Raw genomic sequence first — 57,671 nt, forward strand, 5'->3', positions numbered from 1 at the left:
CCAGATGACGCAAGTCGTCAAGGATCTTACGTTTAAGATCAAGTTCTGAACGGTCGCGCTGGCAGATTTGATCGAGTTCATCAATCACATAGCGCAGGTTGGGGCTGATCTCCTGTACCTCTTTATAGCCCTGGCCGATGCCATCGGCCACTACCGTTTTACGCTGGCGCGGATATTTAAACTTAACGCTTTTAGCAAAGAATTCACCTCTATCCTTTTGAAAATAGATTTTCAGGATATCGTTGTTGGCTTCTTGCCGCAGACTGTAACGATCGATTTCCTCGGGATTGGTAATGCCCAGACTTTTTAGATTGTCATACATAGCGGTATCCTTCATCACACTATAACTTTTGAATAATTAACGAAAAGTTGGTTTTTCGCCACCAGTGGATACAAAAAAAGCGGTCCTGATCGCAGAAGACACCCTGGTAACGTAATGAAGGAAAGGGAGTGCAGTTATTAATAGCCTAAGTAATTCAACGTGATATTCAGTTTATAGAGCAAATGTTTGAGAACAATGTGGGAAACTGAAGGGAGGCTGCATTCGATAACCTCGGGAGGTGTAATATATGCCTGGAGCGTATAATGCCACGATTCGTCGGGTGGTCATTTCCGCCTGGATAGGTAACTCCATTGAATATTATGATTTTCTCTTATACGGTCTGGCAAGCGCGTTAGTATTTAGTGATGTCTTTTTTCCGGGTACGGACGCGTTTACCGCGATGCTATCTTCTTTTGCCAGTTTTGGCGTAGGATTTATTTCACGTCCGGTGGGCGCCCTATTTTTTGGCAACAGGGGGGATACTCTGGGGCGTAAAAATACGTTATTAATAACATTAGGCGGTATGGGGGCGGTAACATTCCTGATTGGCTGCTTGCCTTCGTATGCCAGTATCGGTGCCCTGTCGCCAACATTATTGATTACGCTGCGTTTTATGCAAGGATTTATGGTTGGGGGAGAGTGGAGCGGCGCCATGTTGATGGTCATTGAACATGCGTCAGATAAACACCGTGGACTGTTAAGCGCGCTTTCGCAAACCGGGGGATTTACAGGACAGTTACTGGCAACGGGCGCATTTATCATCGTCGCCAAATTACCGGAAGAACAATTGTTATCGTGGGGCTGGCGAATTCCATTTCTGTTAAGCGTGTTTTTGGTGCTACCTGGCATCTATATGCGTCGTCGTCTGGATGAGACTCCCGTCTTTTGTGCGTTTAAAAAAGAACGGCTCATCAATAATATACCAACAAAAAAAGAAAGCCCGGTCGTTAACGTGATCCGCAAGCAATGGCGCAGTATTTTATTGATTATCATTCTACGCTTTGCTGAAAGCGTTCCTTTTTTTCTTGCCACAGTATTCACAGTTTCCTGGGCGACAACGCAGCTTGGGATTAATAAGTTGACGATGTTATACGTTGTCATGATCACCTGCCTGGTGGCGTATCCGATGCATGTATTATATGGCGTAATGTCGGATCGGAAAGGCTATCGTCAGGTGTACATTTTCGGCGCGCTTTGTGTCGCGGTAATGGCATTTCCATTTTTCTGGTTACTGGAAAGCCGATCGCTCATCCTGATTATTGTTGGCTATGTGCTGCTTATTAATGTTGGTCATAACGCGCTTAATGCCGTGCATCCCTCTTTTTTCGCCGGGCTGTTTCATCCGCCGGTACGTTACAGTGGTTCATCAATCGGTGCGCAGTTGGGGGCGGTTGTGGCGGGGGGATTTACGCCGTTTATCGCCAAAGCGTTAAGCGCGCTCTATGATAACGGTTGGACGCTGGTGGCGGGTTACGTTGTCCTGACGGCGCTGGCTTCGGTTTTGGCGGCAAAAATTGCGCCGGAAACCGTTCTGTCGCATTCGCCGTAATAAAGGGGCGTTTTGTTATGCCTTTGCCAGATGAAGGGGGCAAAGGCGCCCCCACTTTTACCATGCAGAATTAATCAATGGTGCGCAAGAGTTCATTAATGCCCACTTTCCCACGCGTTTTGGCGTCGACCTTTTTCACAATCACCGCGCAGTACAGGCTGTACTTACCATCTTTTGATGGCAGGTTGCCGGAAACGACCACGGAGCCCGCCGGTACGCGGCCATAGTGAACTTCACCGGTTTCGCGATCGTAGATTTTGGTGCTCTGGCCGAGATACACGCCCATAGAGATGACGGAGCCTTCTTCGACGATCACGCCTTCCACGACCTCAGAACGTGCGCCAATAAAGCAGTTGTCTTCAATGATGGTTGGGTTAGCCTGAAGCGGCTCCAGTACGCCGCCAATACCGACGCCGCCGGAGAGGTGGACGTTTTTACCAATCTGCGCGCAGGAGCCCACGGTCGCCCAGGTATCAACCATAGTGCCTTCGTCCACATAAGCGCCGATGTTAACGTAAGACGGCATCAATACGGTATTACGAGCGATAAACGCGCCCTGACGAACGGCCGCAGGCGGAACGACGCGAAAGCCTTCTTTCTGAAAACGCGCTTCGTCGTAATCAGCAAATTTCATTGGGACTTTATCGAAGTAGCGGCTTTCCGCACCGTCGATAACCTGGTTATCGTTAATACGGAAAGAGAGCAGAACTGCTTTCTTCAGCCACTGGTGAGTGACCCATTGACCGTCGATTTTTTCTGCGACACGCAGCGCGCCGGAATCGAGCAGAGAAATGACCTGATTTACCGCTTCCCGGGTCACGGTATCTACGTTGGCCGGGGTAATCTCGGCGCGGCGCTCAAAAGCGGTCTCAATAACGTTCTGTAACTGCTGCATTGTTAAACTCTTTCATCTAAATAAACACACTACCCTTTATCGTTTGGATTGAGGGCTGCTGTCAACCGTTGTTGCACCTCAAGTTGCAGCACATTATTAAGCGCGCGCCGATCCGCTGTGGCGATGATGAATAAATCTTCTACTCGTTCACCAATGGTTGTAATTCGCGCGCCATGAAGCGAAATTCCCAGATCGGCAAAAATTTGTCCGACCCTGGCCAGCAGGCCAGGTTGATCGAGCGCGATCAATTCCATGAATGATTTTCTGTCGGTATGGGTGGGCAGAAAATTGACTTCCGTTTCGACCGTAAAGTGGCGTAATTTTGCCGGTTGCCGACGCGGCTGCGGCGGCTGCCAGCTACGCTGCGTAATGGTCTGCTCAAGGCCGGTGCGAATCACTTCATGGCGATCCGCCGCCAGCGGACTGCCGTCTGGCTCCAGCACAATAAACGTATCCATTGCCATACCGTCGCGAGTGGTAAAGATCTGCGCGTCATGGACGCTCAGATTACGCCTGTCCAACTCAGCGCAGACGGCGGCAAACAGATAGGGTCTGTCCGGGCTCCAGATAAAAATCTCGGTTCCTCCGCGCGTGGCCTGCGGACTGAGTAACACCAACGGTTGACGCAGATCGTGCTGCAATAAATGGCGCGCATGCCAGGCAAGTTGATTTGGGCTATGACGAACAAAATAGTTAGCGCGACAACGGGTCCAGATTTTGTGCAGCGCGGCTTCATCAATATTGTCCATTCGCAGCAGCGCCAACGCCTGAAGTTGGTGGTGCCGTACGCGTTCACGCATATCCGGCGTATTTTGCATTCCACGCCTGAGCTGTTTTTCGGTAGCGAAGTACAGTTCGCGTAGCAAACTTTGTTTCCAGCTATTCCACAGGGTTTCGTTGGTCGCGCAGATGTCCGCGACGGTAAGGCAGACCAGAAAGCGCAATCGCGTTTCGGTTTGTACTTCTTCGGCGAATTGCTTGATGACTTCCGGGTCCTGAATGTCGCGGCGCTGGGCGGTGACCGACATCAGCAGATGCTGGCGCACCAGCCAGGCGACCAACTGGGTTTCACGTGAGTTCAGCCCGTGCAGTTCGGCGAATGTAAGCACGTCCTGTGCGCCCAGTACCGAATGGTCGCCGCCGCGTCCTTTCGCAATATCATGGAACAACGCGGCGATCAGAATCAGTTCCGGATGGGGGAGCCGCGGCCAGAGATCGACGCAGAGCGGATGGCGCTGGCGGGTCTCTTCTTTAGCAAAGCTTTCCAGCTTCAGCATGACACGAATAGTGTGCTCATCCACCGTGTAGGCATGGAACAGATCGAATTGCATTTGCCCGACGATGTGCGACCACTGCGGCATATAGGCCCACAATACGCTATGACGGTGCATAGGCAGCAGGCCGCGGCTCACGGCGCCGGGATGACGCAGCATACTCAGAAATAGCGTTCGCGCCTCCGGGATGTAGCACAACGGTTGACTCAGATGTCGGCGAGCATGGCGCAAATGGCGCAACGTCGTCGAGTAGATGCCAGTGATGGCGCTATTGCGCACCATCATATAAAACATCCGCAGAATCGCTTCCGGTTCACGGATAAACAGCGTTTCATCACGCAGATCAATGAGCGTGCCGCGTAATTGAAACTCATCGTCTATAGGGCGCGGTTTTTCATCTGCCGGCATCGCCAGGATAGCTTCGTCAAAGAGTTGAAGCAGCATTTGGTTGAGTTCGCTCACCCGACGTGTGGCCCGGAAGTAGTCTTTCATCATTCGCTCAACCGGATCGTTGCCCTCGCCGCTGTAGTTAAGACGTTGAGCAACGCTTAACTGGCGGTCGAACAGCAGACGGTTATCGTAGCGGCTGACCACCAGATGGAGCGCAAAACGAATACGCCACAGGATATGCAGGCACTCGTTGAGTTCCGCGCGCTCAGCGGGGGTTAAAAAGCCGAATCCGACCATCTCATCGAGCGACGTGGCGCCGAAGTGACGCCGGGCAACCCATTGCAATGTGTGGATATCGCGCAGGCCGCCGGGGCTACTTTTAATATCCGGTTCCAGATTATAGCTGGTGCCGTGATAGCGCTGGTGACGTTGATTTTGCTCTTCCACTTTGGCGGCGTAAAACGTGTCGGATGGCCAGAAACCTTCGCTAAAAATATGCTTTTGCAGTTCCAGAAACAGGGCGACATCGCCAATCAGCAGGCGCGTTTCGATGAGGTTTGTCGCAACGGTTAAATCAGACAGACCTTCCAGCAAACACTCTTCCAGCGTACGTACACTATGCCCGACGTCCAGTCTGACGTCCCATAACAAGGTCAGCAGTTCGCCGATCTTCTGCGCCTGGTCATCAGGTAATTTTTTGCGGCTTAAGATCAGCAGATCGATGTCGGAAAGCGGATGCAGTTCGCCGCGCCCATAGCCACCGACGGCGACCAGCGCCAGATCGGCAATCTGGCCGAAACCGGCCTCAATCCACAGACGCTGCAACAACTGGTCGATAAATTCGGTACGGGCTTCAATAAGCTGTTCAGCGGAAATGCCGTTGTCAAAGGCTTCGCCCAGCCAGCGTTGAAAGAGGTCGATATGGGCTTTGATGCCGGCGATGGAGAGATCGTCGCGCGGCCAGACGCCAGGATTTTGCGGCTGGTTGGGGAGGGTGGGAATTGCGGTATTCGCGAACTGTTCAGGAAGAGTATTCATATGCGCCACCCATTAAAAAGCCGGATGATAGCGTTGCGCTTATCCGGCCTACGGATTTACTCTTCATCCTTCAAGTTGCTTCTGCGTTGGCTGCGAGTGACTCGGCTCATCCATGAGCCTCGCCCTTACGGGCCGCTGCTCCGCAGCATTCAAATCTGTTCCTGACAGATTTGTCGTTCACTCCAGTCACGTACTTATGTACGCTCCTGGAGACTCACGCTCTTGCCGTTTTGAGGCAACTCGAATGATTTTGAGTAAAGGTGTAATTTGTAGGCCTGATAAGCGCCAGCGTCATCAGGCAAAAAATTATGCGTCGTGCGTAATGACCGCCGGGATGGTGTCATCCTTGCGAAGCGTCAGAATTTCGCAGCCGTTTTCCGTTACTACAATAGTATGCTCATATTGTGCGGACAAGCTTCTATCTTTGGTTTTTACCGTCCAGCCGTCTTTCATCGTACGGATACGGTAATCGCCCGCGTTCAGCATAGGCTCAATGGTAAAGGTCATGCCGGGCTGCAACACGACGCCGCCGTCGTCAGCATCATAGTGCAGCACCTGGGGTTCTTCGTGGAAGCCACGGCCAATACCGTGCCCGCAGTATTCGCGAACAACGGAGAAGCCTTCGGCTTCCGCATATTTCTGAATAGCGGCGCCGATACTGCGCAGGCGAATGCCTGGCTTCACCATTTTGATGCCCAGATACAGGCTCTCTTGCGTGACGCGGCACAGACGCTCGCCCAGAATGGTCGGCTTGCCGACAATAAACATTTTGGAGGTATCGCCGTGATATTCATCTTTAATCACTGTCACATCGATGTTAACGATATCGCCATCTTTCAGATGTTTCGCGTCATCCGGGATGCCGTGGCACACGACTTCATTAATGGAAATACAGACGGATTTTGGGTATCCATGGTAGCCGAGGCAGGCGGAGATGGCGTGTTGTTCATTAACAATGTAGTCGTTACAGATACGATCCAGCTCGCCAGTGGTGACGCCCGGCTTGATGTACGGTTCGATCATTTCCAGCACTTCTGCGGCCAGACGGCCCGCGACGCGCATTTTTTCAATTTCTTCAGGGGTCTTGATTGAGATAGCCATGAATTGTGTCCAGCAGTGTCGATGATATCGACAATAATTGTGTAAGTGCTGTTAATGTTAACAGTCTGACGCATCCACTACCAGATTGAGAATCAGTTACCGCATAGCGTGCCAACAATTATTGGTGTCGCTGGCGTATTTATGGTATAAAGCGCGCCGGACTTCCGTTTCCATTGACTATGCACAGAATGGAACGAAGCGACCAATCTCACTTTGTGTAACAACACACACGTATCGGCACATATTCCGGGGTGCCCTTAGGGGTCGGTAATATGGGATACGTGGAGGCATAACCCCAACTTAATCTATAGAGGTTTTAAATCATGGCAACTGTTTCCATGCGCGATATGCTCAAGGCTGGTGTTCACTTTGGTCACCAGACCCGTTACTGGAACCCGAAAATGAAGCCGTTCATCTTCGGCGCGCGTAACAAAGTTCACATCATCAACCTTGAGAAAACCGTACCGATGTTCAACGAAGCTCTGGCTGAACTGAACAAGATTGCTGCTCGTAAAGGTAAAATCCTTTTCGTGGGTACGAAACGCGCTGCAAGCGAAGCGGTGAAAGAAGCTGCTAACAGCTGCGATCAGTTCTTTGTGAACCATCGCTGGCTGGGCGGTATGCTGACTAACTGGAAAACCGTTCGTCAGTCCATCAAACGTCTGAAAGACCTGGAAACTCAGTCTCAGGACGGTACTTTCGAAAAGCTGACCAAGAAAGAAGCGCTGATGCGTACTCGTGAGCTTGAGAAACTGGAAAACAGCCTGGGCGGTATCAAAGACATGGGCGGCCTGCCGGACGCTCTGTTCGTGATCGATGCTGACCACGAGCACATTGCTATCAAAGAAGCAAACAACCTGGGTATTCCGGTATTTGCTATCGTTGATACTAACTCTGATCCGGACGGCGTTGACTTTGTTATCCCGGGTAACGACGACGCTATCCGTGCTGTTAGCCTGTACCTGGGTGCTGTTGCTGCAACCGTTCGTGAAGGCCGTTCTCAGGATCTGGCTTCCCAGGCGGAAGAAAGCTTCGTAGAAGCTGAATAATAAGGTTTGATAACTTCCCTAAAATAGTTCGAATTGCAGGAAGGCGGCAAGCCCGAGAATTCCCGGGAGCTTATATTAGGTAACCGGGATGAGCGAGTGAAGGCAGCGTATCTGCGTCTCGAAATATGAAGGGGGGAGCCCCTTATTAACCAGGTAGTATCACGTTTGGTTAGGGGGCCTGTCTGAGGCCCCCTTTTTCACTTTTAAATCTGTGCGGTTTTATGCCGGGCAGATCAAATCTTCCGAGGATTTTAGAATGGCTGAAATTACCGCATCCCTGGTAAAAGAGCTGCGTGAGCGTACTGGCGCAGGCATGATGGATTGCAAAAAAGCGCTGACTGAAGCGAACGGCGACATTGAGCTGGCAATCGAAAACATGCGTAAGTCCGGCGCTATCAAAGCGGCGAAAAAAGCAGGCAACGTGGCTGCTGACGGTGTAATCAAAACCAAAATCGACGGCAACGTCGCTTTCATTCTGGAAGTTAACTGCCAGACTGACTTCGTGGCTAAAGATGCTGGTTTCCAGGCATTTGCTGACAAAGTTCTGGATGCCGCAGTTGCTGGCAAAATCACTGACGTTGAAGTTCTGAAAGCGCAGTTCGAAGAAGAGCGTGTCGCGCTGGTTGCGAAAATCGGCGAGAACATCAACATTCGTCGCGTAGCTGCTCTGGAAGGCGACGTACTGGGTTCTTACCAGCACGGTGCGCGTATCGGCGTTCTGGTTGCCGCTAAAGGCGCTGACGAAGAGCTGGTTAAACAGCTGGCGATGCACGTTGCTGCAAGCAAGCCGGAATTTGTTAAGCCGGAAGATGTGTCTGCTGACGTGGTAGAGAAAGAGTACCAGGTACAGCTGGACATCGCGATGCAGTCTGGCAAGCCGAAAGAAATCGCAGAGAAAATGGTTGAAGGCCGCATGAAGAAATTCACCGGCGAAGTTTCTCTGACCGGCCAGCCTTTCGTTATGGAACCGAGCAAATCTGTTGGCCAGCTGCTGAAAGAGCACAACGCTGACGTGACTGGCTTCATCCGCTTTGAAGTGGGCGAAGGCATTGAGAAAGTCGAGACTGACTTTGCAGCAGAAGTCGCTGCGATGTCCAAGCAGTCCTGATTTTCCTGAGGAGCCGCCTGAGGGCGGCTTCTTTTTGCGCCTCTCTTGTAAAATCAGCCGACGCCTGGCGTCTGCGCTGAATGGCGACGTACAATGTCGCCGGAATTAACTCATATCAATCGTTGACAGTCTCAGGAAAGAAACATGGCTACCAATGCAAAACCCGTCTATAAACGCATTCTGCTTAAATTAAGCGGCGAAGCTCTGCAGGGTACGGAAGGCTTCGGTATTGATGCAAGCATACTGGATCGTATGGCTCAGGAGATCAAAGAACTGGTTGAACTGGGTATTCAGGTTGGTGTGGTGATTGGCGGTGGTAACCTGTTCCGTGGCGCGGGTCTGGCGAAAGCGGGGATGAACCGCGTTGTGGGCGACCACATGGGCATGTTGGCCACCGTGATGAACGGTCTGGCAATGCGTGATGCGCTTCACCGCGCCTATGTGAACGCTCGCCTGATGTCGGCAATTCCTTTAAACGGCGTGTGCGACAGTTATAGCTGGGCTGAGGCGATAAGCCTGCTGCGTAACAACCGTGTTGTGATTCTGTCTGCAGGTACGGGTAACCCCTTCTTCACTACTGACTCTGCGGCCTGTCTGCGTGGAATCGAAATTGAAGCGGACGTCGTACTGAAAGCGACCAAAGTCGATGGTGTCTTCACTGCCGATCCGGCAAAAGATCCTTCTGCAACCATGTACGATCAACTGACCTATGCTGAAGTGCTGGATAAAGAACTGAAAGTGATGGATCTGGCGGCCTTCACGCTGGCTCGTGACCACAAACTGCCGATTCGTGTTTTCAACATGAATAAACCGGGTGCGCTGCGCCGCGTGGTGATGGGCGAAAAAGAAGGCACTTTAATCACGGAGTAATTTCCGTGAGCGCCAAATACGGGTAAGATTCCGTTTTATTGGCGGGTCTTATTACCTGGCAGAAATTAAACGAGACTATACTTAGCACATCTTTGTATTGTGTGACCGTCTGGTCTGACTGAGACTAGTTTTCAAGGATTCGTAACGTGATTAGCGATATCAGAAAAGATGCTGAAGTACGCATGGAAAAATGCGTTGAAGCGTTCAAAAACCAAATCAGCAAAGTGCGCACGGGTCGTGCTTCTCCCAGCCTGCTGGATGGTATTGTCGTAGAATACTATGGCACACCGACGCCGCTGCGCCAGTTGGCAAGCGTAACGGTCGAAGACTCCCGTACCTTAAAAATTAACGTATTTGATCGCTCTATGGGGCCTGCTATTGAGAAAGCGATCATGGCGTCAGACCTCGGTCTGAACCCAAGCTCTGCGGGTACCGATATTCGCGTTCCGCTGCCGCCGCTGACAGAAGAACGTCGTAAAGATCTGACTAAAATTGTCCGTGGCGAAGCAGAGCAGGCGCGTGTCGCCGTACGTAACGTACGCCGTGACGCGAACGATAAAGTAAAAGCGCTGCTGAAAGATAAAGCGATCAGTGAAGATGACGATCGCCGCTCTCAGGAAGACGTGCAGAAAATGACCGATGCAGCAATTAAGAAAGTTGATGCGGCGTTGGCAGATAAAGAAGCGGAACTGATGCAGTTCTGATTAACCTGTACGCAGATATAAACTCACTTTGCTGGTAAGCCTGGCGGGTGAGTGGTGTACAAAACGCCGCGCAGAAGACATTATCAGGTCTCCTGTGCGGCGTTTTGCTTTTTATCCTGTTTCAACACTTCTGGACGTTTCATGAAGCAATTAACCATTCTGGGCTCGACCGGCTCTATTGGTTGCAGCACACTGGACGTGGTGCGCCATAACCCTGATAGCTTCCGCGTTGTCGCGCTGGTTGCGGGTAAAAATGTTGCCCGTATGGCGGAGCAGTGCCTGGCGTTTTCGCCGCGGTATGCCGTAATGGACGATGCACCGAGCGCAGAACAGCTCAAAAGAATGCTTCAACAGCATGGCTGTCGTACCGAGGTTCTGAGCGGACAACAGGCCGCTTGCGAGATGGCGGCGCTTGATGAGGTCGGATATGTGATGGCGGCCATTGTCGGCGCCGCTGGTTTACTACCGACCCTGGCAGCGATTCGTGCAGGAAAGACTATCCTGCTGGCCAATAAAGAATCGTTGGTAACCTGCGGGCGGCTGTTTATGGATGAAGTGAAACGCAGCAACGCCCGGCTTTTACCCGTCGATAGCGAACATAACGCGATTTTTCAGAGTTTGCCGCAATCTATTCAGCATCATCTGGGATACGCTGATCTGGAGCAAAATGGCGTCACGTCGATTTTGCTTACCGGGTCTGGTGGCCCGTTCCGTGAAACGCCCATGCGCGATCTGGCGGCGATGACGCCGGATCAGGCATGTCGTCATCCGAACTGGTCGATGGGGCGAAAAATCTCCGTCGACTCTGCCACCATGATGAATAAAGGTCTGGAATACATTGAAGCGCGTTGGTTATTTAATGCCAGCGCACGTCAGATGGAAGTGTTGATCCATCCGCAATCGGTTATTCATTCAATGGTGCGTTATCAGGACGGCAGCGTCCTTGCGCAGCTTGGAGAGCCTGACATGCGTACGCCTATTGCGCACACGATGGCATGGCCGAATCGCGTCACGTCCGGCGCGCAGCCGCTCGATTTTTGCAAACTCAGCGCGCTGACGTTTAGTGCGCCCGATTATCAGCGTTATCCGTGTCTGAAGCTGGCGATGGACGCGTTTGAGCAGGGTCAGGCGGCAACGACGGCGCTCAATGCGGCAAACGAAATCACGGTGGCTGCGTTTCTGGCGCAACAGATTCGTTTTACCGATATCGCCGGGCTCAATTTAGCGGTGCTGGAGCGGATGGATTTACAGGAACCGGCAAGCGTTGATGACGTATTGCAGGTCGACGCCATCGCGCGTGACGTTGCCAGAAAACAAGTGATACGGCTCTCACGCTGAGGATTATCCCGCGACAGAAGATCGTGCTATTTGTTAGCGTTGGGCTTCGGTGATATAGTCTGCGCCACCTGATCGCAGGTTTTTAGCTTTTTTCGGTCGGGGTAGCCGTGGTTTGACACGGCTTTTTTGTGGATACACAAAATTCTTCAGAACGCATCGGGATGACAGGCGCATACGTTCCCGGCGTGCGCAGATGGCGCACGATAGGGGCGATGACGTACAGCCATCAGCGAAGTGGAGTGAAGAGAATGTGTATGAAGGCTTCAGTATTCCTGAGTACCGCTAAATCCTTTCAGGGACAAAAAACGCGTTATGTTGTCTGCAACTCAACCAGTAAGCGAAAAATTGCCAGCACATGGCTGTCGCCATGTTGCCATAATCATGGATGGCAATGGTCGCTGGGCGAAAAAGCAAGGGAAGATCCGGGCCTTCGGGCATAAAGCCGGGGCGAAGTCTGTCCGGCGAGCCGTCTCTTTTGCTGCCAATAACGGTATTGATGCGTTAACGCTGTATGCCTTTAGTAGTGAAAACTGGAACCGGCCTGCGCAGGAAGTAAGTGCGTTAATGGAGTTGTTTGTGTGGGCGCTGGATAGCGAAGTCAAAAGCCTGCACCGCCATAACGTTCGCCTGCGTATTATCGGTGATATCAGTCGATTTAACTTGCGTTTGCAAGAACGTATTCGCAAATCAGAAGCGTTGACAGCCCATAACACCGGGCTAACGCTGAATATTGCGGCGAATTACGGCGGACGTTGGGATATTGTCCAGGGTGCCCAGAAACTGGCGGAACAGGTGCAGGCTGGTGTCCTGCGCCCCGATCAGATTGATGAAGAGAGGCTGGGCCAGCAAATCTGTATGCATGAGCTGGCGCCTGTGGATTTAGTAATTAGGACTGGGGGAGAGCATCGCATTAGTAACTTTTTGCTTTGGCAAATTGCCTATGCCGAACTTTACTTTACTGATGTTCTTTGGCCCGATTTCGATGAACAAGACTTTGAAGGTGCGCTGCATGCCTTTGCTAATCGAGAGCGTCGTTTCGGCGGTACCGAGCCCGGTGATGACAAAGCCTGATGGGGGTTGCTTTTGCTGAAGTATCGCCTGATTTCTGCTTTTGTATTAATACCTGCGGTCATCGCTGCGCTTTTTTTATTGCCGCCAGTGGGGTTCGCCATTGTTACGCTGGTTGTCTGTATGTTGGCGGCATGGGAATGGGGACAGTTAAGCGGGTTCGCCGCGCGTTCACAGCGGGTTTGGCTGGCGGTGTTGTGTGGGCTATTATTGGCGCTAATGCTATTTTTGTTGCCTGAATATCATCACAACATTCGTCAACCGTTGGTTGAGATGTCACTCTGGGCATCCTTAGGATGGTGGGTTGTTGCGCTACTGCTGGTACTCTTTTATCCCGGCTCGGCGGCAATCTGGCGCAACTCAAAAACATTGCGTCTCATTTTCGGCCTGTTAACCATTGTTCCCTTTTTCTGGGGAATGCTGGCGTTACGCGCCTGGCACTATGATGAGAATCATTACAGTGGCGCAATATGGCTACTCTATGTCATGATCCTGGTCTGGGGAGCGGACTCTGGTGCCTATATGTTTGGTAAATTGTTTGGCAAACATAAGCTGGCGCCGAAAGTTTCCCCGGGGAAAACCTGGCAAGGGTTTATCGGCGGACTTGCGACGGCTGCTGTGATCTCATGGGGTTACGGTATGTGGGCAAATCTGAATGTTGCGCCTGTCATCTTGCTGATTTGCTCTGTGGTTGCTGCGCTGGCTTCCGTACTGGGCGATCTCACCGAGAGTATGTTTAAGCGCGAAGCAGGAATTAAGGATAGCGGCCACTTGATTCCAGGCCATGGCGGTATTCTGGATCGCATTGACAGCCTGACGGCTGCCGTACCGGTCTTTGCTTGCCTGTTGTTACTGGTTTTCAGGACGCTCTAACGGAAGGTTTTATGCTGAGTATTCTCTGGAATCTGGCTGCATTCATCGTTGCACTGGGCGTGCTGATCACTGTGCATGAATTTGGTCATTTCTGGGTTGCCCGGCGCTGCGGTGTTCGTGTCGAGCGCTTTTCCATCGGTTTTGGTAAAGCGCTCTGGCGTCGTACCGATCGGTACGGTACTGAATATGTCATCGCCCTGATCCCGCTGGGCGGCTATGTCAAAATGCTGGATGAACGCGCCGAACCGGTAGCACCGGAATTGCGCCGCCACGCCTTCAATAACAAAACGGTGGGCCGGCGGGCCGCAATTATTGCCGCAGGTCCGGTTGCGAACTTCATTTTTGCTATCTTTGCTTACTGGCTGGTCTTTATCATCGGCGTCCCTGGCGTTCGTCCGGTTGTTGGTGAAATAACGCCCAATTCGATTGCCGCGCAGGCGCAAATTACGCCAGGTACGGAACTTAAAGCCGTTGACGGTATCGAAACCCCTGATTGGGATGCTGTGCGTTTACAACTGGTATCCAAAATCGGAGATCCGCAGACGACAGTGAGCGTCTCGCCGTTTGGCAGCGACCAGCGACAGGACAAAACGCTTGATTTACGTCACTGGGCATTTGAGCCTGATAAGCAAGATCCTGTATCTTCTTTAGGGATTCGGCCTCGGGCGCCCCAGATCGAACCGGTACTGTCGGAAGTGCAGGCGAATTCTGCGGCCAGTAAAGCGGGTTTGCAAGCGGGCGACAGGATCGTTAAAGTCGATGGTCAGCCGTTAACGCAGTGGATGACGTTTGTTACGTTTGTACGCGATAATCCCGGTAAGCCGTTAGCGTTAGAGATTGAAAGGCAGGGGAGCGACTTGTCGTTGACGTTAACGCCGGATACGAAATCGGTTAACGGAAAGGCGGAAGGCTTTGCAGGCGTAGTGCCTAAAATTATTCCTCTGCCGGAAGAGTACAAGACTGTACGCCAGTATGGACCTTTTAGCGCCATCCTCGAAGCCACGGATAAGACGTGGCAGTTGATGAAGCTGACGGTCAGTATGCTGGGTAAATTGATAACCGGTGATGTGAAACTGAACAACCTCAGTGGGCCGATTTCTATCGCTCAGGGGGCTGGGATGTCAGCGGAGTTCGGGGTGATTTATTACCTGATGTTCCTTGCGCTAATCAGCGTGAACTTAGGGATAATTAACCTGTTTCCGCTGCCCGTTCTTGACGGGGGGCATCTGCTGTTCCTGGCGATTGAAAAGCTTAAGGGCGGGCCGGTATCCGAGCGAGTTCAAGACTTTAGTTATCGCATTGGCTCGATTTTGCTGGTGTTGTTAATGGGGCTTGCACTTTTCAATGATTTCTCTCGGTTGTAAGAGAGTTAGTTAGGAAGAACGCATAATAACGATGGCGATGAAAAAGTTGCTCATAGCGTCGCTGCTGTTCAGCAGCGCCACCGTATACGGTGCTGAAGGGTTCGTAGTGAAGGACATTCATTTCGAAGGCCTGCAGCGAGTCGCCGTTGGTGCGGCTCTCCTCAGTATGCCGGTGCGCACAGGCGACACGGTTAATGATGAAGATATCAGTAACACCATTCGCGCTCTGTTCGCCACCGGCAACTTTGAGGACGTCCGCGTCCTGCGCGATGGTGATACCCTTCTGGTTCAGGTAAAAGAACGTCCGACCATTGCCAGCATCACTTTCTCCGGTAACAAGTCGGTGAAAGATGACATGCTTAAGCAAAACCTCGAAGCGTCTGGCGTACGTGTTGGCGAGTCTCTGGATCGCACCACGTTGTCTGATATCGAAAAAGGACTGGAAGACTTTTACTATAGCGTGGGTAAATACAGCGCCAGCGTTAAGGCGGTTGTCACGCCTCTGCCGCGCAACCGTGTTGACCTTAAACTGGTGTTCCAGGAGGGCGTATCGGCGAAGATCCAACAGATCAATATCGTCGGTAACCATGCCTTTAGCACTGAAGAACTCATTTCTCATTTCCAGTTGCGTGATGAAGTTCCATGGTGGAACGTTGTCGGCGATCGTAAATATCAGAAGCAGAAGCTGGCGGGCGACCTTGAAACCCTTCGCAGTTACTATCTGGATCGCGGCTACGCACGTTTCAATATCGACTCTACGCAAGTGAGCCTGACGCCGGACAAGAAAGGAATTTACATCACCATCAATATCACCGAGGGCGATCAGTACAAGCTTTCCGGGGTTCAGGTGAGTGGTAACCTGGCCGGGCATTCTGCAGAAATCGAGAGCCTGACGAAAATTGAACCTGGTGAGCTCTATAACGGCACCAAAGTGACCAAAATGGAAGATGACATTAAAAAGCTTCTTGGTCGCTATGGTTACGCTTATCCGCGCGTGCAATCACAGCCCGAAATTAACGATGCCGACAAAACCGTTAAGTTACGCGTTAACGTAGATGCTGGTAACCGTTTCTACGTGCGTAAGATCCGTTTTGAAGGCAACGATACTTCAAAAGATTCCGTTCTGCGCCGCGAAATGCGCCAAATGGAAGGGGCATGGCTGGGCAGCGATCTGGTCGACCAGGGGAAAGAACGTCTGAACCGTTTGGGTTACTTTGAAACCGTTGATACCGATACGCAGCGCGTTCCGGGCAGCCCGGATCAGGTAGACGTGGTCTACAAAGTGAAAGAGCGTAATACCGGTAGCTTCAACTTCGGTATTGGCTACGGTACAGAAAGCGGCGTCAGCTTCCAGGCCGGCGTTCAGCAGGACAACTGGTTAGGTACTGGCTATTCCGTGGGTATTAACGGGACCAAAAACGACTACCAGACCTATAGCGAACTGTCCGTGACTAACCCCTACTTTACCGTTGACGGTGTGAGCCTGGGTGGTCGTATTTTCTATAACGACTTCCAGGCAGACGATGCGGATCTGTCCGACTATACCAACAAAAGTTACGGTACGGATGTGACGCTCGGCTTCCCCATCAATGAGTACAACACGTTGCGCGCGGGCTTAGGGTATGTACATAACTCCCTGTCCAATATGGAACCGCAGGTTGCAATGTGGCGTTATCTGGCATCAATGGGCCAGTATCCGAGTACTAATGATCAGGATAATAGTTTTAGCACTGATGACTTCACCTTTAACTACGGCTGGACCTACAACAAACTGGACCGTGGTTACTTCCCGACGGAAGGTACGCGTATCAACCTGAATGGTAAGGTGACGATTCCGGGATCGGATAACGAATACTATAAAGCGACGTTGGATACCGCGACCTATGTGCCGATCGATGACGATCATAAGTGGGTTATTCTGGGCCGTACCCGCTTTGGTTATGGTGATGGTTTAGGCGGTAAAGAGATGCCGTTCTATGAGAACTTTTATGCCGGTGGTTCCAGTACCGTTCGTGGTTTCCAGTCCAATACCATTGGTCCTAAGGCGGTCTATTATCCCTATAACCCTAAAAATTACGATGCTGGTGACGACTACGATTGCGCGACGCAGGACGGCGCAAAAGATATGTGTAAGTCGGATGATGCGGTAGGGGGTAACGCGATGGCGGTCGCCAGCCTGGAATTTATCACGCCGACGCCATTTATCAGCGAGAAATATGCTAATTCGGTCCGTACTTCTTTCTTCTGGGATATGGGGACCGTCTGGGATACGAATTGGGACTCCAGCCAGTATTCTGGCTACCCGGACTACAGCGATCCAAGTAATATCCGTATGTCCGCGGGTATCGCATTACAATGGATGTCCCCATTGGGGCCGTTGGTCTTCTCCTACGCCCAGCCGTTTAAAAAGTACGATGGAGACAAAGCCGAGCAGTTCCAGTTTAACATTGGTAAAACCTGGTAATTGTTCACTGCAAAGGAATGCATTGGTAGTGTAGCGATGACTTTTGGCGATGCCTTCAGGGATCGCCAGGCCACGCAAAGAGCTGTACCTTCGGGTGCAAATGGGATGGTAAGGAGTTTATTGTGAAAAAGTGGTTATTAGCTGCAGGTCTCGGTTTGGCGATGGTAACGTCCGCACAGGCTGCTGACAAAATTGCGATCGTCAACATGGGTAATCTGTTCCAACAGGTTGCGCAGAAGACGGGTGTATCCAATACACTGGAAAACGAATTTAAAGGCCGTGCGGCTGAACTGCAAAAAATGGAAAACGACCTGCAATCTAAAATGCAGCGTCTGCAATCCATGAAGGCAGGTAGCGATCGTTCTAAGCTGGAAAAAGATGTCATGTCTGAGCGCCAGACGTTCGCACAAAAAGCGCAGGCTTTTGAGAAAGATCGCGCTCGTCGTTCCAACGAAGAACGTGGCAAACTGGTGACGCGTATCCAGACTGCCGTGAAAAAAGTGGCTAATGACCAGAACATCGATCTGGTCGTAGACGCGAACACCGTTGCTTACAACAGCAGCGATGTGAAAGACATCACCGCTGACGTACTGAAACAGGTTAAATAAGTAATGCCTTCAATTCGACTGGCTGACTTAGCAGAACAGTTGGATGCTGAATTACACGGTGATGGCGATATCGTCATCACCGGCGTTGCGTCCATGCAATCTGCAACAACAGGCCATATTACGTTCATGGTGAATCCTAAGTACCGTGAACACCTGGGATTATGCCAGGCTTCTGCGGTTGTTATGACGCAGGACTTCCTCCCTTTTGCTAAGAGCGCGGCGCTGGTAGTTAAAAATCCCTACCTGACTTACGCGCGCATGGCGCAAATTTTAGATACCACGCCGCAGCCCGCGCAGGATATCGCACCGAGTGCAGTGATTGATGCGACGGCAACGCTGGGTAACAATGTTTCAGTCGGCGCGAATGCGGTGATTGAATCCGGCGTACAACTGGGCGATAACGTGATTATCGGCGCCGGATGTTTTGTCGGAAAAAATACCAAAATCGGGGCGGGTTCACGCTTATGGGCGAACGTAACGATTTACCACGACATTCAGATCGGTGAGAATTGCCTGATCCAGTCTGGTACGGTGATTGGCGCAGACGGTTTTGGTTACGCTAACGATCGTGGCAATTGGGTGAAGATCCCGCAATTGGGTCGGGTCATTATCGGCGATCGTGTCGAGATCGGTGCTTGTACCACCATTGACCGTGGCGCGCTGGATGATACTGTTATTGGCAACGGCGTTATTATTGATAATCAGTGCCAGATTGCACATAACGTTGTGATTGGCGACAATACGGCGGTTGCCGGTGGCGTCATTATGGCGGGTAGCCTGAAGATTGGCCGTTACTGCATGATTGGCGGCGCCAGCGTGATCAATGGGCATATGGAAATATGCGACAAAGTCACGGTAACTGGCATGGGTATGGTGATGCGTCCTATCACGGAACCGGGCGTCTACTCCTCAGGCATTCCGCTGCAACCCAACAAAGTATGGCGTAAAACGGCTGCGCTGGTGATGAACATTGATGATATGAGCAAGCGTCTCAAAGCCATTGAGCGCAAGGTTAATCAACAAGACTAGCGTTCCGCCTTGTCGTTGCCATTCTTTTCCGGCCTGTCACATTCATACGATTGCGGCAGGCCGTGTTATTATTGCCTTTTTGTATATTTGGACAGGAAGAGTATTTTGACTACTAACACTCATACTCTGCAGATTGAAGAGATTTTAGAGCTTCTGCCGCACCGTTTTCCGTTTTTACTGGTCGATCGCGTGCTGGACTTTGAAGAAGGGCGTTTTCTGCGTGCGGTGAAAAATGTCTCCGTCAACGAGCCGTTTTTCCAGGGACACTTCCCTGGCAAACCGATTTTACCAGGCGTACTGATTCTGGAAGCGATGGCGCAGGCAACCGGTATTCTGGCGTTTAAAAGCGTTGGTAAACTGGAACCGGGTGAACTGTACTATTTCGCGGGTATTGATGAAGCGCGCTTTAAGCGTCCGGTTGTGCCAGGCGATCAGATGATTATGGAAGTCACTTTCGAAAAAACGCGTCGCGGCCTGACCCGCTTTAAAGGGGTTGCGCTGGTTGACGGTAAAGTGGTGTGCGAAGCAACAATGATGTGTGCTCGTAGCCGGGAGGCCTGATACGTGATTGATAAATCCGCCTTTATTCATCCTACCGCCATTGTGGAAGACGGTGCTGTACTTGGTGCTAATGTCCACATTGGTCCCTTTTGTATTGTTGGACCGCAGGTCGAAATTGGTGAGGGAACCGTACTGAAGTCTCATGTGGTCGTGAATGGTCAAACCAAAATCGGCCGCGACAACGAGATTTATCAGTTTGCCTCCATCGGTGAAGTGAACCAGGATCTGAAATATGCTGGTGAACCAACCCGTGTGGAAATTGGCGATCGTAACCGCATCCGCGAAAGCGTCACCATTCATCGTGGTACAGTGCAGGGTGGTGGGCTGACGAAGGTGGGCAGCGATAACCTGCTGATGATCAATGCGCATGTCGCACATGATTGTACGGTAGGTAATCGTTGTATCCTCGCCAATAATGCAACGCTGGCGGGGCACGTATCAGTCGATGATTTTGCGATCATCGGCGGTATGACGGCAGTTCATCAATTTTGCATTATCGGTGCGCATGTGATGGTTGGCGGCTGCTCCGGCGTGGCGCAGGATGTCCCTCCGTATGTGATTGCACAGGGTAACCATGCGACGCCGTTCGGGGTAAATATCGAAGGATTGAAACGCCGGGGCTTCAGCCGTGAAGGGCTGCTGGCCATTCGTAATGCTTATAAACTGCTGTATCGCAGCGGTAAAACGCTCGATGAAGCGAAGCTGGAAATTGCTGAACTTGCGGAAAAGCATCCGGAAGTGAAGGCGTTTACCGAGTTCTTTGAGCGTTCAACGCGCGGTCCGATTCGTTAATGGCGGCACAGCGTCCTTTAACGATTGCCCTGGTCGCCGGCGAAACGTCCGGCGATATTCTTGGCGCAGGCTTAATTCGTGCGCTGAAAGCGCGTGTACCCAATGCCCGTTTTGTGGGCGTTGCGGGGCCGCGTATGCAGGCTGAAGGGTGTGAAGCCTGGTACGAAATGGAAGAGTTGGCGGTGATGGGCATTGTTGAAGTGCTTGGACGTTTACGCCGTTTGTTGCATATCCGCGCCGATCTGACCCGCCGTTTTACCGCGCTTAAGCCGGATGTCTTTGTCGGGATTGATGCCCCTGATTTCAACATTACCCTCGAAGGTAACCTGAAAAAACAGGGCATTAAGACCATTCATTATGTCAGCCCGTCCGTTTGGGCCTGGCGACAGAAACGCGTTTTCAAAATAGGTAGATCCACCGATATGGTGCTGGCTTTTCTGCCTTTCGAAAAAGCGTTTTACGATAAATTTAACGTCCCGTGCCGCTTTATCGGTCACACCATGGCGGATGCCATGCCGCTGGATCCGGATAAAAATGCGGCACGCGATATGCTCGGCATTGCGCATGATGCCCACTGCCTGGCGCTGCTTCCGGGAAGCCGGGGCGCAGAAGTTGAAATGCTCAGTGCAGATTTTCTGAAAACCGCGCAATTGCTGCGACAGCGTTACCCCGATCTGGAGGTGGTGGTGCCGTTAGTGAACGCGAAACGCCGCGAACAGTTTGAAAAAATCAAAGCAGCGGTTGCGCCGGATCTCGCCGTTCATTTACTGGATGGCATGGGGCGTGAAGCGATGGTTGCCAGCGATGCGGCTCTGCTGGCCTCGGGTACGGCGGCGCTGGAGTGCATGTTGGCAAAATGCCCGATGGTAGTGGGATATCGCATGAAACCCTTCACCTTCTGGCTGGCGAAACGTCTGGTGAAAACCGAGTATGTGTCGTTGCCTAACCTGCTGGCGGGTAGAGCGCTGGTGAAAGAGCTGTTGCAGGAGGAGTGCGAGCCGCAGCGGCTGGCGGAGGCCTTGCTGCCGTTGTTAGCGAACGGTAAAACCAGCCATGAAATGCATGATACGTTCCGCGAACTGCACCAGCAGATCCGCTGCAATGCTGATGAGCAGGCGGCGGACGCGGTTCTGGAGTTAGCACGATGATAGAATTTGTTTATCCGCACACGCATTTAGTGGCGGGTGTAGATGAGGTGGGCCGTGGCCCGCTGGTAGGCGCGGTCGTCACCGCCGCCGTAATCCTCGATCCGGCGCGTCCGATCGTTGGTCTTAATGATTCCAAAAAACTTTCAGAAAAACGCCGCCTTGCGCTGTATGACGAGATTAAAGAAAAGGCGTTAAGCTGGAGTCTGGGACGCGCGGAACCGCATGAAATCGATGAGCTAAACATTTTGCACGCCACGATGCTCGCTATGCAGCGCGCTGTCGCAGGCCTGCATATTGCGCCAGAATATGTGCTGATTGATGGCAATCGTTGTCCGGCTCTGCCGGTGCCGTCGATGGCGGTCGTCAAAGGGGACAGCCGGGTGGCGGAGATTAGCGCGGCGTCTATTCTGGCGAAAGTCACCCGCGACGCAGAAATGGCGGCGCTGGATATCGTTTTTCCTCAGTATGGCTTTGCGCAGCACAAAGGCTATCCAACCGCTTTTCATCTGGAAAAGTTGGCACAGTATGGCGCGACGGCGCACCACCGACGCAGCTTTGCGCCAGTTAAACGCGCTCTGGGACTTGCGTCCTGATTCTTGTATCGAGAAATCTGAAGATGTCTGAACCACGTTTCGTCCACCTGCGGGTGCACAGCGACTACTCTATGATCGATGGGTTGGCAAAAACCGGGCCGCTGGTGAAAAAGGCGGCCTCATTAGGTATGCCTGCGCTGGCGATCACCGATTTTACCAACCTCTGCGGTCTGGTGAAGTTCTACGGAGCGGGTCATGGTGCAGGCATTAAACCCATTGTCGGCGCTGACTTTCATGTTCGTAGCGAGTTGTTGGCCGATGAACTGACGCAGTTGACCGTACTCGCGGCCAATAACACAGGTTATCAAAACCTGACGTTATTGATATCAAAAGCCTATCAGCGCGGTTACGGTGCTGAAGGCCCGGTAATTGACCGGGAATGGCTGGCGGAACTCAAAGAAGGGTTGATTCTGCTGTCTGGCGGGCGAATGGGCGACGTCGGGCGCAGCCTGTTACGTGGCAATAATGCCCTGGTTGAAGAGTGCGTGGCATTCTATGAAGCGCACTTCCCCGATCGTTACTTTCTCGAACTGATCCGTACCGGCAGGCAAGACGAAGAAACATATCTTCACGCTGCTGTCGCACTGGCGGAGGCGCGGGGGTTGCCGGTCGTAGCGACCAACGATGTCCGTTTCCTTGAAAGCGAGGATTTTGACGCGCATGAAATTCGTGTCGCGATCCACGACGGTTTCACGCTGGACGATCCTAAACGTCCGCGAAACTACTCACCGCAGCAATATATGCGCAGCATCGATGAGATGTGTGAGCTGTTTTCCGATATTCCGGAAGCGCTGGAAAACACTGTTGAGATTGCCAAACGTTGTAATGTCACGGTGCGTTTGGGTGAGTATTTCCTGCCGCAGTTTCCGACCGGTGATATGACCACTGAAGACTATCTGGTCAAAAAAGCGAAAGAGGGGCTTGAAGAGCGCCTGGCGTTCCTGTTCCCGGATGAAGAAGAACGTAAAAAACGCCGTCCAGAGTATGATGAGCGCCTGGATATTGAACTCCAGGTTATCAACCAGATGGGATTCCCCGGCTACTTCCTCATTGTAATGGAGTTTATCCAGTGGTCAAAAGATAACGGAGTGCCAGTGGGGCCGGGGCGTGGGTCCGGGGCTGGATCGCTGGTGGCCTACGCGCTGAAAATTACCGACCTTGATCCGCTGGAATTTGACCTGCTGTTCGAACGTTTCCTTAACCCGGAGCGTGTCTCGATGCCTGACTTTGACGTTGACTTCTGTATGGAGAAACGCGATCAGGTGATTGAGCACGTCGCGGACATGTACGGACGTGATGCGGTATCGCAAATTATTACCTTCGGTACGATGGCGGCGAAAGCGGTTATCCGTGACGTGGGGCGTGTGTTGGGCCATCCTTACGGCTTTGTGGACCGTATTTCCAAGCTGGTGCCGCCTGATCCGGGCATGACGCTGGCAAAAGCCTTCGAAGCGGAACCACAATTGCCTGAGATTTATGAGGCAGATGAAGAGGTCAGAGCGCTGATCGACATGGCGCGTAAGCTGGAAGGCGTCACGCGTAACGCCGGGAAGCACGCCGGCGGCGTGGTAATTGCGCCGACCAAAATTACTGACTTTGCGCCGCTTTACTGTGATGAAGAGGGCAAACATCCGGTTACTCAGTTTGATAAAAGTGACGTGGAATACGCCGGGCTGGTGAAGTTTGACTTCCTCGGCCTGCGTACCCTGACCATCATCAACTGGGCGCTGGAGATGATCAACAAGCGGCGCGAGAAGAACGGCGAGCCGCCGCTGGACATCGCCGCCATCCCGCTGGACGATAAAAAAAGCTTCGACATGCTGCAGCGCTCGGAAACCACGGCGGTGTTCCAGCTTGAATCGCGCGGCATGAAAGACCTGATCAAACGTCTGCAGCCAGACTGCTTTGAAGATATGATCGCCCTCGTGGCGTTGTTCCGTCCAGGTCCGTTGCAGTCAGGGATGGTTGATAACTTTATTGACCGTAAGCATGGTCGTGAAGAACTCTCTTATCCGGACGTTCAGTGGCAGCATGAAAGCCTGAAACCGGTACTGGAGCCGACCTACGGCATTATCCTGTATCAGGAACAGGTGATGCAGATAGCGCAGGTACTTTCCGGCTATACCCTCGGTGGCGCGGATATGCTGCGTCGTGCGATGGGTAAGAAAAAGCCGGAGGAGATGGCCAAACAGCGGTCCGTCTTTGAGGAAGGCGCGAAAAAGAATGGTATTGACGGCGAACTGGCGATGAAAATCTTTGACCTGGTGGAGAAATTCGCCGGTTACGGGTTTAACAAATCACACTCTGCCGCTTATGCGTTAGTGTCTTACCAGACGCTATGGCTGAAGGCGCACTATCCGGCGGAATTTATGGCGGCGGTGATGACAGCCGATATGGACAACACCGAGAAAGTTGTAGGCCTGGTAGATGAATGCTGGCGGATGGGGCTAAAAATTCTGCCGCCGGATATTAACTCCGGATTATACCATTTCCACGTTAACGATGATGGGGAGATTGTCTACGGGATTGGCGCGATCAAAGGCGTCGGCGAAGGGCCGATCGAGGCGATTATTGAGGCGCGTAACAATGGCGGCTATTTTCGCGAGTTGTTTGATCTGTGTGCGCGGACCGATACCAAAAAGCTCAACCGCCGGGTGCTGGAAAAACTGATCATGTCCGGGGCGTTTGATCGGTTGGGACCGCACCGCGCCGCGCTGATGAACTCGCTGGGCGATGCGCTAAAAGCTGCCGACCAGCACGCTAAAGCGGAAGCCATCGGGCAGGCGGATATGTTCGGCGTGTTGGCGGAAGAGCCGGAGCAAATTGAACAATCCTACGCCAGCTGCCAGCCGTGGCCGGAGCAGGTGGTGTTAGATGGGGAACGTGAAACGTTGGGGCTGTACCTGACGGGCCACCCCATCAATCAGTATCTAAAAGAAATTGAGCGCTATGTCGGCGGGGTAAGGCTCAAAGACATGCATCCGACGGAACGTGGTAAAGTTACCACGGCTGCGGGGCTCGTAATTGCCGCAAGGGTTATGGTCACCAAGCGTGGCAATCGTATCGGCATCTGTACTCTGGATGACCGTTCCGGGCGTCTGGAAGTGATGTTATTTACCGACGCGCTGGATAAATATCAGCAGCTGCTGGAAAAAGACCGCATACTTATCGTCAGCGGACAGGTCAGCTTTGATGACTTCAGTGGGGGGCTTAAAATGACCGCCCGCGAAGTGATGGATATTGACGAAGCTCGCGAAAAATACGCTCGCGGGCTTGCTATCTCGCTGACGGACAGGCAAATTGATGACCAGCTTTTAAACCGACTCCGTCAGTCTCTGGAACCCCACCGCTCGGGGACCATTCCAGTACATCTCTACTATCAGAGGGCGGATGCGCGCGCGCGGCTGCGTTTTGGCGCAACGTGGCGTGTCTCTCCGAGCGATCGTTTATTAAACGATCTCCGTGGCCTCATTGGTTCGGAGCAGGTGGAACTGGAGTTTGACTAATACAGGAATACTATGAGTCTGAATTTCCTTGATTTTGAACAGCCGATAGCAGAGCTGGAAGCGAAAATCGATTCTCTGACTGCGGTAAGCCGCCAGGATGAGAAACTGGATATTAATATCGATGAAGAAGTCCATCGCCTGCGCGAAAAAAGCGTAGAACTAACGCGCAAAATCTTCGCCGATCTTGGCGCATGGCAGGTTGCCCAACTGGCGCGCCACCCACAGCGTCCGTACACTCTGGATTATGTTCGCCTGGCGTTTGATGAATTTGATGAGCTGGCGGGCGATCGCGCCTATGCTGATGACAAAGCCATTGTCGGCGGTATCGCGCGTCTGGAAGGACGTCCGGTGATGGTTATTGGTCATCAAAAAGGCCGTGAAACCAAAGAAAAGATTCGGCGTAACTTTGGGATGCCGGCACCGGAAGGCTACCGCAAAGCGCTGCGCCTGATGGAAATGGCTGAACGTTTCAACATGCCGATTATCACCTTCATCGACACCCCGGGGGCTTACCCTGGCGTGGGCGCGGAAGAGCGTGGTCAGTCTGAAGCGATTGCCCGTAACCTACGTGAAATGTCGCGTCTGAACGTGCCAATTATCTGTACTGTGATTGGTGAAGGCGGTTCCGGCGGCGCATTGGCGATTGGCGTGGGTGATAAAGTGAATATGCTGCAATACAGCACCTATTCCGTTATCTCTCCGGAAGGTTGCGCCTCTATTTTGTGGAAAAGCGCCGACAAAGCGCCATTGGCTGCTGAAGCGATGGGCATCATCGCGCCGCGTCTGAAAGAGCTGAAGCTAATCGATTCCATCATTCCGGAGCCGCTGGGCGGCGCGCACCGTAATCCGGAAGCGATGGCGGCATCGCTAAAAGCGCAACTGCTGGAAGATTTAGCCGATCTTGATGTGTTAAGCACCGATGATTTAAAAAATCGTCGTTATCAGCGTTTGATGAGCTACGGTTACGCCTGATCATTTCTCTCATTTTTTCAAAGAGGCCGGATTATCCGGCCTCTTTTTTTTGGCTGAGGAAAAATGAGACGCTGATGCGCTGATGTGATTAAACGCGACGGCGTGTTCTCCCTGACACTGTAGCAACTGCCAGGCGTGTGGCCAGGGCAGGCAGTGAACTACCCTTCAAGGAGAAAATTATGGGATTGCAAAAAACACTGGCGCTCAGCGCCGTGGCGGCAGGAATCATGTTGAGCTTATCCGGTGCGCAGGCCGCGCCGCTGCTTAGCAGTAGTGAGCCAATGACCATCAACGCCAGCGATCTGGCGGCGAAAGAGAAAGCGCTGACGGATTTTCCGTTAATGGAGGCAGTGAAATCCTCTATCCAGACGTTGGATAACAGCGCGGTCGAACAAATCGAACCGGGGCGCGCCGCTAACCCGGCAAACGTAAAACGCGTTGAAAGTATTCTGAAAGAGGCCGACTGGGATTATCTGTTCCCGCTGCGCGCGCCAGAGTATACCTATTCCAACTTTCTGAAAGCGATAGGTAAATTCCCGGCGGTTTGCGGCACCTACACCGATGGACGTGATAGCGATGCTATCTGCCGTAAAACCCTGGCTACTATGTTTGCGCATTTTGCCCAGGAAACGGGCGGTCACGAAAGCTGGCGTGATATTCCGGAATGGCGGCAGGCGCTGGTCTATCTGCGTGAAGTCGGCTGGACGGAAGGGCAGAAAGGCGGCTACAACGGTGAATGTAACCCTGATGTATGGCAGGGACAGACCTGGCCATGCGGTAAAGATAAAGACGGCGATTTCCTCAGCTATTTTGGCCGTGGGGCAAAACAGCTTTCTTATAATTACAACTACGGCCCTTTCTCTGACGCGATGTATGGCGATGTTCGCCCACTGCTGGATAAACCCGAGCTGGTGGCGGATACCTGGATGAACCTCGCCAGCGCAGTATTCTTCTTTGTTTATCCCCAGCCGCCAAAACCGTCTATGCTTCACGTGATTGATGGTACCTGGCAACCAAATGATCACGACAAGGCAAACGGGCTGGTTTCCGGTTTTGGCGTGACAATCCAAATCATCAACGGCGGCGTTGAATGTGGCGGCGCGGATGAAAACGCCCAGTCTCTCAACCGTATTGCCTATTACAAAGAGTTCGCTAATTATCTGAAAGTACCGGTGCCCGCAGATGAGGTCTTGGGCTGTAAGAAAATGAAGCAGTTTGATGAGTACGGTGCCGGTGCGCTGCCGATTTACTGGGAACAGGATTGGGGATGGAGCAGTGATACACCGGACGGTAAAACCTACTCCTGCCAGTTAGTCGGCTACCAGACGCCGTATACCGCTTTTAAACAGGGGGATTATAGCAAATGCGTCCAGCATTATTTCAACGTCAACGTGGTGGATGATGCCGGTAACGCCGAGCCGGATACTATTCCTGCGCCCACGCCCGTGACCGATGAAAACGTCGCACCGGTTGCCCGTATCGCCGGGCCAGTCGGTGCAGTGGAAGCGGGAAGTGAGGTGTCGCTGAGCGCGGAAGGTTCAACCGACGCGAATGGCGATAAACTGACTTATACCTGGATGTCGCAGGATGGCAAAACGCTCAGCGGCCAGGATAAAGCCGTTGTAATTTTCAATGCGCCTGTAGCATCAAAAGAGGCGCAATACGTTGTGAGCCTGAAAGTCAGCGATGGCTCGCTCTCCAGTACCGCTACCTACACGCTGAATGTCAAAGCGAAAGCGGCGTCCAGTGACGAGGAAGATAAGGGAATCACCTATCCATCCTGGAGTAGCAGCCAGAAATGGAATCCGGGCGATATTGTCAACAATAATGGCGCATTATACCAGTGTAAGTCGTTCCCGGCTGGCTCCTGGTGTAACGTCGCACCGGGTTACTATGAGCCCGGCGTGGGAATTGCCTGGGCCGATGCCTGGAGCGCGTTGTAATAAGATAAATCCTGTCGGTGCCTTGCACCGGCAGGATTGTTACTATGCTTATCTCAGGTTTTTTCCAGGAGAAAGCATGAATATCATCGCCATTATGGGGCTGCATGGGGTTTTTTATAAAGATGAGCCCATCAAGGAGCTTGAGCGTGCGTTACAGGCGCAGGGATTTCAGATTATCTGGCCGCAAAATAGCGTTGACCTGTTGAAGTTTATTGAACATAACCCACGCATTTGTGGTGTGATTTTTGACTGGGATGAATACAACCTCGACCTGTGTAGTGATATCAATCAGCTAAATGAATATCTTCCTCTCTACGCTTTTATCAATACCCACTCAACGCTGGATGTGAGCGTGCATGAGATGCGTATGGCGCTGTGGTTCTTTGAATATGCGCTGGGGCAGGCGGATGATATCGCCACCCGCATTCGCCAGTACACTCATGAATACCTCGACAATATCACCCCGCCGTTTACCAAAGCCCTGTTCACCTATGTGAAAGAGGGAAAATATACTTTCTGTACGCCGGGCCATATGGCGGGTACGGCATATCAAAAAAGCCCGGTGGGTTGTTTGTTTTACGATTTTTTCGGCGGCAACATGCTAAAAGCCGACGTTTCTATTTCAGTGACTGAGCTTGGCTCGCTGCTGGATCATACCGGGCCGCATCTGGAAGCGGAAGAATACATTGCCCGCACGTTTGGCGCCGAGCAGAGTTATATGGTGACCAATGGTACGTCGACGTCAAATAAAATTGTCGGCATGTACGCCGCGCCGTCAGGAAGCACATTACTCATCGATCGCAATTGCCACAAATCCCTTGCGCATCTTTTGATGATGAGTGACGTGGTACCGCTATGGCTAAAACCGACGCGAAACGCGCTCGGTATTCTCGGGGGGATTCCGAGGCGTGAATTTACTCGCGACAGTATCGCACGTAAGGTGGCGGAAACCGCGCAGGCGCAGTGGCCGGTTCATGCCGTTATCACCAATTCTACCTATGATGGTTTGTTGTATAACACAAACTGGATTAAACAGGCGCTGGATGTTCCTTCAATCCACTTTGATTCCGCGTGGGTGCCTTATACTCATTTCCATCCTATTTATCAGGGAAAAAGCGGCATGAGCGGCGAGCGGGTACCGGGCAAAGTTTTCTTTGAAACGCAGTCTACTCATAAAATGCTGGCGGCGCTCTCGCAGGCCTCGCTGATTCATATCAAAGGGGAGTATGACGAAGAGACGTTTAATGAAGCGTTTATGATGCACACCTCCACATCGCCGAGCTATCCTATTGTTGCTTCTATTGAGACGGCGGCGGCGATGCTGCGTGGTAATCAGGGAAAGCGATTGATCAATCGCTCGGTGGAACGAGCGCTCCATTTTCGTAAAGAGGTGCAGCGGTTACGTGAAGAGTCCGATAGCTGGTTCTTTGATATCTGGCAACCGGAAGTGGTGGATGAAGCTGAGTGCTGGCCGATAGCGCCGGGAGAGACATGGCACGGTTTCACCGATGCTGATGACGATCATATGTTCCTTGACCCGGTCAAGGTGACGATCCTGACGCCAGGGATGGATGAGCAGGGCAACATGAGCGAAGAGGGGATACCCGCCGCGCTGGTGGCGAAATTCCTTGATGAACGCGGTGTAGTGGTTGAAAAAACCGGGCCGTATAATTTGCTATTTTTGTTCAGTATTGGCATTGATAAGACCCGTGCGATGGGACTGCTGCGCGGCCTGACCGAATTTAAACGCGCTTACGATCTGAATTTGCGCGTCAAAAATATGTTGCCGGATCTGTATGCGGAAGATCCCGATTTTTATCGTAATATGCGTATTCAGGATCTGGCGCAGGGGATTCATAAATTGATCCGCCAGCACGATCTCCCTGGCTTAATGCTGCGGGCATTCGAGGTTTTACCCGAGATGGTCATGACGCCGCATCAGGCCTGGCAGCGTCAGATCAAAGGCGAAGTAGAAACTGTCGCGCTCGAGCAACTGCCAGGACGCATTTCCGCGAATATGATTCTGCCGTATCCGCCAGGCGTTCCGCTGTTGATGCCTGGAGAGAGAATCACTCAGGAAAGCCGGGCTGTGCTCGATTTTCTGTTGATGCTATGTTCGATTGGTCAACACTATCCCGGTTTTGAAACGGATATTCACGGCGCGAAACAGAATGAAGATGGCGTGTACCAGGTGCGAGTTTTAAAAAATACCAGCCAGCTTGCCTGAACGGAAAGTGGTGAGTAACGTACTGATAAACAATAAAGGAGGCGCTATGCTGGGATTAAAACAGGTTCATCACATCGCGATCATTGCCACAGATTATGCGGCAAGCAAAGCGTTTTATTGCGATGTTCTGGGGTTCGACTTGATAAGTGAAGCCTGGCGGGAGGAGCGTGATTCGTGGAAGGGCGATCTGGCGCTCAATGGGCAGTATGTGATTGAGCTTTTCTCTTTTCCCTTTCCTCCGGCGCGTCCGAGCCGACCAGAAGCTTGCGGTTTGCGCCATCTGGCTTTCAGCGTAGAAAATGTGGAAAATGCCATTGCATATCTGGAGAAACATCAGATTAAGTGTGAACCAATACGCGTCGATCCGTTTACCGGGAAGCGCTTTACTTTTTTCAATGATCCGGATGGTTTACCGCTTGAGCTCTATGAACAGTAAGACTTGTCATTAAGCCGTTAGCCAGGTAACGTTGCCGGGCAACGTGACTATAAGCACTTACCATGACGACTCTTACTCTGAATACTTCGTTACTCTCTTCTCGCCGTGTTCTGGCCGCCTTTAGCGGCGGCCTGGATTCCACAGTGCTTCTTCATCAACTGGTGCTATGGCGAGAACAACATCCTGACGTTACGCTACGCGCTATCCATATCCATCATGGTTTAAGTCCTCATGCTGACAGTTGGGTGCGGCATTGCGAAGTCGTGTGTGAAGACTGGCAGGTTCCGTTGGTAGTGGCGCGTGTGACACTGGCGGATAGCGGTCTGGGGGTTGAAGCCCATGCGCGAGAGGCGAGATATCGGGCATTTGCACAGGCGCTATTGCCAGGCGAAGTGCTGGCAACCGCGCAGCATCTCGACGATCAGTGTGAAACATTCCTGTTGGCGCTCAAGCGCGGTAGCGGGCCGGCCGGACTTTCCGCAATGGGAGAACGTTCGCCTTTTGCCGGAACTCAACTTCTTCGTCCACTGCTGGGAGAAACGCGGGAGACGCTGGAGCGCTGGGCTATGCAGTATGGCTTACGCTGGATTGAGGATGAAAGCAATCAGGATGACGCCTACGATCGCAATTTTTTACGCTTGCGCGCGCTCCCGCTTCTGCAGCAGCGCTGGCCGCATTTCTCCGCATCGGTCGCCCGTAGCGCGGCGCTGTGCGCCGAGCAAGAAAGACTGTTAGATGAACTTCTGGCCAGCGACCTTGCGGACTGTATTACGGCGCGGGGCACATTGCAGCTTTCTCCATTAATGGCGATGAGTGATGTGCGCCGGGCGGCGATTGTGCGCCGCTGGCTGGCGAGGCTTAATGCGCCGATGCCCTCTCGCGATGCGCTGGAACGTATCTGGCGGGAAGTGGCGCTGGCGCGCGAGGATGCTTCCCCCTGTTTACGCTTTGGCGATCGTGAGATTCGCCGTTATCAGTCGCAACTGTGGTGGATTAAATCCGTTGCCGGGCAAAGCGAAGCGACGCTCTCCTGGCCTGTCTGGCGCACGCCGCTGGCATTACCTGCTGGATTAGGAACGGTGCAACTCGTCCCGGGCGGTGAACTGCGGCAACCGCGCGCCGAAGAATCCGTCAGCATTCGTTTTAAGGCACCAGGAGTGTTGCATATTGTTGGACGTCACGGCGGACGTAAACTGAAGAAAATCTGGCAGGAGCTGAATGTGCCTTCCTGGCGGCGCGATACCACGCCGCTACTGTTTTATGGCGATACGCTGATTGCAGCGGCGGGGCATTTTGTCACCTGTGACGGGCTTGCGGACGGCGAAAACGGTATGGCGCTGCTGTGGCGGGAAGAAGAATAAAATGCCGGATAGCGGCGAAATCGCTTTATCCGGCAGCAGGGTTCAGGATTCGCTGACCACTACCGTACCAATTTCCGGGTGGCTGAAACTGGCAATTTTATCGAGACGCAGCTCGCGCGGTTCGCCGGAAACCTCGGCAAGCAGGTATTCCACGTTTTTACGTAAAAGTAAATCGTTCGCTTTTGCCTGCAAAATTTCGCCATCTTTTAACGTCAGCGTCAGTATTAAATGATGCATGCAGGCAAGCTCAAGACTGTCGTAGTCATCGCAATTAATGGGTTGATACGTTTCATTCATTGACATAATCGCTCACCAGTAAGTTCGCGGCAGCATAAGCTGCCTTTTCCCTGACCGACTCCGAAAGGGCGCTATCTGCCGCCATTTCATTAAGCACTTTCAATACACAACCCAGCGCATCCGGGACATACCCTAAGTCTCCGCTGGCGATTTCCGCATACCGCTTGCGTACTAACTCACAATATTTTTCCACATGCCCTCCTGTCAGCATTCTGACTTAACCGTGGATGCAAGTCTAAGCCTACGAAGATAAATCCTGTTTAGCAAGGTGACTATACCATACTCGCTCAGGCAATATCAGCGCCTGACAGGGGCGCATAAAAGATTCGTTAACAGCCTTTTATCCCGGTTTTCGCTACAATGGATACCTGATTCGAAAGGAGTTTTCTCATGGCGCTTAAAGCGACAATTTATAAAGCCGTCGTTAATGTGGCTGACCTTGATCGCAACCGGTTTCTGGATGCGGCGTTGACGCTGGCGCGTCACCCTTCTGAAACACAGGAGCGCATGATGCTACGACTGTTGGCATGGATAAAATATGCCGATGAGCGGTTACAATTTACGCGTGGGCTTAGCGCAGAAGATGAGCCGGAGATCTGGCGGCGCAACGATCATCTGGGAATTGACCTGTGGATAGAACTGGGGTTGCCGGATGAGCGCCGTCTCAAAAAAGCCTGTACGCAAGCGGGGGATGTCGCGCTCTTTGTCTATAACAGCCGGGCGGCGCAAATCTGGTGGCAGCAACATCAAAGTAAGTGCGCGCAGTTCACTAATCTGTCCGTCTGGTATCTGGATGATGGTCAACTGGCGCAGCTCAGTGAATTTGCCGATCGTACTATGACATTACAGGCGACGATTCAGGACGGCGCAATCTGGCTTTCTGATGCCCGGAATAATCTGGAAATACAGCTCACCGTCTGGCAGCAGCCTTCATGATTTCGATATCACGGACGGTCTCAATAGCCGATAACGAGCTGGAAATTACCGCCATTCGCGCGCAGGGCGCGGGCGGTCAGCACGTTAATAAGACCTCCAGTGCGATTCATTTGCGCTTTGACATTCGGGCCTCAGGCCTGCCAGAGTATTACAAACAGCGTTTGCTGACGGCCAGCCACCATCTGATAAGCCATGATGGCGTGATTATCATTAAGGCGCAGGAGTACCGGAGCCAGGAGCTCAACCGGGAAGCGGCTATCGCCAGGCTGGTTGCCGTCATAAAAGAATTAACTGCGGAGCAGAAAAGCCGTCGCGCAACTCGCCCGACGCGTGCCTCGAAAGAGCGCCGCTTGTCCTCGAAGGCGCAGAAATCTTCTGTAAAGGCGCTTCGCGGCAAAGTTCGTCGTCCACTGGATTGACGGGCCGGAATAGCAATTTCATAAGGATTTCATGGTGAGAACAGCAATATTGTCAGTGGCGGCAGCGTGTACGCTGTTTGCGTTGATAGGATGTAATAACCGCGCGGAAGTTGACGCCCTGCAACCCGCGCAAGCGGCGGAATTTAAACCCATGCAGCAAAGCTGGCGAGGCGTGCTGCCCTGTGCGGATTGTGAAGGTATTGAAACGTCACTGTTTCTGGAAAAAGATGGCACATGGGTGATGAACGAGCGCTATCAGGGCGTGCGAGAAGAACCTTCCTCTTTTGCGTCATACGGTACCTGGGCGCGGACGGCGGATAAACTGGTATTAACCGACAGCAATGGTGAGAAATCGTATTATCGCGCGAAAGGCGATGCGTTAGAGATGCTTGATCGGGAAGGGAATCCGGTGGCTTCGCAGCTTAATTATATGCTTGAGCCTGTTACCGCCAGTCTTCCGGTAACACCAATGCCGCTACGTGGCATGTATGTTTATAGGGCTAATGCAGCGACATTTACCGATTGCGCAACGGGAAAGCGGATCCCGGTTGCCAGTAATGCCCAACTTGAACGCGGTTATCTGCAGGCTAAAGGCGAAGCAGAAAACCCCGTGTTGTTAACGGTAGAAGGACATTTTATTTTTGTCGCGAACCCGGATACGGGCGAGCCGGTAAAAATGCTCATGGCCGATAAAGAGGCGAAGTTTGTGCCGGGTAAAGATTGCCATAACTAATAAATAGGCCTCGCATGATGCGAGGCCTTTATGTATTAGCCGGAGAACGCGACGCCTATCCGGTTCATACTATGGCGCCACCGGGAAAGCCCAATAAGAGCCGTTTAGCCCTTAATAGCCTTGACCAGATAGTCAACGATATCACCGGTTTTAATCAGCGATTTTTCGCCACTACGACGGTGTTTATACTCTATATCGTCGTTATCCAGGTTACGATCGCCAATCACGATGGTATGTGGAATGCCAATCAGTTCCATATCGGCAAACATCACACCCGGACGCTCTTTACGGTCGTCCATCAGTACTTCAATCCCCTGTGCGCGCAGTGCATTGTACAGTTTCTCCGCCAGCTCCTGTACACGGAAGGATTTGTGCATATTCATCGGCAGAATCGCGACCTGGAAAGGTGCAATAGCGTCAGGCCATACAATGCCGCGTTCGTCAAAGTTTTGCTCGATAGCCGCGGCAACAACGCGCGTTACGCCAATACCGTAGCAGCCCATGGTCAGGATCTGGTTACGGCCATCTTCACCCTGAACAGACGCTTTCAGCGCTTCAGAATATTTGGTGCCCAACTGGAAGATATGGCCCACTTCGATACCGCGTTTGATAAGCAACGTCCCTTGACCGTCCGGACTCGGATCGCCTGTGACCACGTTACGGATATCAGCAACTTCTGGCGTCGCGACGTCACGATCCCAGTTAATGCCGAAATAGTGTTTACCGTCGATGTTAGCGCCAGCGGCAAAGTCGCTCATGGCCGCAACGGTACGATCGATGATGACCGGAATCGACATATTGACCGGACCGAGAGAACCCGGACCGGCGTTGAGCACGTCGCGAATCTCTGCTTCGGTAGCGAAGGTGAGCGGGCTGGCAACCTGCGGCAGTTTTTCTGCTTTCACTTCATTCAGTTCATGATCGCCGCGAACCAGCAGGGCAACCAGTGGAGACTTACTGTCTTTTACTGCTTTCACCAGCAACGTTTTTACCGTTTTTTCAATTGGCAGGTTGAACTGTTCTACCAGCTCCGCGATAGTTTTGGCGTTCGGTGTATCGACCAGAGTCATTTCCTGCGTTGCTGCTGCACGCGGTGTCTGCGGTGCGATGGCTTCAGCCAGCTCAATGTTGGCTGCGTAATCAGAAACATCAGAGAAAACGATGTCATCTTCGCCGCTTTGCGCCAGCACCTGGAATTCATGCGAGGCGTTTCCGCCGATAGAGCCGGTATCGGCCTGCACTGCCCGGAAATCCAGCCCCATACGGCTAAAGATACGGCTGTACGCAGCATACATGGCGTCATAGGTTTCCTGCAGGGATTCCTGAGAAGTATGGAAAGAGTAAGCATCTTTCATCAGGAATTCACGTGAGCGCATTACGCCAAAACGCGGACGTACTTCATCACGGAACTTGGTCTGGATCTGAAAGAAATTTAGCGGCAGTTGCTTATAAGAACTGAGTTCGTTACGCACCAGATCGGTGATCACTTCTTCGTGGGTTGGGCCGAGTACGAACGGACGCTCGCCACGGTCAACAAAACGCAGCAGTTCCGGGCCGTACTGTTCCCAACGACCACTCTCTTGCCACAGGTCGGCTGGCTGAACCACTGGCATTGACACCTCAATAGCACCGGCGTTATTCATCTCTTCACGCACGATGTTTTCGACTTTTTTCAGGACGCGCAGACCGGTCGGCAGCCAGGTATATAACCCGGAGGCGAGTTTGCGAATCATCCCGGCGCGCAGCATCAGCTGGTGGCTGATAACCTCGGCGTCGGCAGGTGTCTCCTTCAGAGTGGAGAGCAGGTATTGGCTAGTACGCATGTTGTTACGGTTCCAGTTGAACGATCGAACAGGCTCAAGGCGAGCCTGAGACAAAAAAGTGATTTAGTTTACCAGCGTGAAAGGGATGTCAAAAGAGAAGGGCGTGAAATTACCGTGGTTCCAGCGCAAACACTTCAAATCCTGCGTCTGTTACACGCCAGCGCACGTTAAAATCATGCAGCCAAACAGCATAGGTTTTGCCCGTTTCTTCACCCTTACGATAAGCCGGGCGGGGATCCTGGGCCAGTACATCGCCAATGAAAGCCCGTAGCTGCGGATAACGTCTTTCCAGTGCTGGAAACTGCTGGTCAACCTCGGCGGTAAAACTCACCGGCATTTCAGCCGTCGGCGCTTGTTGCGCATAGCTGGCGATGGCGTCCGGTAGCGCGTCGGCAAACGGCAAATACGGCTTGATATCCACTACCGGCGTACCATCTACCAGGTCCAGACTGCCTAACTCCAGTATCACGCTCTCTTTTCGACACTCAATGCCTTTTAGCGCAACGAGAGACATGCCAATTGGGTTCGGGCGGAACGTGGAGCGCGTGGCAAAAACGCCCATCCTGGCATTACCGCCAAGACGGGGCGGACGTACGGTTGGTCGCCAACCGCCTTCCATCGTCTGATGAAAAACGAAAAGTAACCACAAGTGACTGAATGCCTCCAGGCCGCGGACGGCATCGGCCTGGTTGTAGGGCGCCATCAGATGCAGTTCGCCGCAGGCGCTTTTCACCAGACCAGGCTGGCGCGGAACGGCGAACTTTTCTTTATAAGGGGAGCGAATAACGCCGATTTGCTCAAACTGAAAGTGGCTCATTTTGCCGAAATATTCAGTGCCGATCCAATACAGACCGCCTGACGGTAACAGCCTGGCGTGCCGCTGGTAATTTCACAGCTGTGCAAGAGGACGGCATTGGCTTTCATTTTAGAAGCATTAATCTGCATACGTTTGCGTGCCGTTGGAATGTTAGGCGGAGAGTCCTGATTCGTCGCCTGGCAGGATTCGCCACTAACCTCGCCAAGATCGCGGAAAGGCTTACCGACTAAGTCTTCAGCATTCGTGTAAATCCTGACGGGAGTAGCACGCGGCGCTTTAGGTTTTTCCGGCTCCGCTTTTGGCGGGGTTGCGGTGCTTTGAACGGGTTCAACAGGGGATCTGCTTAGCATGGAACAACCGCCCAGCATGAGTGCCAATAAACAGATCGGTAAAGCACGCATAATATTTCCTCAATGAATGTCCTAATTGCCAGATATTGAATCAGGAGCTTGCATAAATGACAAGACGGGCAATAGCCCGTCCTGCATATTATTACAGATTGTAGAAACAGCCTAAAACTTACCAGCCTTTAACCGCACCGCCATTAAAAACTTTATTTGCGGCTTCGTAGACTTCATCAGACTGGTAAGCCTGAACGAATTTCTTCACATTCTCGGCATCTTTATTGTCTTCACGTGTGACGATCAGGTTAACGTACGGAGAATCTTTATCTTCAACGAAGATACCGTCTTTTGCCGGCGTCAGGCCAATCTGGCTGGCGTATGTCGTGTTGATGACCGCTAAAGCGATCTGTGCGTCATCCAGCGAACGCGGCAACTGTGGGGCTTCCAGTTCGACGATTTTCAGATTTTTCGGGTTCTCCACAATATCCAGCGAGGTTGGGAGTAAACCAACGCCGTCTTTCAGCTTAATCAGCCCCACTTTTTGTAGCAGCAACAGGGAGCGGCCAAGGTTAGTCGGATCGTTAGGCACGGCAACCTGGGAACCGTTCTGTAGTTCATCCAGTGACTTGATTTTTTTGGAATAACCGGCAATCGGGTAAACGAAAGTTTTCCCCACGGCAACCAGTTTATAGCCGCGATCTTTGATTTGCTGATCCAGATACGGTTTGTGCTGGAAAGCATTGGCATCAATATCGCCTTTGCTCAGCGCTTCATTAGGCAGAACATAATCATTAAAGGTCACCAGTTCTACGTCCAGACCGTATTTTTCTTTCGCGACTTTCTGTGCGACTTCGGCTACCTGCTGCTCTGCGCCGACAATCACGCCGACTTTGATATGATTCGGATCTTTTTCATCCTGGCCGCAACCCACAAGTGCCAGAGAACCAATCAGAGCACCCACTGCCGCAAAGGTTTTGAATTTGAACGCCATGCTTATTTCCTTAATGAGTATTAGTGTTGTGTTTAACGTTACTTATGCGTGACAGCCCTGACGATGCGATCGCCGGATAACTGAATTAAATAAACCAGAACGACGAGTAATACCAGCACGGTATTCATTACGGTAGCATTGTAGCCAATGTAGCCGTACTGATAGCCGATTTGACCGAGGCCGCCAGCGCCGACTGCGCCACCCATCGCGGAATAACCGACCAGGGTAATTAGCGTAATGGTTGCCGCATTCACCAGCCCAGGCAACGCTTCTGGTAAAAGAATTTTACGGACAATTTGTAATGGCGTGGCGCCCATCGCTCGCGAGGCTTCGATAAGCCCTGCTGGGATCTCTAACAGCGCATTTTCCACCATGCGGGCGATAAAGGGAGCGGCGCCAACGGTCAGCGGCACAATGGCGGCCTGTAAGCCAATAGATGTGCCGACAATCACGCGGGTAAAGGGGATCATCCATACCAGTAAAATAATAAATGGGATGGAACGGAAAATATTTACCGCCGCAGAGAGTGTGCGATACAGTCTGGCATTCTCAATAATTTGTCCTGGGCGCGTCACATACAGCAATACGCCGACCGGCAGGCCAATCACAAAACCGAAGAAACCGGAGACAAAGGTCATCGCCAGCGTTTCCCAAACGCCACGAACCAGTAACCACATCATTGCCTCAGACATAACCCAGTACCTCTACTTTCACGTGATGCTCCTGCAGCCAGGCAATTGCGGCTTGCGTCTCTTCTTGTGTGCCGTGCATTTCCGTTAGCATGATGCCGAACTTCACGCCGCCTGCGTAATCCATCTGCGCGCTGATAATATTATTGTTCACGTTGAAACGGCGGGCGGTTTCGGAAAGTAGTGGGGCATCAACGGACTGCCCGGTAAACTCCATACGCAGCATTGGCACGCTGTCAGCTTCCGGTGTCGTTTTCAGCCGTGCCAGATAATCTTCCGGAATATCCAGATGTAAGGTGGATTGAATGAACTTTTGCGCCAGCGGGGTTTTCGGATGTGAGAAGACTTCGCTAACGGTATCCTGCTCAATCAGCTCGCCACCGCTGATAACGGCAACGCAGTCACAAATGCGTTTGACCACGTCCATTTCGTGCGTGATGAGCAGAATGGTTAGCCCCAGGCGGCGATTGATATCTTTTAGCAGTTCCAGGATAGCGCGGGTGGTCGCCGGATCGAGGGCGCTGGTCGCTTCATCGCACAGCAATACTTTTGGATTACTGGCTAACGCACGGGCAATCGCCACGCGTTGTTTTTGCCCACCAGAAAGATTTGCCGGGTAGCTGTCGTGTTTATCCCCCAGACCGACCAGTTCCAGGAGCTCTGTGACGCGCCGTTTAATTTCCTCTTTTGGCGTGCTATCCAGTTCCAGCGGCAGAGCCACGTTGCCAAATACGGTTCGAGAGGCCAGCAGATTAAAATGTTGAAAAATCATGCCTATCTGTCGACGGGCTTGAGTGAGTTCCGCTTCAGAGAGCGTGGTCAGCTCTTGACCGCCCACTATTACACTTCCTTCAGTGGGACGCTCAAGTAAGTTTACGCAGCGAATGAGCGTGCTTTTACCGGCACCAGATGCACCGATGACGCCGTAAATTTGTCCGGCAGGGACATGCAGGCTGACATTGTTTAGCGCCTGAATGCTGCGAGTTCCCTGATGGAACACTTTGTTAATATTCGAAAGTTTAATCATTGATTATTTATTATCGTAATGAAATTAGCGGTGGCATTTTTGTCTGCCTGATACGGTCAACGCCGTCAACAGAATGGATGTTAAGGCATCCAGACGTCTAAATCAATCAGGCTTTATACGATGAGCACTTTCCTGCCCGCTGAAACATGCGATACTAGCGTGACTTGCTTTATTCAGGAGCTATAAAAGGTGGCAAAGTCTGTACCCGCAATTTTTCTCGATCGTGACGGCACTATTAATGTCGATCACGGCTATGTACATGAAATCGATGAGTTTGAGTTTATAGAAGGCGTTATTGACGCGATGCGTGAGCTAAAAGCGATGGGCTATGCGCTAGTCGTGGTGACGAACCAGTCCGGTATTGCGCGTGGCAAGTTTACTGAAGCGCAGTTTGAAACTCTGACCGAATGGATGGACTGGTCACTGGCGGATCGTGATATCGATCTGGACGGCATCTATTATTGTCCGCATCACCCACAGGGCAGCGTGGAAGAATTCCGCCAGGTATGCGATTGTCGCAAGCCACATCCAGGAATGTTGTTCTCTGCGCGCGATTTCCTGCATATCGATATGGCAGCCTCTTATATGGTGGGAGACAAACTGGAAGATATGCAGGCAGCTGCGGCGGCACAGGTAGGGACAAAAGTACTGGTGCGAACGGGAAAACCGGTTACGCCAGAAGCAGAAAATGCCGCTGATTGGGTGTTAAATAGCCTTGCTGATCTGCCATCGGCGATAAAAAAGCAGCAAAAATAAGCGTTATGGGTAAAAGATGAGCGGTTAAAACAAAAATGCATTTTTCCGCTTGTCTTCCTGAATCGACTCCCTATAATGCGCCTCCATCGACACGGCGGATGTGAATCACTTCACACAAACAGCCGGCCGGTTGAAGAGAAAAATCCTGAAATTCAGGGTTGACTCTGAAAGAGGAAAGCGTAATATACGCCACCTCGCGACGGTGAGCTGAAAGCCGCGTCGCACCTGCTCTTTAACAATTTATCAGACAATCTGTGTGGGCACTCGAAGATACGGATTCTTGACGTCGCAAGACGAAAAATGAATACCAAGTCTCAAGAGTGAACACGTAATTCATTACGAAGTTTAATTCATTGAGCATCAAACTTTTAAATTGAAGAGTTTGATCATGGCTCAGATTGAACGCTGGCGGCAGGCCTAACACATGCAAGTCGAACGGTAACAGGAAGCAGCTTGCTGCTTCGCTGACGAGTGGCGGACGGGTGAGTAATGTCTGGGAAACTGCCTGGTGGAGGGGGATAACTACTGGAAACGGTGGCTAATACCGCATAACGTCGCAAGACCAAAGAGGGGGACCTTCGGGCCTCTTGCCATCAGATGTGCCCAGATGGGATTAGCTTGTTGGTGGGGTAACGGCCCACCAAGGCGACGATCCCTAGCTGGTCTGAGAGGATGACCAGCCACACTGGAACTGAGACACGGTCCAGACTCCTACGGGAGGCAGCAGTGGGGAATATTGCACAATGGGCGCAAGCCTGATGCAGCCATGCCGCGTGTATGAAGAAGGCCTTCGGGTTGTAAAGTACTTTCAGCGGGGAGGAAGGTGTTGTGGTTAATAACCACAGCAATTGACGTTACCCGCAGAAGAAGCACCGGCTAACTCCGTGCCAGCAGCCGCGGTAATACGGAGGGTGCAAGCGTTAATCGGAATTACTGGGCGTAAAGCGCACGCAGGCGGTCTGTCAAGTCGGATGTGAAATCCCCGGGCTCAACCTGGGAACTGCATCCGAAACTGGCAGGCTTGAGTCTCGTAGAGGGGGGTAGAATTCCAGGTGTAGCGGTGAAATGCGTAGAGATCTGGAGGAATACCGGTGGCGAAGGCGGCCCCCTGGACGAAGACTGACGCTCAGGTGCGAAAGCGTGGGGAGCAAACAGGATTAGATACCCTGGTAGTCCACGCCGTAAACGATGTCGACTTGGAGGTTGTGCCCTTGAGGCGTGGCTTCCGGAGCTAACGCGTTAAGTCGACCGCCTGGGGAGTACGGCCGCAAGGTTAAAACTCAAATGAATTGACGGGGGCCCGCACAAGCGGTGGAGCATGTGGTTTAATTCGATGCAACGCGAAGAACCTTACCTGGTCTTGACATCCACGGAAGAATCCAGAGATGGATTTGTGCCTTCGGGAGCCGTGAGACAGGTGCTGCATGGCTGTCGTCAGCTCGTGTTGTGAAATGTTGGGTTAAGTCCCGCAACGAGCGCAACCCTTATCCTTTGTTGCCAGCGGTCCGGCCGGGAACTCAAAGGAGACTGCCAGTGATAAACTGGAGGAAGGTGGGGATGACGTCAAGTCATCATGGCCCTTACGACCAGGGCTACACACGTGCTACAATGGCGCATACAAAGAGAAGCGACCTCGCGAGAGCAAGCGGACCTCATAAAGTGCGTCGTAGTCCGGATTGGAGTCTGCAACTCGACTCCATGAAGTCGGAATCGCTAGTAATCGTGGATCAGAATGCCACGGTGAATACGTTCCCGGGCCTTGTACACACCGCCCGTCACACCATGGGAGTGGGTTGCAAAAGAAGTAGGTAGCTTAACCTCCGGGAGGGCGCTTACCACTTTGTGATTCATGACTGGGGTGAAGTCGTAACAAGGTAACCGTAGGGGAACCTGCGGTTGGATCACCTCCTTACCTGAAAGAAACGGTCTTTGCAGTGCTCACACAGATTGTCTGATAAAAAACGAGCAGTAAAACCTCTACAGGCTTGTAGCTCAGGTGGTTAGAGCGCACCCCTGATAAGGGTGAGGTCGGTGGTTCAAGTCCACTCAGGCCTACCAGATTCGCTCCCGTGCTTTGTTGTGGCAAAGCTCGCATACTGATGTATGCTTCGCTTCACCACGCCGCGCCCGGAAACGAATCAACGGTAAAGAGGTTCTGACTACACGATGGGGCTATAGCTCAGCTGGGAGAGCGCCTGCTTTGCACGCAGGAGGTCTGCGGTTCGATCCCGCATAGCTCCACCATCTTGTGAGTGTTTACGAAAAAATACTTCAGAGTGTACCTGAAAAGGTTCACTGCGAAGTTTTGCTCTTTAAAAATCTGGATCAAGCTGAAAATTGAAACACAGAACAATTTCGATTGTTCGTGAGTCTCTCAATTATCGCAATCAGAAGAAACCTGTAAAAGGCGATGTGAGCGAAGTGAAGACAAGGCGTACCGCACGCAGCGAGCGCAGTGGACTTAATGTCCATGAGCATCGCGAGTACGGAACAACGCAGTATTCACGACGCGCAACAAGCCGGACAGAAAAGACATCTTCGGGTTGTGAGGTTAAGCGACCAAGCGTACACGGTGGATGCCCTGGCAGTCAGAGGCGATGAAGGACGTGCTAATCTGCGAAAAGCGCCGGCGAGGTGATATGAACCCTTGACCCGGCGATGTCCGAATGGGGAAACCCAGTGTGACTTGTCACACTATCATTAACTGAATCCATAGGTTAATGAGGCGAACCGGGGGAACTGAAACATCTAAGTACCCCGAGGAAAAGAAATCAACCGAGATTCCCCCAGTAGCGGCGAGCGAACGGGGAGGAGCCCAGAGCCTGAATCAGCAGGTGTGTTAGTGGAAGTGTCTGGAAAGGCACGCGATACAGGGTGAGAGCCCCGTACACGAAAATGCACCTGGTGTGAGCTCGATGAGTAGGGCGGGACACGTGGTATCCTGTCTGAATATGGGGGGACCATCCTCCAAGGCTAAATACTCCTGACTGACCGATAGTGAACCAGTACCGTGAGGGAAAGGCGAAAAGAACCCCGGCGAGGGGAGTGAAAAAGAACCTGAAACCGTGTACGTACAAGCAGTGGGAGCCCCACCACTAAGCCAGTGGTGAGTTCCATGACGCATCCTTTGCTGAGGAGAGGGTTAACGGAGCGTAAGCGACGTTCAACCGCAAAAGAAGCAGAGGGGGCTTAGTGGTGGGGTGACTGCGTACCTTTTGTATAATGGGTCAGCGACTTATATTCTGTAGCAAGGTTAACCGAATAGGGGAGCCGGAGGGAAACCGAGTCTTAACCGGGCGTTAAGTTGCAGGGTATAGACCCGAAACCCGGTGATCTAGCCATGGGCAGGTTGAAGGTTGGGTAACACTAACTGGAGGACCGAACCGACTAATGTTGAAAAATTAGCGGATGACCTGTGGCTGGGGGTGAAAGGCCAATCAAACCGGGAGATAGCTGGTTCTCCCCGAAAGCTATTTAGGTAGCGCCTCGTGAACTCATCTCCGGGGGTAGAGCACTGTTTCGGCTAGGGGGCCATCCCGGCTTACCAACCCGATGCAAACTGCGAATACCGGAGAATGTTATCACGGGAGACACACGGCGGGTGCTAACGTCCGTCGTGAAGAGGGAAACAACCCAGACCGCCAGCTAAGGTCCCAAAGTCATGGTTAAGTGGGAAACGATGTGGGAAGGCCCAGACAGCCAGGATGTTGGCTTAGAAGCAGCCATCATTTAAAGAAAGCGTAATAGCTCACTGGTCGAGTCGGCCTGCGCGGAAGATGTAACGGGGCTAAACCATGCACCGAAGCTGCGGCAGCGGCACGCAAGTGTTGTTGGGTAGGGGAGCGTTCTGTAAGCCGTTGAAGGTGGCCTGTGAGGGTTGCTGGAGGTATCAGAAGTGCGAATGCTGACATAAGTAACGATAAAGCGGGTGAAAAGCCCGCTCGCCGGAAGACCAAGGGTTCCTGTCCAACGTTAATCGGGGCAGGGTGAGTCGACCCCTAAGGCGAGGCCGAAAGGCGTAGTCGATGGGAAACGGGTTAATATTCCCGTACTTGGTGTTACTGCGAAGGGGGGACGGAGAAGGCTATGTTGGCCGGGCGACGGTTGTCCCGGTTTAAGCGTGTAGGCTGGTTTTCCAGGCAAATCCGGAAAATCAAGGCTGAGGCGTGACGACGAGGCACCACGGTGCTGAAGCAACAAATGCCCTGCTTCCAGGAAAAGCCTCTAAGCGTCAGGTAACATCAAATCGTACCCCAAACCGACACAGGTGGTCAGGTAGAGAATACCAAGGCGCTTGAGAGAACTCGGGTGAAGGAACTAGGCAAAATGGTGCCGTAACTTCGGGAGAAGGCACGCTGACATGTAGGTGAAGCGGTTTACCCGTGGAGCTGAAGTCAGTCGAAGATACCAGCTGGCTGCAACTGTTTATTAAAAACACAGCACTGTGCAAACACGAAAGTGGACGTATACGGTGTGACGCCTGCCCGGTGCCGGAAGGTTAATTGATGGGGTCAGCGCAAGCGAAGCTCCTGATCGAAGCCCCGGTAAACGGCGGCCGTAACTATAACGGTCCTAAGGTAGCGAAATTCCTTGTCGGGTAAGTTCCGACCTGCACGAATGGCGTAATGATGGCCAGGCTGTCTCCACCCGAGACTCAGTGAAATTGAACTCGCTGTGAAGATGCAGTGTACCCGCGGCAAGACGGAAAGACCCCGTGAACCTTTACTATAGCTTGACACTGAACACTGGTCCTTGATGTGCAGGATAGGTGGGAGGCTTTGAAGCGTGGACGCCAGTCTGCGTGGAGCCGTCCTTGAAATACCACCCTTTAATGGCTGGTGTTCTAACGTGGGCCCCTGACCGGGGTTGCGGACAGTGTCTGGTGGGTAGTTTGACTGGGGCGGTCTCCTCCCAAAGAGTAACGGAGGAGCACGAAGGTTGGCTAATCCTGGTCGGACATCAGGAGGTTAGTGCAATGGCATAAGCCAGCTTGACTGCGAGCGTGACGGCGCGAGCAGGTGCGAAAGCAGGTCATAGTGATCCGGTGGTTCTGAATGGAAGGGCCATCGCTCAACGGATAAAAGGTACTCCGGGGATAACAGGCTGATACCGCCCAAGAGTTCATATCGACGGCGGTGTTTGGCACCTCGATGTCGGCTCATCACATCCTGGGGCTGAAGTAGGTCCCAAGGGTATGGCTGTTCGCCATTTAAAGTGGTACGCGAGCTGGGTTTAGAACGTCGTGAGACAGTTCGGTCCCTATCTGCCGTGGGCGCTGGAAGATTGAGGGGGGCTGCTCCTAGTACGAGAGGACCGGAGTGGACGCATCACTGGTGTTCGGGTTGTCATGCCAATGGCACTGCCCGGTAGCTAAATGCGGAAGAGATAAGTGCTGAAAGCATCTAAGCACGAAACTTGCCCCGAGATGAATCTTCCCTGAGACTTTAAGTCTCCTGAAGGAACGTTGAAGACGACGACGTTGATAGGCCGGGTGTGTAAGCGCAGCGATGCGTTGAGCTAACCGGTACTAATGAACCGTGAGGCTTAACCTTACAACGCCGAAGATGTTTTGGCGGATTGGGAAGACGGACAATTTTCAGCTCAGATTCAGAGTCCGAAGGATTTTACGCTGAGACAAGGCGGCAAACGCAGCGACGGAAGGAGCATACAGAAGTATGTGACTGACGCCCGCAAGAGCAGCCAACGCCGTATCAGTGTAAAAGACACAGGACAGAGCACAAAGAATTTGCCTGGCGGCACTAGCGCGGTGGTCCCACCTGACCCCATGCCGAACTCAGAAGTGAAACGCCGTAGCGCCGATGGTAGTGTGGGGTCTCCCCATGCGAGAGTAGGGAACTGCCAGGCATCAAACAAGAAGTGTGGCACTGACTTTCGGAGCAGTTCACTACTCGAGAGAGTAGGACAAAAGCGACAGCTTTTGAACGTTGCGCAGCAACGGCCCGAAGGGGGAATCACGAAGTGATTCATAAACTGCCAGGCATCAAATTGCAGTAACCCGGGGTGACAACCGGCGGTAGTAAAGTAAAAGAATTCGGTGGAGCGGTAGTTCAGTTGGTTAGAATACCTGCCTGTCACGCAGGGGGTCGCGGGTTCGAGTCCCGTCCGTTCCGCCACTAATTAAGAGCCCTGAGCATATGTTCAGGGCTTTTTTGTTATCTATAAATCAATCATTATCCTGTTCTGGCAACCCTTCACTGCATTTTTAGCGCTCTTTGTCCGCGTTTCCTGACTCTGTTTTTATATGTTCGCTGAGGAAGTCAATAAAGGCCCGTATTCGGGTACTGACGGCACGATCGCTGTAGTAAACGGCGCTGAAGGGCATTTCTACCGGTAACCGTTTGTCGGCCATCAGTTCTATCAACGTGCCTTGTGCGATCTCTTTATCGATCATATAGTCGGACAGGCAAGCGATACCATTTCCGCTAAGACAAAGCTGCTTTAACGTTTCTCCGCTGTTAGACGAAATCCCGCTATGAACTTCATGCAATTGCCCATCGCAACAGGCAACCGGCCACGTGTTGAGCGAAAGCGGTTCAGTAAATCCCAGGCAGACATGCTGTTTCAGTTCCTCAACGTTTTTGGGGGCGCCATAACGAGCAACGTAATCAGGAGAGGCAATAATTTTTCGGTAGCTGGTAAATAGAGGACGAGCACGTAAACTGGAATCGGTCAACTTACCTGCGCGTATAGCGACATCGACTTTTCGTTCTATAAGATTAATAAATGTTTCGGAGGAGACCAGCGACAGTGTGACTTCCGGATAACGCTCAAGAAAAGGTTTTACTAACGGCATCAGGAAATGCAGAATAACTGGTGTTGCGGCATCAATGCGCAGCAAACCGCGAGGTGTATTGCGAGTTTCCAGTATTTCCGTTTCGGCGGCAGCCATTTCCTGCAATATTATTTGTACCCGACGAAAATAGCGCTCGCCTTCTTCTGTAAGACTCAGTTGCCGTGTTGTTCGGTTGATTAAATTTACGCCCAGCTTCATTTCCAGTTTTTTTACTGCGCGACTAATTGCAGAATTGGCCTGTCCCAGCCGTTCTGCGGCACGGCTAAAGCTCCCGCTCTCGACTACCGCTACAAAAATGGTAAGTTCTTCTGATGTCGCTTTCACGTTTGTACCCGAAGTTTAAGCGTTGCTGAGCATTTTGCTATTAAAACATCTGCTGGCGCAATATTCATCCCGTTGCTGACAGACAGAGGGCTAAATGATGATGTAAGTGTTTGCAAACCTAACAATAGGCAATTGTACATTGAAAGTCTGCGCTAAAATCCCTATAACAGAATAACCATTCCGTTTCCGGACTGGTTGACGTTATAGAGGTTTGAAAGTCAAAAGTGCGAAAAAACACCTATGCGATGCGCTATGTTGCCGGACAGCCCGCCGAACGGATTTTACCGCCAGGGTCGTTTGCGAGCATTGGTCAGGCATTGCCCGCCGGGGAACCGTTAAGCAGTGAAGAGCGGATCCGTATCCTTGTATGGAATATATTTAAGCAGCAGCGGGCCGAATGGTTATCGGTGCTGAAGAACTACGGTAAAGATGCGCATCTGGTTCTGCTGCAGGAGGCGCAAACGACACCTGAACTTGTGCAGTTTGCCACCGCTAACTATCTTGCAGCCGATCAGGTTCCTGCTTTTGTATTGCCTCAGCATCCGTCTGGCGTTATGACCCTTTCTGCCGCCCATCCTGTTTACTGCTGCCCTTTACGGGAAAGAGAGCCGATTTTACGTTTGGCGAAATCGGCTCTGGTGACGGTATATCCGTTGCCGGACACCCGGTTATTAATGGTGGTAAATGTTCATGCGGTAAATTTTAGTCTGGGCGTTGATGTTTATAGTAAGCAGTTACTTCCTATTGGCGATCAGATTGCGCATCATAGCGGACCTGTCATTATGGCGGGTGATTTTAATGCCTGGAGCCGTCCTCGCATGAATGCGTTGTACCGCTTTGCGCGTGAGATGTCGCTGCGCCAGGTGCGTTTTACTGACGATCAGCGTCGTCGTGCATTTGGACGGCCGCTGGACTTTGTTTTTTATCGTGGTTTAAACGTGAGTGAAGCGTCAGTATTGGTGACGCGCGCTTCCGATCACAATCCGCTACTTGTTGAATTCAGTCCCGGCAAACCTGAATCATAAAGGTAAGTCAGGTCTGCCATGGGGCAGGCCTCAACGGTTGCTGCCCTCGACTTTCTCCATAACAGAAGGGCAACACCATGACAATGCACTCTCATCATAATAACGTTGATAAACAGTTTGGTTCGCAGGCAAACGCTTATTTACATAGCGCTGTTCATGCCGAGGGCCGCGATTTAGTACGTCTGGCGCAAAGGTTGTCTGGTTTTTCACAGGCGAATGTACTGGATATGGGGTGTGGGGCCGGACACGCCAGTTTTATCGCGGCGCTGAATGTCAAATCGGTAGTGGCTTATGATTTGTCAGCCAGGATGCTTGAGGTAGTCGCCGGGGCGGCGGAAGAAAAACAGTTAAATAATATTATTCTCCGGCAAGGCTATGCAGAAAAACTGCCCTTTGAAGAGGCGTCGTTTGAGGTGGTGATTAGCCGCTATTCCGCTCATCACTGGCACGACGTTGGTCAGGCCCTGCGTGAGGTTCACCGTGTATTAAAACCTGGTGGCGTGCTGATTATTATGGATGTCATGTCGCCAGGACATCCTGTACGCGATGTCTGGCTGCAAACGGTGGAGGCGTTACGCGATACGTCGCATGTCCGTAATTATTCCAGTGGTGAATGGCTGGAAATGGTCAATAAAGCGATGCTGATGACGAATACGCTGGAAACCGATCGTTTATCGCTGGAGTTTCGCTCATGGGTAACGCGGATGCGTACGCCGGCGGCGCTGGTGGAGGCAATTCGCTTGTATCAGGCGAGCGCATCGGCAGAGGTGAAGCGCTATTTTGAGTTACAGGATGACGGCTCGTTTAGTAGCGATACTATCATGCTGGAGGCGTATAAGACGGTATAACAATTATAAAAGGCGCCGGGGAAGCGGCGCCTTTTGGCTTTTTCGTCGGACAATATCAGGAGTCTGGCGTGCTATTGTCCTTCACGAACAGCGTAAGCTGATCGCCCGGTTGCAGATTATCCGTATCATGATTCCAGCGCATCACATCTTTGATATTCACTCCGTGACGTCGGGCAATGCTGGAAAGCGAATCGCCTTTACGGACACGATAGGTAATGCTATCGCTATTGTTAGCCAGTCGCTGTGCGCTGCTGCCAGCGCCAACGTTCAGACTTTGCCCAACCTTCAGGCGGGAACCACGCAGGTTATTCCACTGCTGCAAATCTTTAGTGCTTACGCCAAGACGTGAAGCAATGCCTGACAACGTATCGCCAGAACGCACCTTATAGCTGCGGCTATTCAGTGGTGTATTATCGGCGATCAACCGGGACTGAACGGCGTCAATCTCACCGGAAGCCAGCGACTCACGCAGTTGCTCAGCATGTTTTTTGGGTACCATGACATATCGCGGACCGCTTACGCCTAAGGTAGACCCTTTTACGCCGGCATTGAATGTCTTCAGCTTACTGATAGACATGCCTGCCATATCTGCAACCTGAGCCATTTCAACGGGGCTGTTTAAACGGACCCGCGCCAGCGCCCGGCTTTCATCTGTTGTTGGCAGACGTACGCCGTAACGTTTGCTGTTTTTGAGAATTTCACTCAACGCCAGCATTTTTGGCACATAGACCTTTGTTTCCCGTGGTAAAGAAAGCGACCAGAAATCCGTCGGTTTTCCACGGGCTTTGTTTGCCTTAATTGCCCGCATAACACGGCCTTCGCCACTGTTATACGCGGCAACGGTTAACAGCCAGTCGCCGTCAAACATTTTGTTCAGACGCTGCATCATGTCTAACGCGGCGGTTGTAGAGGCTACAACATCACGACGCGCGTCATAATTACGGGTCTGTTTTAAACCATAATTGCGCCCTGTGCTCGGTATGATCTGCCAAATACCTGCGGCATTGGCGCCAGACGTTGCGTGAGGATCAAAAGCGCTCTCCACTATGGGTAATAGTACCAGCTCCATAGGCATGTTACGTTTCTTAACCTGCCCCGCTATCCAGTACATATACGGCTCTGCCCGTAAAGTCACATCGTGGAGATAGCTCTTATTGCGTAAATACTTCTGTTTCTGTTCGCGAATCCGGCTGTTTTCCGGAATTCCCATCTTTAGCTCGTCGCCAATGAAAGCCCACAAGTCCTGATCTGGCGCGATGGACGTCCCATCGTCCATCCATCGTGCCTGACTCGTAAACTTTCCTGCTTCCCCTTGACCAGCTGCAGAAAGGCTCTGTGCGTGCTGTTGGACGTTGCCAGCGTTCTGAGACGTCTGGCACCCCACAAGCAGGACAGAGGCGAGTAATATCGCTTTTGCCTTCATGTGTGTGTCAATAGTTGCTTAAAAGACGACCGATCATAACGGCGAAGTTAACGAATGACAAGTAAGAATTATCAGAACGTGTCTTTCTTTGACCTTAACCATGCAAAACGCGCTTCTGGTTGTTGCAATATTGTTTCTTTGTTTATTTCATTAATTAAATCAATATCTTCTGTTCTTAAAAAAAGATTAATCTTACGCTCATTTTTCAGCATAACGGGGAGTGTCATTTGTTTTTTTACACGTAACTCGTTAACTTTACGATAATATTCATTTATGAACGAATCGTGCGGAAGAATGCTCAATGCGAACTTAATGTTCTCTAAAGTATACTCATGAGCACTGCAGATTAATGTATCGTCAGGAAGCGAATTTATCTTCATAAGTGATTGATACATTTGCGACGCGGTGCCTTCGAACAGCCGACCGCAACCACCAGAAAACAGGGTGTCGCCGCAAAATAAGTAAGGATGACTAAAGTAACAGATGTGCCCTGACGTGTGACCAGGCGTAGCAAATATACTAAATTTGCGGCCTAAAACGAGGAGAGTATCACCATCGCCAACAAGGTGAGTGGCTCCCTTGTCTTGTGTTTCTGCCGGTCCATAAACGGTCATGTGCGGGAAATGTTGCAACAGTTCTTTTACTCCGCCAACATGGTCGTGATGGTGATGCGTCAGGAAAATCACCTCCGGAACCCATTTATTCTCAGCGATGGCCTTTAAGACCGGCGCAGCCTCTCCGGGATCAACAATTACACAGCGGCTTTCTTGATCTGCCAGTACCCAAATGTAATTGTCCTGAAATGCGGGAATACTGTTAAGATTCATATATTACCTCTCAAATAATTAGCGGAAGGTTGTGATGAAACCGGCAAGACTCCCTCAAACTGTCGTTGCGCCCGGATGCTGGGGGGAGCTGCCCTGGGGCAATTACTATCGTGAGGCGCTGGAACAGCAGTTGAATCCGTGGTTTGCAAAAATGTATGGTTTCCATTTGCTTAAAATCGGTAATTTAAGCGCAGAAATCAATTGCGAAGCGTGTGCGGTCTCCCATCAAGTGAATGTTTCAGCCATGGGCTCGCCAATGCAGGTTCTGGCCGATCCGTTACATCTTCCGTTTGCGGATAAATCCGTCGATGTTTGTCTGCTGGCGCATACTTTGCCATGGAGTACCGACCCGCACCGCTTATTGCGCGAAGCTGACCGCGTGTTGATTGACGACGGTTGGCTGGTTATGAGCGGATTTAACCCCGTCAGTTTGATGGGCCTACGCAAACTGGTGCCCGTTTTACGTAAAATGCCGCCTTATAATAGTCGAATGTTTACACTCATGCGGCAACTGGACTGGCTGTCTTTACTCAATTTCGAAGTGCTGCACCATAGCCGCTTTCATGTTTTGCCCTGGAAAAAACAAGGGGGGCGGCTTTTAAATACACATATTCCTGCACTGGGCTGTTTGCAGCTTATTGTAGCCCGTAAGCGGACTATCCCGCTTACGCTCAATCCTCTTCGACATAGTAAAAGTAAACCCCCTATCCGCCAGACTGTTGGCGCCACCCGGCAATATCGCAAACCGGATAGCTAAGCCTCTGCCTGATAGCCTGTATCTTTCCGCGTGGGATTCATTGCTGCGGCGCGCGCCAGTTCATCGCAACGCTCGTTTTCCGGATGTCCCGCATGGCCTTTGACCCATACCCATTTGATTTGGTGCTGACCTAACGCCGCATCAAGACGTTGCCAAAGATCGACATTCTTTACAGGTTTCTTGTCAGCTGTTTTCCAGCCACGTTTTTTCCAGTTATGAATCCATTGGGTAATTCCCTGTCGCACATACTGGCTGTCGGTACTCAATATAACTTCACAATGTTCTTTCAACGCCTCAAGCGCGACGATCGCCGCCATCAACTCCATTCGGTTGTTGGTGGTCAGGGTGTAACCTTCACTAAATGTTTTTTCATGGCCGCGATAGCGTAAGATAGCGCCATAACCGCCAGGCCCTGGATTCCCCAGACAAGAGCCATCGGTGAAAATTTCTACCTGTTTAAGCATCTCTGGTAGACTTCCTGTAATTGAAATCGATAACAAAATGCAAGTCTGACATAAATGACCGATATGAGCACTGCAATTACACGACAGATTGTCCTCGATACCGAAACCACCGGTATGAACCAGATCGGCGCACACTATGAAGGCCACAAGATTATTGAGATCGGTGCGGTTGAGGTGATAAACCGTCGTCTGACCGGCAACAATTTTCATGTTTACCTTAAGCCGGATCGGCTTGTCGATCCGGAAGCTTTTGGCGTACACGGCATTGCCGATGAGTTTCTGCTGGATAAACCGGTTTTTGCTGATGTCGTGGATGAGTTTCTTGATTATATCCGCGGTGCGGAACTGGTCATCCATAACGCTTCGTTCGATATCGGCTTTATGGATTATGAATTTGCTCTGCTTAAACGTGATATTCCTAAAACCAGTACCTTCTGCAAGGTCACCGATAGCCTGGCGCTGGCGCGGAAAATGTTCCCCGGCAAACGTAACAGCCTGGATGCGCTTTGCTCGCGTTATGAGATAGATAACAGCAAACGTACTTTACACGGGGCATTACTCGATGCCCAGATTCTCGCCGATGTCTATCTGGCGATGACAGGCGGACAAACGTCTATGACATTTGCGATGGAAGGAGAAACGCAGCGGCAGCAAGGTGAAGAGACAATTCAACGTATCGTCCGCCAGGCGAGTCGGTTACGGGTCGTTTTTGCCTCTGATGAAGAGCTGGCTGCCCATGAATCGCGGCTTGATTTGGTACAGAAAAAAGGGGGAAGTTGCCTGTGGCGGGCGTAAGCTATCCCTTTTTATACGCTAAAAACCTTCCTTCAGGTGAATTTTGCAGCAACTGATTCAAAAGATGAGAAAAAGCGTTGACGAGCGCCACAGCAAACCGTAATATTCGCCTCGTCCCCAACGGGAATATAATACGGAGCGGTAGTTCAGTTGGTTAGAATACCTGCCTGTCACGCAGGGGGTCGCGGGTTCGAGTCCCGTCCGTTCCGCCAACTCATTCTTTAAACGCTATGCGTATCATTAATGAGTGAAGAAACCACAAGTTAAAAACGACTTGTGGTTTTTTTTTATGCGGGAATTTCCTTCATACCCGGCAGAAGGAAAAGAAAGACAATGGTGGCCTCCTTGTAAGAGGAAATTTGGGCTCACTCATTTTGAATTTTCTGCGACAAAACATTCATTTGCTTGTCTCGTCATCATTTCTTTGTGCCATCGTCATGGCAAACCAGTAAGGCAGAATAATAAACTGTCCTGGGTAATCTCTCCCGGGACCCGCCGGTCCGTGGTTAAGCGGGCACGTAGTAGTCGACACTACAGCGGCTTCACATAGTGTATATCTGACAGATAGTAGTGGTTTTCTGAAGGCGTAGCAGAGAAATTATCGATGTCCCCCTTGCGCCTTCGCAAATCACTGACTCCGCCATTTTACTAATATTGCTTAAAAAGCATAAGTGATGCCAATCATGAAATCGTTGGATGCGGCTTTCGTGTCTGTATAATAAGAGGTGTGTTCATCACCGGCATAATTATTTTTTGAAATTTTTACTTTGCCTGCATTAATGTATTTATAACTGGCATCAATGGCAATGTTATCGGTTACAGCATATTTTGCGCCGATACCTGCGCCCCAGGCAACGTTATTTTTTGAAGCGGAGAGAGTTTCGTTAATGTCATAGCCAACAGGGATAGTGTTGTTTTTTAGCTTCACGTGAGCGAGGCCAATACCTGCGCTGACATATGGCGTTAATGCAGTACTGTTATGGAAATCATAATAACCATTCACCATATATGTGGCCATCCGGACCTGGTTTTTTACGTTGATGTGTACCGATTCACCAAACGCAGTGATATCCTGCCCGCTTTTGGCATCGGTTTCCCCTCTAAAGGTTGTATCCAGTTCTAAACGTACCGGAAGCTGGTATTGATCATAGAAGTCATAACCGACAGCAACCCCGCCGCCAAAAAACCCTTTAGTACTGTCAGGTAACTTTTTGTGGCCATTGACTATTTCATCTGCACTAAAGGTCGAATTGATTCCATAGAGGTTTACTACCGATACCCCTGCTTTCCCGGTGATGTAGGCCCCCTCTTTTGCTGGTGCAGCAGCAGCATAGGTCGCCAGGAGGGAAATGATACAGACTGTGGAAAAGTTTTTCATTTCAGAACCTGCCTCAATATTGGGATAAAAGACAAGTTCCACGGTATAGGGGAGGATATAACGATTATATAAACGAAGAGAAAAAAATTGGTATATCAACGTTGGGTGATGGGTAATCTGAGCAAGGAATGAGATGAAACGTTTAAATAACAATACAATGCGCTATTTCTGGTCAAGGGAAGGCTGAATGATATAACTTAAAAGGGCGGCTGGATTGGTTGTCATCACCATATATGCCCTGAGGTATATCGTTGAACGCCATCAATCTGACGTAGCAGAGTGATGGCGGATAACGACGGCTCAAAATTGATATTTTGCACCGATATAAGCATTTACCTCGTTGTCAACATCGTGACCAAATTCGGTATTAACGCGGGTATTTGCGCTCCATCTTTCTGAAAACGTTACTTCCATTCCCAATCCGGCATTACCACCGTTAAGATTCTGGCCAGCAAAACGATAATCGTCGGTATGGAAATCGGTCTTTGTTCCAAATTGTCCAATGTAAGCCAGCTCAACATAAGGTTTCACTTCCACGTTATGTAACTGGTAGCTTACCCCTGCCTGCATACCAGCCCCGGCAAAGCCGCCATCTTGTTTACCGCTGCTAACATCGCTGTAGCCATCGTTATAACTATCGGTATGGGTATTGACATAACCCATGGTTAAATAAGGCCTCAGCCAGGTCTGACGGGTCGCGTTAACTTGCGCGCCGACGCGGCTCTGCACCAGCCAACTACGTCCATCGTAATCTCCGCCAGCGGAAAGGTGTCCGTCGCGTCCATTACTGCTATAAGACATATCGCCATAAGTGAATACCGTATCAGCGAACCAGCCCCAATGCGTCGTATCAGACAGCAACTGTTTCCAACTGGCATAGACGCTGTAGTAATTGCCGTCTATCTTATTGCGGCCATCCAGATGATGATTTAAATCCAGATCGTTGTGCAGATAGCCAAGCGCCAGGCCAACACCAATCACATTATCGCCACGAATTTGACGGGCAATATCGCTGCCGATCTGAAAGCCGGATATATCGTTGCTGTATTGTGTAATACCCGCTGTACGATCGCCGCTGGCGTAAATTCCCTGCAACCATAAATGGCTATTACGATCGGTTTTCGCGCTATCGAGCTGGTGGGTAATACCGTCCGCTATTCGGTGGATCATATCGTCACTGGCCAGTAAACCCGCCTGGGCGGCCTGAATATCCGCTGCAACGTTACTGGCATCCGGAACTGGCGCAGGCGGCGTTGGATCTGGTGGTGCCGGGTCTGGCGGTGTTGGCTCCGGTGGCGCCGGGTCTGGTGGTGTCGGATCGGGGGGAGTTGGATCTGGCGGCGTCGGAGCGTCAGTATAGAAGGTTACGCCCCAGGTTTGGCCTTCATCTGCCGTAGTGGTTTGCGAGCTTACATCCGTCGCCTGATATTTTACATCGTCCATAATGTAGGCACCGCTACGAATTGGCGCTAGTGTGCCTGTCGCAAGGCTGCTATTGACTTCGGCCTGCTCTTCATTATCCAGATAAAAATAGGAAACAACGCCCGTATCAATCAGTGAAGGCGCGAGATAATTCACATTGAAATTTACCGTATCATAGC

Annotated in this window: 48 protein-coding genes, 4 tRNA genes and 3 rRNA genes (2 of these 55 running past the window's edge); 37 read left to right on the forward strand and 18 right to left on the reverse strand. The window is 51.6% G+C overall.

Annotated elements, in window-relative coordinates; genetic code table 11:
* Positions 1–322 carry the 5' portion of a DUF3461 family protein gene (locus tag SBG_RS01005; RefSeq protein ID WP_000272194.1) on the reverse strand. The gene continues 65 nt to the left of window position 1, outside the view, so only the first 322 of its 387 coding nucleotides appear in the window; the start codon lies at positions 320–322; its stop codon lies beyond the left edge, outside the window.
* A 247-nt stretch (positions 323–569) separates the two neighbouring features.
* Between SBG_RS01005 and SBG_RS01010 the strand changes: the two genes are divergently transcribed.
* Complete coding sequence (locus SBG_RS01010) at positions 570–1,871, forward strand: MFS transporter (protein WP_001117556.1); 1,302 nt, start codon at positions 570–572, stop codon at positions 1,869–1,871.
* 70 nt (positions 1,872–1,941) lie between these two features.
* On the opposite strand, the gene dapD is transcribed toward SBG_RS01010, so the two are convergent.
* The 3 genes from dapD to map form a co-directional block, all read right to left on the reverse strand.
* Positions 1,942–2,766: a 2,3,4,5-tetrahydropyridine-2,6-dicarboxylate N-succinyltransferase gene (gene dapD / locus SBG_RS01015; protein WP_001186677.1), complete on the reverse strand. Its 825-nt coding sequence runs from the start codon at positions 2,764–2,766 to the stop codon at positions 1,942–1,944.
* A 29-nt stretch (positions 2,767–2,795) separates the two neighbouring features.
* Complete coding sequence (glnD, locus tag SBG_RS01020) at positions 2,796–5,468, reverse strand: bifunctional uridylyltransferase/uridylyl-removing protein GlnD (RefSeq protein ID WP_001094517.1); 2,673 nt, start codon at positions 5,466–5,468, stop codon at positions 2,796–2,798.
* 306 nt (positions 5,469–5,774) lie between these two features.
* The gene (map, locus tag SBG_RS01030) at positions 5,775–6,569 is read right to left on the reverse strand and encodes a type I methionyl aminopeptidase (RefSeq protein ID WP_001018209.1); all 795 of its coding nucleotides are present in this window, start codon (positions 6,567–6,569) and stop codon (positions 5,775–5,777) included.
* 323 nt (positions 6,570–6,892) lie between these two features.
* Between map and rpsB the strand changes: the two genes are divergently transcribed.
* The 21 genes from rpsB to tilS all read left to right on the forward strand — a co-directional run bounded on the left by rpsB (position 6,893) and on the right by tilS (position 32,583).
* Positions 6,893–7,618, forward strand: coding sequence for a 30S ribosomal protein S2 (rpsB, locus tag SBG_RS01035; RefSeq protein WP_000246879.1), 726 nt, complete (start codon positions 6,893–6,895; stop codon positions 7,616–7,618).
* 256 nt (positions 7,619–7,874) lie between these two features.
* A complete protein-coding gene (gene tsf / locus SBG_RS01040; RefSeq protein WP_000808105.1) occupies positions 7,875–8,726 on the forward strand; it encodes a translation elongation factor Ts in 852 nt (283 codons plus the stop codon).
* Positions 8,727–8,870: 144 nt separating this feature from the next.
* The gene (pyrH, locus tag SBG_RS01045) at positions 8,871–9,596 is read left to right on the forward strand and encodes a UMP kinase (RefSeq protein ID WP_000224571.1); all 726 of its coding nucleotides are present in this window, start codon (positions 8,871–8,873) and stop codon (positions 9,594–9,596) included.
* Positions 9,597–9,742: 146 nt separating this feature from the next.
* Positions 9,743–10,300 (forward strand): ribosome recycling factor, encoded by a 558-nt coding sequence (gene frr, locus SBG_RS01050; RefSeq protein WP_000622420.1) that lies wholly within the window; start codon positions 9,743–9,745, stop codon positions 10,298–10,300.
* Between the two features lie 141 nt (positions 10,301–10,441).
* The gene (gene ispC / locus SBG_RS01055) at positions 10,442–11,638 is read left to right on the forward strand and encodes a 1-deoxy-D-xylulose-5-phosphate reductoisomerase (protein WP_000811907.1); all 1,197 of its coding nucleotides are present in this window, start codon (positions 10,442–10,444) and stop codon (positions 11,636–11,638) included.
* A gap of 312 nt (positions 11,639–11,950) precedes the next feature.
* Positions 11,951–12,709, forward strand: a complete 759-nt coding sequence (gene ispU / locus SBG_RS01060) for a (2E,6E)-farnesyl-diphosphate-specific ditrans,polycis-undecaprenyl-diphosphate synthase (protein ID WP_000947407.1) — start codon at positions 11,951–11,953, stop codon at positions 12,707–12,709.
* A gap of 12 nt (positions 12,710–12,721) precedes the next feature.
* A complete protein-coding gene (cdsA, locus tag SBG_RS01065) occupies positions 12,722–13,579 on the forward strand; it encodes a phosphatidate cytidylyltransferase (protein WP_000922427.1) in 858 nt (285 codons plus the stop codon).
* Between the two features lie 11 nt (positions 13,580–13,590).
* Positions 13,591–14,943, forward strand: coding sequence for a sigma E protease regulator RseP (gene rseP, locus SBG_RS01070; RefSeq protein ID WP_000949024.1), 1,353 nt, complete (start codon positions 13,591–13,593; stop codon positions 14,941–14,943).
* 31 nt (positions 14,944–14,974) lie between these two features.
* Positions 14,975–17,407: an outer membrane protein assembly factor BamA gene (gene bamA / locus SBG_RS01075; protein WP_001240916.1), complete on the forward strand. Its 2,433-nt coding sequence runs from the start codon at positions 14,975–14,977 to the stop codon at positions 17,405–17,407.
* 122 nt (positions 17,408–17,529) lie between these two features.
* Positions 17,530–18,015, forward strand: a complete 486-nt coding sequence (skp, locus tag SBG_RS01080) for a molecular chaperone Skp (RefSeq protein WP_000758961.1) — start codon at positions 17,530–17,532, stop codon at positions 18,013–18,015.
* 3 nt (positions 18,016–18,018) lie between these two features.
* Positions 18,019–19,044: a UDP-3-O-(3-hydroxymyristoyl)glucosamine N-acyltransferase gene (lpxD, locus tag SBG_RS01085; RefSeq protein ID WP_001139268.1), complete on the forward strand. Its 1,026-nt coding sequence runs from the start codon at positions 18,019–18,021 to the stop codon at positions 19,042–19,044.
* A gap of 105 nt (positions 19,045–19,149) precedes the next feature.
* On the forward strand, positions 19,150–19,605 hold the full coding sequence (gene fabZ, locus SBG_RS01090; RefSeq protein WP_000210741.1) for a 3-hydroxyacyl-ACP dehydratase FabZ: 456 nt from the start codon (positions 19,150–19,152) through the stop codon (positions 19,603–19,605).
* Positions 19,606–19,608: 3 nt separating this feature from the next.
* Entirely contained in the window at positions 19,609–20,397 is a 789-nt protein-coding gene (gene lpxA, locus SBG_RS01095; RefSeq protein WP_000565956.1) for an acyl-ACP--UDP-N-acetylglucosamine O-acyltransferase, read from the forward strand.
* The gene (gene lpxB / locus SBG_RS01100; protein WP_000741210.1) at positions 20,397–21,545 is read left to right on the forward strand and encodes a lipid-A-disaccharide synthase; all 1,149 of its coding nucleotides are present in this window, start codon (positions 20,397–20,399) and stop codon (positions 21,543–21,545) included. The genes lpxA and lpxB overlap by 1 nt, the downstream gene beginning before the upstream one ends.
* The gene (rnhB, locus tag SBG_RS01105; RefSeq protein WP_000569409.1) at positions 21,542–22,138 is read left to right on the forward strand and encodes a ribonuclease HII; all 597 of its coding nucleotides are present in this window, start codon (positions 21,542–21,544) and stop codon (positions 22,136–22,138) included. Before lpxB ends, rnhB begins: the two co-directional genes overlap by 4 nt.
* 23 nt (positions 22,139–22,161) lie before the next feature.
* A complete protein-coding gene (gene dnaE, locus SBG_RS01110; protein ID WP_001294811.1) occupies positions 22,162–25,644 on the forward strand; it encodes a DNA polymerase III subunit alpha in 3,483 nt (1,160 codons plus the stop codon).
* Between the two features lie 12 nt (positions 25,645–25,656).
* Positions 25,657–26,616 carry an acetyl-CoA carboxylase carboxyl transferase subunit alpha gene (accA, locus tag SBG_RS01115; RefSeq protein ID WP_000055757.1) on the forward strand — a complete coding sequence of 320 codons (960 nt, stop codon included), beginning with the start codon at positions 25,657–25,659 and terminating at the stop codon, positions 26,614–26,616.
* Between the two features lie 179 nt (positions 26,617–26,795).
* Positions 26,796–28,559, forward strand: a complete 1,764-nt coding sequence (locus SBG_RS01120) for a glycoside hydrolase family 19 protein (protein WP_000524159.1) — start codon at positions 26,796–26,798, stop codon at positions 28,557–28,559.
* A gap of 76 nt (positions 28,560–28,635) precedes the next feature.
* On the forward strand, positions 28,636–30,786 hold the full coding sequence (gene ldcC / locus SBG_RS01125) for a lysine decarboxylase LdcC (protein WP_001020947.1): 2,151 nt from the start codon (positions 28,636–28,638) through the stop codon (positions 30,784–30,786).
* Positions 30,787–30,832: 46 nt separating this feature from the next.
* The gene (locus SBG_RS01130) at positions 30,833–31,222 is read left to right on the forward strand and encodes a VOC family protein (RefSeq protein ID WP_000901081.1); all 390 of its coding nucleotides are present in this window, start codon (positions 30,833–30,835) and stop codon (positions 31,220–31,222) included.
* Positions 31,223–31,284: 62 nt separating this feature from the next.
* Entirely contained in the window at positions 31,285–32,583 is a 1,299-nt protein-coding gene (gene tilS / locus SBG_RS01135) for a tRNA lysidine(34) synthetase TilS (protein ID WP_000210075.1), read from the forward strand.
* A 42-nt stretch (positions 32,584–32,625) separates the two neighbouring features.
* On the opposite strand, the gene rof is transcribed toward tilS, so the two are convergent.
* Entirely contained in the window at positions 32,626–32,886 is a 261-nt protein-coding gene (gene rof / locus SBG_RS01140; RefSeq protein WP_000062328.1) for a Rho-binding antiterminator, read from the reverse strand.
* On the reverse strand, positions 32,873–33,073 hold the full coding sequence (locus tag SBG_RS01145) for a YaeP family protein (protein WP_013991363.1): 201 nt from the start codon (positions 33,071–33,073) through the stop codon (positions 32,873–32,875). Before SBG_RS01145 ends, rof begins: the two co-directional genes overlap by 14 nt.
* 197 nt (positions 33,074–33,270) lie before the next feature.
* Between SBG_RS01145 and SBG_RS01150 the strand changes: the two genes are divergently transcribed.
* The 3 genes from SBG_RS01150 to nlpE are packed head-to-tail and all read left to right on the forward strand — an operon-like array spanning position 33,271 to position 34,968.
* Positions 33,271–33,816 (forward strand): YaeQ family protein, encoded by a 546-nt coding sequence (locus SBG_RS01150; protein ID WP_001185322.1) that lies wholly within the window; start codon positions 33,271–33,273, stop codon positions 33,814–33,816.
* Entirely contained in the window at positions 33,813–34,235 is a 423-nt protein-coding gene (gene arfB / locus SBG_RS01155; RefSeq protein ID WP_000623664.1) for an alternative ribosome rescue aminoacyl-tRNA hydrolase ArfB, read from the forward strand. The genes SBG_RS01150 and arfB overlap by 4 nt, the downstream gene beginning before the upstream one ends.
* A 31-nt stretch (positions 34,236–34,266) precedes the next feature.
* Complete coding sequence (gene nlpE, locus SBG_RS01160; RefSeq protein ID WP_000252569.1) at positions 34,267–34,968, forward strand: envelope stress response activation lipoprotein NlpE; 702 nt, start codon at positions 34,267–34,269, stop codon at positions 34,966–34,968.
* 104 nt (positions 34,969–35,072) lie between these two features.
* On the opposite strand, the gene proS is transcribed toward nlpE, so the two are convergent.
* The 6 genes from proS to metN form a co-directional block, all read right to left on the reverse strand.
* The gene (gene proS, locus SBG_RS01165; protein ID WP_001260685.1) at positions 35,073–36,791 is read right to left on the reverse strand and encodes a proline--tRNA ligase; all 1,719 of its coding nucleotides are present in this window, start codon (positions 36,789–36,791) and stop codon (positions 35,073–35,075) included.
* A gap of 109 nt (positions 36,792–36,900) precedes the next feature.
* A complete protein-coding gene (gene tsaA, locus SBG_RS01170; RefSeq protein WP_000017857.1) occupies positions 36,901–37,608 on the reverse strand; it encodes a tRNA (N6-threonylcarbamoyladenosine(37)-N6)-methyltransferase TrmO in 708 nt (235 codons plus the stop codon).
* The gene (gene rcsF, locus SBG_RS01175; RefSeq protein WP_001202316.1) at positions 37,605–38,009 is read right to left on the reverse strand and encodes an Rcs stress response system protein RcsF; all 405 of its coding nucleotides are present in this window, start codon (positions 38,007–38,009) and stop codon (positions 37,605–37,607) included. The genes tsaA and rcsF overlap by 4 nt, the downstream gene beginning before the upstream one ends.
* 118 nt (positions 38,010–38,127) lie before the next feature.
* The gene (gene metQ / locus SBG_RS01180) at positions 38,128–38,943 is read right to left on the reverse strand and encodes a methionine ABC transporter substrate-binding lipoprotein MetQ (RefSeq protein ID WP_000874234.1); all 816 of its coding nucleotides are present in this window, start codon (positions 38,941–38,943) and stop codon (positions 38,128–38,130) included.
* Between the two features lie 38 nt (positions 38,944–38,981).
* Positions 38,982–39,635 carry a methionine ABC transporter permease MetI gene (locus tag SBG_RS01185; protein ID WP_001287481.1) on the reverse strand — a complete coding sequence of 218 codons (654 nt, stop codon included), beginning with the start codon at positions 39,633–39,635 and terminating at the stop codon, positions 38,982–38,984.
* Positions 39,628–40,659: a methionine ABC transporter ATP-binding protein MetN gene (metN, locus tag SBG_RS01190; protein ID WP_000593981.1), complete on the reverse strand. Its 1,032-nt coding sequence runs from the start codon at positions 40,657–40,659 to the stop codon at positions 39,628–39,630. Before metN ends, SBG_RS01185 begins: the two co-directional genes overlap by 8 nt.
* Positions 40,660–40,848: 189 nt before the next feature.
* On the opposite strand from metN, the gene gmhB reads away from it, so the two are divergent.
* From gmhB to SBG_RS01225, 7 genes are all read left to right on the forward strand, one after another.
* Positions 40,849–41,415, forward strand: a complete 567-nt coding sequence (gene gmhB / locus SBG_RS01195; RefSeq protein ID WP_001140162.1) for a D-glycero-beta-D-manno-heptose 1,7-bisphosphate 7-phosphatase — start codon at positions 40,849–40,851, stop codon at positions 41,413–41,415.
* A gap of 370 nt (positions 41,416–41,785) precedes the next feature.
* Positions 41,786–43,327 (forward strand): 16S ribosomal RNA (locus SBG_RS01200).
* Between the two features lie 69 nt (positions 43,328–43,396).
* Positions 43,397–43,473, forward strand: a tRNA-Ile gene (locus tag SBG_RS01205).
* A gap of 110 nt (positions 43,474–43,583) precedes the next feature.
* Positions 43,584–43,659, forward strand: a tRNA-Ala gene (locus tag SBG_RS01210).
* 305 nt (positions 43,660–43,964) lie between these two features.
* Positions 43,965–46,967, forward strand: a 23S ribosomal RNA gene (locus SBG_RS01215).
* 197 nt (positions 46,968–47,164) lie between these two features.
* Positions 47,165–47,280 (forward strand): 5S ribosomal RNA (gene rrf / locus SBG_RS01220).
* Together the 16S, 23S and 5S rRNA genes with 3 tRNA genes alongside form the textbook arrangement of a ribosomal RNA operon.
* Before the next feature lie 192 nt (positions 47,281–47,472).
* Positions 47,473–47,549 (forward strand) — tRNA-Asp (locus tag SBG_RS01225).
* A gap of 89 nt (positions 47,550–47,638) precedes the next feature.
* On the opposite strand, the gene yafC is transcribed toward SBG_RS01225, so the two are convergent.
* Positions 47,639–48,553 carry a DNA-binding transcriptional regulator YafC gene (gene yafC / locus SBG_RS01230; protein WP_000648613.1) on the reverse strand — a complete coding sequence of 305 codons (915 nt, stop codon included), beginning with the start codon at positions 48,551–48,553 and terminating at the stop codon, positions 47,639–47,641.
* A 224-nt stretch (positions 48,554–48,777) separates the two neighbouring features.
* On the opposite strand from yafC, the gene SBG_RS01235 reads away from it, so the two are divergent.
* Both SBG_RS01235 and SBG_RS01240 read left to right on the forward strand, forming a co-directional pair.
* Complete coding sequence (locus SBG_RS01235; protein WP_001230973.1) at positions 48,778–49,578, forward strand: endonuclease/exonuclease/phosphatase family protein; 801 nt, start codon at positions 48,778–48,780, stop codon at positions 49,576–49,578.
* Between the two features lie 77 nt (positions 49,579–49,655).
* Complete coding sequence (locus SBG_RS01240; protein ID WP_000177800.1) at positions 49,656–50,426, forward strand: class I SAM-dependent methyltransferase; 771 nt, start codon at positions 49,656–49,658, stop codon at positions 50,424–50,426.
* Between the two features lie 55 nt (positions 50,427–50,481).
* On the opposite strand, the gene mltD is transcribed toward SBG_RS01240, so the two are convergent.
* Both mltD and gloB read right to left on the reverse strand, forming a co-directional pair.
* The gene (gene mltD / locus SBG_RS01245; protein WP_000644699.1) at positions 50,482–51,849 is read right to left on the reverse strand and encodes a murein transglycosylase D; all 1,368 of its coding nucleotides are present in this window, start codon (positions 51,847–51,849) and stop codon (positions 50,482–50,484) included.
* Positions 51,850–51,920: 71 nt separating this feature from the next.
* Entirely contained in the window at positions 51,921–52,676 is a 756-nt protein-coding gene (gene gloB, locus SBG_RS01250; protein WP_001052762.1) for a hydroxyacylglutathione hydrolase, read from the reverse strand.
* A 34-nt stretch (positions 52,677–52,710) separates the two neighbouring features.
* Here gloB and SBG_RS01255 point away from each other — a divergent pair, with 34 nt between their 5' ends.
* On the forward strand, positions 52,711–53,433 hold the full coding sequence (locus SBG_RS01255) for a class I SAM-dependent methyltransferase (RefSeq protein WP_000801228.1): 723 nt from the start codon (positions 52,711–52,713) through the stop codon (positions 53,431–53,433).
* Here SBG_RS01255 and rnhA read toward each other — a convergent pair.
* Positions 53,430–53,897 (reverse strand): ribonuclease HI, encoded by a 468-nt coding sequence (gene rnhA, locus SBG_RS01260; protein WP_000917869.1) that lies wholly within the window; start codon positions 53,895–53,897, stop codon positions 53,430–53,432. The two genes, SBG_RS01255 and rnhA, sit on opposite strands and share 4 nt — an antisense overlap.
* 63 nt (positions 53,898–53,960) lie before the next feature.
* On the opposite strand from rnhA, the gene dnaQ reads away from it, so the two are divergent.
* Both dnaQ and SBG_RS01270 read left to right on the forward strand, forming a co-directional pair.
* Positions 53,961–54,692, forward strand: coding sequence for a DNA polymerase III subunit epsilon (dnaQ, locus tag SBG_RS01265; RefSeq protein ID WP_013991365.1), 732 nt, complete (start codon positions 53,961–53,963; stop codon positions 54,690–54,692).
* Positions 54,693–54,827: 135 nt separating this feature from the next.
* A tRNA-Asp gene (locus tag SBG_RS01270) sits at positions 54,828–54,904 on the forward strand.
* Between the two features lie 446 nt (positions 54,905–55,350).
* On the opposite strand, the gene pagN is transcribed toward SBG_RS01270, so the two are convergent.
* Entirely contained in the window at positions 55,351–56,070 is a 720-nt protein-coding gene (gene pagN / locus SBG_RS01275) for an adhesin/invasin protein PagN (protein ID WP_000788130.1), read from the reverse strand.
* 300 nt (positions 56,071–56,370) lie between these two features.
* Positions 56,371–57,671, reverse strand: the 3' portion of a protein-coding gene (locus SBG_RS01280) for an autotransporter outer membrane beta-barrel domain-containing protein (protein WP_000672232.1). Its footprint extends 1,279 nt past the window's final position; only the last 1,301 of its 2,580 coding nucleotides appear in the window; its start codon lies off the right edge, out of view — the gene reads right to left on this strand; the stop codon is at positions 56,371–56,373.

It is taken from the genome of Salmonella bongori NCTC 12419, from assembly GCF_000252995.1.
Lineage (GTDB): Bacteria > Pseudomonadota > Gammaproteobacteria > Enterobacterales > Enterobacteriaceae > Salmonella > Salmonella bongori.

Coding starts and splice junctions, on each gene's coding strand:
- SBG_RS01010 (WP_001117556.1), top strand. CDS start 570: ATGCCTGGAGCGTATAATGCCACGATTCGTCGGGTGGTCATTTCCGCC.
- dapD (WP_001186677.1), bottom strand. CDS start 2,766: ATGCAGCAGTTACAGAACGTTATTGAGACCGCTTTTGAGCGCCGCGCC.
- glnD (WP_001094517.1), bottom strand. CDS start 5,468: ATGAATACTCTTCCTGAACAGTTCGCGAATACCGCAATTCCCACCCTC.
- map (WP_001018209.1), bottom strand. CDS start 6,569: ATGGCTATCTCAATCAAGACCCCTGAAGAAATTGAAAAAATGCGCGTC.
- rpsB (WP_000246879.1), top strand. CDS start 6,893: ATGGCAACTGTTTCCATGCGCGATATGCTCAAGGCTGGTGTTCACTTT.
- tsf (WP_000808105.1), top strand. CDS start 7,875: ATGGCTGAAATTACCGCATCCCTGGTAAAAGAGCTGCGTGAGCGTACT.
- pyrH (WP_000224571.1), top strand. CDS start 8,871: ATGGCTACCAATGCAAAACCCGTCTATAAACGCATTCTGCTTAAATTA.
- ispC (WP_000811907.1), top strand. CDS start 10,442: ATGAAGCAATTAACCATTCTGGGCTCGACCGGCTCTATTGGTTGCAGC.
- ispU (WP_000947407.1), top strand. CDS start 11,951: ATGTTGTCTGCAACTCAACCAGTAAGCGAAAAATTGCCAGCACATGGC.
- rseP (WP_000949024.1), top strand. CDS start 13,591: ATGCTGAGTATTCTCTGGAATCTGGCTGCATTCATCGTTGCACTGGGC.
- bamA (WP_001240916.1), top strand. CDS start 14,975: ATGGCGATGAAAAAGTTGCTCATAGCGTCGCTGCTGTTCAGCAGCGCC.
- lpxD (WP_001139268.1), top strand. CDS start 18,019: ATGCCTTCAATTCGACTGGCTGACTTAGCAGAACAGTTGGATGCTGAA.
- lpxB (WP_000741210.1), top strand. CDS start 20,397: ATGGCGGCACAGCGTCCTTTAACGATTGCCCTGGTCGCCGGCGAAACG.
- rnhB (WP_000569409.1), top strand. CDS start 21,542: ATGATAGAATTTGTTTATCCGCACACGCATTTAGTGGCGGGTGTAGAT.
- dnaE (WP_001294811.1), top strand. CDS start 22,162: ATGTCTGAACCACGTTTCGTCCACCTGCGGGTGCACAGCGACTACTCT.
- accA (WP_000055757.1), top strand. CDS start 25,657: ATGAGTCTGAATTTCCTTGATTTTGAACAGCCGATAGCAGAGCTGGAA.
- SBG_RS01120 (WP_000524159.1), top strand. CDS start 26,796: ATGGGATTGCAAAAAACACTGGCGCTCAGCGCCGTGGCGGCAGGAATC.
- ldcC (WP_001020947.1), top strand. CDS start 28,636: ATGAATATCATCGCCATTATGGGGCTGCATGGGGTTTTTTATAAAGAT.
- SBG_RS01130 (WP_000901081.1), top strand. CDS start 30,833: ATGCTGGGATTAAAACAGGTTCATCACATCGCGATCATTGCCACAGAT.
- tilS (WP_000210075.1), top strand. CDS start 31,285: ATGACGACTCTTACTCTGAATACTTCGTTACTCTCTTCTCGCCGTGTT.
- rof (WP_000062328.1), bottom strand. CDS start 32,886: ATGTCAATGAATGAAACGTATCAACCCATTAATTGCGATGACTACGAC.
- SBG_RS01150 (WP_001185322.1), top strand. CDS start 33,271: ATGGCGCTTAAAGCGACAATTTATAAAGCCGTCGTTAATGTGGCTGAC.
- arfB (WP_000623664.1), top strand. CDS start 33,813: ATGATTTCGATATCACGGACGGTCTCAATAGCCGATAACGAGCTGGAA.
- nlpE (WP_000252569.1), top strand. CDS start 34,267: ATGGTGAGAACAGCAATATTGTCAGTGGCGGCAGCGTGTACGCTGTTT.
- proS (WP_001260685.1), bottom strand. CDS start 36,791: ATGCGTACTAGCCAATACCTGCTCTCCACTCTGAAGGAGACACCTGCC.
- tsaA (WP_000017857.1), bottom strand. CDS start 37,608: ATGAGCCACTTTCAGTTTGAGCAAATCGGCGTTATTCGCTCCCCTTAT.
- rcsF (WP_001202316.1), bottom strand. CDS start 38,009: ATGCGTGCTTTACCGATCTGTTTATTGGCACTCATGCTGGGCGGTTGT.
- metQ (WP_000874234.1), bottom strand. CDS start 38,943: ATGGCGTTCAAATTCAAAACCTTTGCGGCAGTGGGTGCTCTGATTGGT.
- SBG_RS01185 (WP_001287481.1), bottom strand. CDS start 39,635: ATGTCTGAGGCAATGATGTGGTTACTGGTTCGTGGCGTTTGGGAAACG.
- metN (WP_000593981.1), bottom strand. CDS start 40,659: ATGATTAAACTTTCGAATATTAACAAAGTGTTCCATCAGGGAACTCGC.
- SBG_RS01240 (WP_000177800.1), top strand. CDS start 49,656: ATGACAATGCACTCTCATCATAATAACGTTGATAAACAGTTTGGTTCG.
- mltD (WP_000644699.1), bottom strand. CDS start 51,849: ATGAAGGCAAAAGCGATATTACTCGCCTCTGTCCTGCTTGTGGGGTGC.
- gloB (WP_001052762.1), bottom strand. CDS start 52,676: ATGAATCTTAACAGTATTCCCGCATTTCAGGACAATTACATTTGGGTA.
- SBG_RS01255 (WP_000801228.1), top strand. CDS start 52,711: ATGAAACCGGCAAGACTCCCTCAAACTGTCGTTGCGCCCGGATGCTGG.
- rnhA (WP_000917869.1), bottom strand. CDS start 53,897: ATGCTTAAACAGGTAGAAATTTTCACCGATGGCTCTTGTCTGGGGAAT.
- dnaQ (WP_013991365.1), top strand. CDS start 53,961: ATGAGCACTGCAATTACACGACAGATTGTCCTCGATACCGAAACCACC.
- pagN (WP_000788130.1), bottom strand. CDS start 56,070: ATGAAAAACTTTTCCACAGTCTGTATCATTTCCCTCCTGGCGACCTAT.